The 53,498-nt window shown below is 72.2% G+C and carries 64 protein-coding genes, 1 tRNA gene and 1 riboswitch (2 of these 66 only partly in view); of the genes, 30 read left to right on the top strand and 35 right to left on the bottom strand.

All coding sequences use genetic code 11. From position 1 onward, the window contains the following. On the bottom strand, positions 1-306 hold the beginning of the coding sequence (locus tag FB388_RS34940) for an alpha,alpha-trehalose-phosphate synthase (UDP-forming) (protein ID WP_142106945.1). Its footprint begins 1,116 nt before the window's first position; the window shows 306 of its 1,422 coding nt (coding positions 1-306); its start codon is at positions 304-306; its stop codon lies beyond the left edge, outside the window. Positions 307-337: 31 nt separating this feature from the next. Continuing rightward, entirely contained in the window at positions 338-1,750 is a 1,413-nt protein-coding gene (locus FB388_RS34935; protein ID WP_142106944.1) for a threonine/serine exporter family protein, read from the bottom strand. Positions 1,751-1,843: 93 nt separating this feature from the next. Between FB388_RS34935 and FB388_RS34930 the strand changes: the two genes are divergently transcribed. Beyond that, a tRNA-Thr gene (locus tag FB388_RS34930) sits at positions 1,844-1,918 on the top strand. A 556-nt stretch (positions 1,919-2,474) separates the two neighbouring features. Here the strand turns inward: FB388_RS34930 and FB388_RS34925 are convergent. Together FB388_RS34925 and FB388_RS34920 are read right to left on the bottom strand one after the other, a co-directional pair. Further along, positions 2,475-2,999, bottom strand: coding sequence for an ImmA/IrrE family metallo-endopeptidase (locus FB388_RS34925; RefSeq protein ID WP_170225977.1), 525 nt, complete (start codon positions 2,997-2,999; stop codon positions 2,475-2,477). Further along, on the bottom strand, positions 2,992-3,324 hold the full coding sequence (locus FB388_RS34920; protein WP_170225976.1) for a helix-turn-helix domain-containing protein: 333 nt from the start codon (positions 3,322-3,324) through the stop codon (positions 2,992-2,994). The genes FB388_RS34925 and FB388_RS34920 overlap by 8 nt, the downstream gene beginning before the upstream one ends. A gap of 167 nt (positions 3,325-3,491) precedes the next feature. Between FB388_RS34920 and FB388_RS34915 the strand changes: the two genes are divergently transcribed. Genes FB388_RS34915 through FB388_RS34905 form a run of 3 tightly spaced genes read left to right on the top strand, consistent with a single transcriptional unit; the run spans position 3,492 to position 5,422 of the window. Then, positions 3,492-4,466, top strand: coding sequence for a nucleotidyltransferase family protein (locus FB388_RS34915; RefSeq protein ID WP_142106941.1), 975 nt, complete (start codon positions 3,492-3,494; stop codon positions 4,464-4,466). After that, positions 4,463-4,927, top strand: a complete 465-nt coding sequence (locus FB388_RS34910; RefSeq protein ID WP_142106940.1) for a hypothetical protein — start codon at positions 4,463-4,465, stop codon at positions 4,925-4,927. The genes FB388_RS34915 and FB388_RS34910 overlap by 4 nt, the downstream gene beginning before the upstream one ends. A gap of 12 nt (positions 4,928-4,939) precedes the next feature. Then, a complete protein-coding gene (locus FB388_RS34905) occupies positions 4,940-5,422 on the top strand; it encodes a hypothetical protein (protein ID WP_211362424.1) in 483 nt (160 codons plus the stop codon). Between the two features lie 346 nt (positions 5,423-5,768). On the opposite strand, the gene FB388_RS34900 is transcribed toward FB388_RS34905, so the two are convergent. From FB388_RS34900 to FB388_RS41285, 5 genes are all read right to left on the bottom strand, one after another. Further along, positions 5,769-6,632, bottom strand: a complete 864-nt coding sequence (locus tag FB388_RS34900; protein ID WP_142106939.1) for an MBL fold metallo-hydrolase — start codon at positions 6,630-6,632, stop codon at positions 5,769-5,771. A gap of 90 nt (positions 6,633-6,722) precedes the next feature. Next, entirely contained in the window at positions 6,723-7,301 is a 579-nt protein-coding gene (locus FB388_RS34895; RefSeq protein WP_142106938.1) for a TetR/AcrR family transcriptional regulator, read from the bottom strand. Positions 7,302-7,407: 106 nt separating this feature from the next. After that, positions 7,408-8,631: an FAD-dependent monooxygenase gene (locus FB388_RS34890; RefSeq protein ID WP_211362423.1), complete on the bottom strand. Its 1,224-nt coding sequence runs from the start codon at positions 8,629-8,631 to the stop codon at positions 7,408-7,410. Positions 8,632-8,784: 153 nt separating this feature from the next. Beyond that, the gene (locus FB388_RS34885; RefSeq protein WP_142106937.1) at positions 8,785-9,666 is read right to left on the bottom strand and encodes an alpha/beta fold hydrolase; all 882 of its coding nucleotides are present in this window, start codon (positions 9,664-9,666) and stop codon (positions 8,785-8,787) included. 42 nt (positions 9,667-9,708) lie between these two features. Then, positions 9,709-9,903: a helix-turn-helix domain-containing protein gene (locus FB388_RS41285; RefSeq protein ID WP_425468602.1), complete on the bottom strand. Its 195-nt coding sequence runs from the start codon at positions 9,901-9,903 to the stop codon at positions 9,709-9,711. Between the two features lie 111 nt (positions 9,904-10,014). Between FB388_RS41285 and FB388_RS34875 the strand changes: the two genes are divergently transcribed. Together FB388_RS34875 and FB388_RS39745 are read left to right on the top strand one after the other, a co-directional pair. Next, positions 10,015-10,308 (top strand): hypothetical protein, encoded by a 294-nt coding sequence (locus FB388_RS34875; protein ID WP_142106936.1) that lies wholly within the window; start codon positions 10,015-10,017, stop codon positions 10,306-10,308. Between the two features lie 76 nt (positions 10,309-10,384). Then, entirely contained in the window at positions 10,385-10,546 is a 162-nt protein-coding gene (locus tag FB388_RS39745; RefSeq protein WP_170225974.1) for a hypothetical protein, read from the top strand. Here the strand turns inward: FB388_RS39745 and FB388_RS34870 are convergent. Further along, positions 10,531-11,337, bottom strand: coding sequence for an SAM-dependent methyltransferase (locus tag FB388_RS34870; RefSeq protein WP_142106935.1), 807 nt, complete (start codon positions 11,335-11,337; stop codon positions 10,531-10,533). The two genes, FB388_RS39745 and FB388_RS34870, sit on opposite strands and share 16 nt — an antisense overlap. A 65-nt stretch (positions 11,338-11,402) precedes the next feature. Here FB388_RS34870 and FB388_RS34865 point away from each other — a divergent pair, with 65 nt between their 5' ends. Further along, complete coding sequence (locus tag FB388_RS34865; protein ID WP_142106934.1) at positions 11,403-12,827, top strand: FAD-binding oxidoreductase; 1,425 nt, start codon at positions 11,403-11,405, stop codon at positions 12,825-12,827. 55 nt (positions 12,828-12,882) lie between these two features. Here the strand turns inward: FB388_RS34865 and FB388_RS34860 are convergent, their stop codons facing one another. Both FB388_RS34860 and sigJ (FB388_RS34855) read right to left on the bottom strand, forming a co-directional pair. Further along, on the bottom strand, positions 12,883-14,067 hold the full coding sequence (locus FB388_RS34860; RefSeq protein WP_142106933.1) for an NAD(P)/FAD-dependent oxidoreductase: 1,185 nt from the start codon (positions 14,065-14,067) through the stop codon (positions 12,883-12,885). Between the two features lie 82 nt (positions 14,068-14,149). Next, entirely contained in the window at positions 14,150-15,094 is a 945-nt protein-coding gene (gene sigJ / locus FB388_RS34855) for an RNA polymerase sigma factor SigJ (RefSeq protein ID WP_142106932.1), read from the bottom strand. Between the two features lie 126 nt (positions 15,095-15,220). On the opposite strand from sigJ (FB388_RS34855), the gene FB388_RS34850 reads away from it, so the two are divergent. Beyond that, entirely contained in the window at positions 15,221-15,406 is a 186-nt protein-coding gene (locus FB388_RS34850; protein ID WP_142106931.1) for a hypothetical protein, read from the top strand. Then, positions 15,406-16,008 carry a DUF6886 family protein gene (locus FB388_RS34845; RefSeq protein ID WP_142106930.1) on the top strand — a complete coding sequence of 201 codons (603 nt, stop codon included), beginning with the start codon at positions 15,406-15,408 and terminating at the stop codon, positions 16,006-16,008. The genes FB388_RS34850 and FB388_RS34845 overlap by 1 nt, the downstream gene beginning before the upstream one ends. Here FB388_RS34845 and FB388_RS34840 read toward each other — a convergent pair. From FB388_RS34840 to FB388_RS34810, 7 genes are all read right to left on the bottom strand, one after another. Then, on the bottom strand, positions 15,963-16,277 hold the full coding sequence (locus FB388_RS34840; protein ID WP_142106929.1) for an NIPSNAP family protein: 315 nt from the start codon (positions 16,275-16,277) through the stop codon (positions 15,963-15,965). The genes FB388_RS34845 and FB388_RS34840 overlap by 46 nt on opposite strands. A 27-nt stretch (positions 16,278-16,304) precedes the next feature. Then, entirely contained in the window at positions 16,305-16,670 is a 366-nt protein-coding gene (locus FB388_RS34835) for a nuclear transport factor 2 family protein (RefSeq protein ID WP_170225973.1), read from the bottom strand. Beyond that, positions 16,667-17,473, bottom strand: a complete 807-nt coding sequence (locus FB388_RS34830; protein ID WP_142106928.1) for an endonuclease/exonuclease/phosphatase family protein — start codon at positions 17,471-17,473, stop codon at positions 16,667-16,669. The genes FB388_RS34835 and FB388_RS34830 overlap by 4 nt, the downstream gene beginning before the upstream one ends. Positions 17,474-17,585: 112 nt before the next feature. Beyond that, positions 17,586-18,716, bottom strand: a complete 1,131-nt coding sequence (locus FB388_RS34825) for an epoxide hydrolase family protein (RefSeq protein ID WP_142106927.1) — start codon at positions 18,714-18,716, stop codon at positions 17,586-17,588. A 165-nt stretch (positions 18,717-18,881) separates the two neighbouring features. Next, positions 18,882-19,718, bottom strand: a complete 837-nt coding sequence (locus FB388_RS34820; protein ID WP_142106926.1) for an alpha/beta fold hydrolase — start codon at positions 19,716-19,718, stop codon at positions 18,882-18,884. A 217-nt stretch (positions 19,719-19,935) separates the two neighbouring features. After that, positions 19,936-20,268 carry a GYD domain-containing protein gene (locus FB388_RS34815; RefSeq protein WP_142106925.1) on the bottom strand — a complete coding sequence of 111 codons (333 nt, stop codon included), beginning with the start codon at positions 20,266-20,268 and terminating at the stop codon, positions 19,936-19,938. A gap of 72 nt (positions 20,269-20,340) precedes the next feature. Beyond that, the gene (locus FB388_RS34810; protein WP_142106924.1) at positions 20,341-21,126 is read right to left on the bottom strand and encodes an SDR family NAD(P)-dependent oxidoreductase; all 786 of its coding nucleotides are present in this window, start codon (positions 21,124-21,126) and stop codon (positions 20,341-20,343) included. A 151-nt stretch (positions 21,127-21,277) separates the two neighbouring features. On the opposite strand from FB388_RS34810, the gene ectA reads away from it, so the two are divergent. Genes ectA through thpD form a run of 4 tightly spaced genes read left to right on the top strand, consistent with a single transcriptional unit; the run spans position 21,278 to position 24,504 of the window. Beyond that, positions 21,278-21,883 carry a diaminobutyrate acetyltransferase gene (ectA, locus tag FB388_RS34805; RefSeq protein ID WP_246122692.1) on the top strand — a complete coding sequence of 202 codons (606 nt, stop codon included), beginning with the start codon at positions 21,278-21,280 and terminating at the stop codon, positions 21,881-21,883. Positions 21,884-21,920: 37 nt separating this feature from the next. Then, positions 21,921-23,189 (top strand): diaminobutyrate--2-oxoglutarate transaminase, encoded by a 1,269-nt coding sequence (gene ectB, locus FB388_RS34800; protein ID WP_246122691.1) that lies wholly within the window; start codon positions 21,921-21,923, stop codon positions 23,187-23,189. Then, positions 23,186-23,599: an ectoine synthase gene (locus tag FB388_RS34795; RefSeq protein ID WP_142106922.1), complete on the top strand. Its 414-nt coding sequence runs from the start codon at positions 23,186-23,188 to the stop codon at positions 23,597-23,599. Before ectB ends, FB388_RS34795 begins: the two co-directional genes overlap by 4 nt. Continuing rightward, entirely contained in the window at positions 23,599-24,504 is a 906-nt protein-coding gene (gene thpD / locus FB388_RS34790; protein WP_142106921.1) for an ectoine hydroxylase, read from the top strand. The genes FB388_RS34795 and thpD overlap by 1 nt, the downstream gene beginning before the upstream one ends. Here thpD and FB388_RS34785 read toward each other — a convergent pair. After that, positions 24,494-25,291 (bottom strand): SGNH/GDSL hydrolase family protein, encoded by a 798-nt coding sequence (locus tag FB388_RS34785; protein ID WP_142106920.1) that lies wholly within the window; start codon positions 25,289-25,291, stop codon positions 24,494-24,496. The genes thpD and FB388_RS34785 overlap by 11 nt on opposite strands. Before the next feature lie 130 nt (positions 25,292-25,421). On the opposite strand from FB388_RS34785, the gene FB388_RS34780 reads away from it, so the two are divergent. The 3 genes from FB388_RS34780 (at position 25,422) to FB388_RS34770 (ending at position 27,327) form a co-directional block, all read left to right on the top strand. Then, positions 25,422-26,102: a DUF3159 domain-containing protein gene (locus FB388_RS34780; RefSeq protein ID WP_142106919.1), complete on the top strand. Its 681-nt coding sequence runs from the start codon at positions 25,422-25,424 to the stop codon at positions 26,100-26,102. 74 nt (positions 26,103-26,176) lie between these two features. After that, positions 26,177-26,956 (top strand): hypothetical protein, encoded by a 780-nt coding sequence (locus tag FB388_RS34775; protein ID WP_142106918.1) that lies wholly within the window; start codon positions 26,177-26,179, stop codon positions 26,954-26,956. Positions 26,957-27,042: 86 nt separating this feature from the next. After that, on the top strand, positions 27,043-27,327 hold the full coding sequence (locus tag FB388_RS34770; protein WP_142106917.1) for a hypothetical protein: 285 nt from the start codon (positions 27,043-27,045) through the stop codon (positions 27,325-27,327). 37 nt (positions 27,328-27,364) lie between these two features. On the opposite strand, the gene thiE is transcribed toward FB388_RS34770, so the two are convergent. Next, on the bottom strand, positions 27,365-28,045 hold the full coding sequence (gene thiE / locus FB388_RS34765) for a thiamine phosphate synthase (RefSeq protein ID WP_142106916.1): 681 nt from the start codon (positions 28,043-28,045) through the stop codon (positions 27,365-27,367). 197 nt (positions 28,046-28,242) lie between these two features. Then, positions 28,243-28,351: riboswitch (TPP riboswitch) on the top strand. Between thiE and thiO the strand changes: the two genes are divergently transcribed. The 6 genes from thiO to FB388_RS34735 all read left to right on the top strand — a co-directional run bounded on the left by thiO (position 28,341) and on the right by FB388_RS34735 (position 33,051). Then, positions 28,341-29,468 carry a glycine oxidase ThiO gene (gene thiO / locus FB388_RS34760; protein WP_142106915.1) on the top strand — a complete coding sequence of 376 codons (1,128 nt, stop codon included), beginning with the start codon at positions 28,341-28,343 and terminating at the stop codon, positions 29,466-29,468. (Overlaps the previous riboswitch by 11 nt.) Before the next feature lie 3 nt (positions 29,469-29,471). Further along, a complete protein-coding gene (gene thiS, locus FB388_RS34755; protein WP_142106914.1) occupies positions 29,472-29,672 on the top strand; it encodes a sulfur carrier protein ThiS in 201 nt (66 codons plus the stop codon). Between the two features lie 2 nt (positions 29,673-29,674). After that, positions 29,675-30,436, top strand: a complete 762-nt coding sequence (gene thiG, locus FB388_RS34750) for a thiazole synthase (RefSeq protein ID WP_142106913.1) — start codon at positions 29,675-29,677, stop codon at positions 30,434-30,436. 113 nt (positions 30,437-30,549) lie between these two features. Next, a complete protein-coding gene (locus FB388_RS34745) occupies positions 30,550-31,416 on the top strand; it encodes a Gmad2 immunoglobulin-like domain-containing protein (RefSeq protein WP_142106912.1) in 867 nt (288 codons plus the stop codon). Between the two features lie 82 nt (positions 31,417-31,498). Further along, a complete protein-coding gene (sigJ, locus tag FB388_RS34740) occupies positions 31,499-32,377 on the top strand; it encodes an RNA polymerase sigma factor SigJ (protein WP_142106911.1) in 879 nt (292 codons plus the stop codon). A 44-nt stretch (positions 32,378-32,421) separates the two neighbouring features. Then, the gene (locus FB388_RS34735; RefSeq protein WP_211362422.1) at positions 32,422-33,051 is read left to right on the top strand and encodes a maleylpyruvate isomerase family mycothiol-dependent enzyme; all 630 of its coding nucleotides are present in this window, start codon (positions 32,422-32,424) and stop codon (positions 33,049-33,051) included. A gap of 160 nt (positions 33,052-33,211) precedes the next feature. Here FB388_RS34735 and FB388_RS34730 read toward each other — a convergent pair whose 3' ends face one another. Next, on the bottom strand, positions 33,212-33,823 hold the full coding sequence (locus FB388_RS34730; RefSeq protein WP_142106910.1) for a hypothetical protein: 612 nt from the start codon (positions 33,821-33,823) through the stop codon (positions 33,212-33,214). A gap of 18 nt (positions 33,824-33,841) precedes the next feature. Continuing rightward, the gene (locus FB388_RS34725) at positions 33,842-34,414 is read right to left on the bottom strand and encodes a peptide deformylase (RefSeq protein WP_142106909.1); all 573 of its coding nucleotides are present in this window, start codon (positions 34,412-34,414) and stop codon (positions 33,842-33,844) included. Positions 34,415-34,553: 139 nt separating this feature from the next. Here FB388_RS34725 and napA point away from each other — a divergent pair, with 139 nt between their 5' ends. Next, entirely contained in the window at positions 34,554-34,859 is a 306-nt protein-coding gene (gene napA / locus FB388_RS34720) for a nucleoid-associated protein NapA (protein WP_142106908.1), read from the top strand. A 110-nt stretch (positions 34,860-34,969) separates the two neighbouring features. Beyond that, positions 34,970-35,881: a LytR C-terminal domain-containing protein gene (locus tag FB388_RS40695; RefSeq protein WP_246122690.1), complete on the top strand. Its 912-nt coding sequence runs from the start codon at positions 34,970-34,972 to the stop codon at positions 35,879-35,881. A 12-nt stretch (positions 35,882-35,893) separates the two neighbouring features. Here the strand turns inward: FB388_RS40695 and FB388_RS34710 are convergent, their stop codons facing one another. From FB388_RS34710 to moeA, 4 genes are all read right to left on the bottom strand, one after another. After that, positions 35,894-38,104: an AAA family ATPase gene (locus FB388_RS34710; RefSeq protein ID WP_142106907.1), complete on the bottom strand. Its 2,211-nt coding sequence runs from the start codon at positions 38,102-38,104 to the stop codon at positions 35,894-35,896. Positions 38,105-38,169: 65 nt separating this feature from the next. Further along, complete coding sequence (locus FB388_RS34705; RefSeq protein ID WP_142106906.1) at positions 38,170-39,183, bottom strand: CDP-alcohol phosphatidyltransferase family protein; 1,014 nt, start codon at positions 39,181-39,183, stop codon at positions 38,170-38,172. Continuing rightward, positions 39,183-39,902: a phosphatidylserine decarboxylase gene (locus tag FB388_RS34700; protein ID WP_142106905.1), complete on the bottom strand. Its 720-nt coding sequence runs from the start codon at positions 39,900-39,902 to the stop codon at positions 39,183-39,185. The genes FB388_RS34705 and FB388_RS34700 overlap by 1 nt, the downstream gene beginning before the upstream one ends. 413 nt (positions 39,903-40,315) lie before the next feature. Beyond that, positions 40,316-41,530 carry a molybdopterin molybdotransferase MoeA gene (gene moeA / locus FB388_RS34695; protein ID WP_281290521.1) on the bottom strand — a complete coding sequence of 405 codons (1,215 nt, stop codon included), beginning with the start codon at positions 41,528-41,530 and terminating at the stop codon, positions 40,316-40,318. Between the two features lie 185 nt (positions 41,531-41,715). On the opposite strand from moeA, the gene FB388_RS34690 reads away from it, so the two are divergent. After that, positions 41,716-41,922, top strand: a complete 207-nt coding sequence (locus FB388_RS34690; protein WP_142106904.1) for a cold-shock protein — start codon at positions 41,716-41,718, stop codon at positions 41,920-41,922. A 253-nt stretch (positions 41,923-42,175) separates the two neighbouring features. Then, positions 42,176-43,804 (top strand): chaperonin GroEL, encoded by a 1,629-nt coding sequence (groL, locus tag FB388_RS34685; RefSeq protein ID WP_142106903.1) that lies wholly within the window; start codon positions 42,176-42,178, stop codon positions 43,802-43,804. A 104-nt stretch (positions 43,805-43,908) separates the two neighbouring features. Here the strand turns inward: groL and FB388_RS41305 are convergent, their stop codons facing one another. Continuing rightward, positions 43,909-44,106, bottom strand: a complete 198-nt coding sequence (locus tag FB388_RS41305; protein WP_484291830.1) for a WCX domain-containing protein — start codon at positions 44,104-44,106, stop codon at positions 43,909-43,911. A gap of 9 nt (positions 44,107-44,115) precedes the next feature. Here FB388_RS41305 and FB388_RS34675 point away from each other — a divergent pair, with 9 nt between their 5' ends. Then, on the top strand, positions 44,116-45,084 hold the full coding sequence (locus FB388_RS34675; protein ID WP_246122689.1) for a zinc-binding dehydrogenase: 969 nt from the start codon (positions 44,116-44,118) through the stop codon (positions 45,082-45,084). Between the two features lie 161 nt (positions 45,085-45,245). Continuing rightward, positions 45,246-46,292 carry a LacI family DNA-binding transcriptional regulator gene (locus FB388_RS34670; RefSeq protein WP_142106901.1) on the top strand — a complete coding sequence of 349 codons (1,047 nt, stop codon included), beginning with the start codon at positions 45,246-45,248 and terminating at the stop codon, positions 46,290-46,292. Here the strand turns inward: FB388_RS34670 and FB388_RS34665 are convergent. Beyond that, positions 46,226-47,050, bottom strand: coding sequence for an AraC family transcriptional regulator (locus FB388_RS34665; protein WP_142106900.1), 825 nt, complete (start codon positions 47,048-47,050; stop codon positions 46,226-46,228). The genes FB388_RS34670 and FB388_RS34665 overlap by 67 nt on opposite strands. A gap of 49 nt (positions 47,051-47,099) precedes the next feature. Between FB388_RS34665 and FB388_RS34660 the strand changes: the two genes are divergently transcribed. Beyond that, on the top strand, positions 47,100-47,507 hold the full coding sequence (locus FB388_RS34660) for a DUF2000 family protein (RefSeq protein WP_142106899.1): 408 nt from the start codon (positions 47,100-47,102) through the stop codon (positions 47,505-47,507). On the opposite strand, the gene FB388_RS34655 is transcribed toward FB388_RS34660, so the two are convergent. After that, positions 47,482-48,417, bottom strand: a complete 936-nt coding sequence (locus tag FB388_RS34655) for an LLM class flavin-dependent oxidoreductase (protein WP_142106898.1) — start codon at positions 48,415-48,417, stop codon at positions 47,482-47,484. The genes FB388_RS34660 and FB388_RS34655 overlap by 26 nt on opposite strands. A gap of 65 nt (positions 48,418-48,482) precedes the next feature. Further along, on the bottom strand, positions 48,483-48,953 hold the full coding sequence (locus FB388_RS34650) for a MarR family winged helix-turn-helix transcriptional regulator (RefSeq protein ID WP_211362421.1): 471 nt from the start codon (positions 48,951-48,953) through the stop codon (positions 48,483-48,485). A gap of 92 nt (positions 48,954-49,045) precedes the next feature. Between FB388_RS34650 and FB388_RS34645 the strand changes: the two genes are divergently transcribed. Then, a complete protein-coding gene (locus FB388_RS34645) occupies positions 49,046-50,260 on the top strand; it encodes a low temperature requirement protein A (RefSeq protein WP_142106897.1) in 1,215 nt (404 codons plus the stop codon). Positions 50,261-50,268: 8 nt separating this feature from the next. On the opposite strand, the gene FB388_RS40685 is transcribed toward FB388_RS34645, so the two are convergent. The 4 genes from FB388_RS40685 to FB388_RS34625 all read right to left on the bottom strand — a co-directional run. Further along, positions 50,269-50,574, bottom strand: coding sequence for a PspC domain-containing protein (locus FB388_RS40685; RefSeq protein ID WP_142106896.1), 306 nt, complete (start codon positions 50,572-50,574; stop codon positions 50,269-50,271). A gap of 86 nt (positions 50,575-50,660) precedes the next feature. After that, a complete protein-coding gene (locus FB388_RS34635; RefSeq protein ID WP_142106895.1) occupies positions 50,661-51,941 on the bottom strand; it encodes an ABC transporter substrate-binding protein in 1,281 nt (426 codons plus the stop codon). Further along, complete coding sequence (locus tag FB388_RS34630) at positions 51,938-53,131, bottom strand: branched-chain amino acid ABC transporter permease (protein ID WP_425468601.1); 1,194 nt, start codon at positions 53,129-53,131, stop codon at positions 51,938-51,940. Before FB388_RS34630 ends, FB388_RS34635 begins: the two co-directional genes overlap by 4 nt. Continuing rightward, a protein-coding gene (locus tag FB388_RS34625; RefSeq protein ID WP_142106894.1) for a branched-chain amino acid ABC transporter permease crosses the window boundary here: on the bottom strand, positions 53,124-53,498 show its 3' end. It continues 504 nt past the right edge of the window; only the last 375 of its 879 coding nucleotides appear in the window; its start codon lies off the right edge, out of view — the gene reads right to left on this strand; the stop codon is at positions 53,124-53,126. The genes FB388_RS34630 and FB388_RS34625 overlap by 8 nt, the downstream gene beginning before the upstream one ends.

Here is a 53,498-nt window from a genome sequence, read left to right as displayed (position 1 = left end):
GTGGTAGAGCGGCCACAGGGTGCCGTTGGAGAAGCCCTCGTAGTACTCCTCGACCTCCTGCGCCGAGAGGCCGACGGGGTGCAGGTGCAGCCCGTCCTCCACGAGCGGCTCGACGTCCGCGTCGGGCAGGCCCGGCCAGCCGACCCACGCGCCGTCGCGGCTGCGGAGCATCGGTTCGAGAGCCGTGACGAGACCACCAGGGCTGCGCTTCCAGCGCTGGGTGCCGTCGGGCAGCTTCTCGAGATCGACTGGCAGCCGGTTGGCCACGACGACGAAATCGGCGGACTGCGTGGAGCCTGACGGCATGTTCCTCCTCGAGCGATCAGCTCTTCGGAGCCTACTGCCGGTCGGGCTCCGATGGTGCCGATTCGGTCACAGCGGGAGTACCCGGACGGCGCGGCCGCGCCACGAAATCGCCGAACGCGACGCCGGCGGCCAGCGCCAGCCCGATGCCGAGCGCGACCGTGACGGTGACCAGGCCGTCGGCGAGACCCTCGACGGCCAGCTGGTAGAAGCCGCGGTAGGCCGTGAAGCCCGGCAGCAGCGGGGTGATGCCGGCGAGCGTGACGACGAGCGGCGAGATGCCGCCGCCACGGCGCAGCAGGCCGGTGGCGATCCCCACGACGACGGCCGCGGCGCCGGTGGCCGCGACCGGCCCGATCTCCAGGATCTGGGTGAGCGCCCCGTAGGTGCCCCATCCGGCCGCGCCTGCGAGGCCCGCGGCGAGCAGCGGCCGCCACCGCGCGTACCCGGCGAGCGAGAACGAGGCCGCGGCCATCGCCGCCGCCACCACGGACAGGCTGAACCGCCCCGCGCCGGTGGGCAGCTCACCGGCCACCTCCAGCACGACCCCGAACGCGAACCCGATCTTCAGCGCGAGCACCACGCCGGTGAGCAGCCCCGCTGAGAGCAGCGCGATCTCCATCACCCGGCCCGCGGACGTGACGTAGTAGCTCGAGATCGCGTCCTGCACGGTGCCGACGACCGACAGCCCCGACAGCAACACGGTGATGCTCGCCGCCACCACCAGGGACGGTCGGGTGCCCGGTGGGATCACGCCCGCCGCGAACAGCACCAGCGTGCCCCCGGTACCGACCAGCCCCCCGACCACCTGCCGGAAGAACGACGGCAGCCCCCACCGGTTGAGCAGCCGGCCGAGCCGGTCGATCAGCCCGGTGACGAAGAACGCCGCGAGTGCGGTGATCGGTGCGGCGCCGAGGAGGAGCGCGACGGATGCGGCGAGCCCGGCCCACCCGGCCGTTGCGACCCACCGCGGGTACGGGTGCGGGGCGCTCACCGCGTCGGAGAGCTCGGCCGAGGCCGCCTCGACGTCGAGCTCGGCCCGCTCCACCCGCTCGACGATCTCGGCGACCTCCTCCAGCCGCGTCAGGTCGAGCGCGCGGTACCGGACCAGGCGCATGGACGTGACCGGCGCCGCCGCCATGCCCCGGTGGCAGCACATCGTGATCGAGCTGAACGTGATGTCGACGTCGACGGCCGAGAGCCCGGCCGCGGCGGCCAGCCGCATCATCGTCCGCGTGGTCTCGTCCACGCTCTCGCCGCTCGAGAGCAGCACCTCACCCACGCGCATGCACAGGTCGAGCACCTGCTGCACCCGCGCGTCGTCCGGCACCTTCGGGCCGAGCGGCCGCATCAGCTGCACCGTGGGTGGCCCCGCGTGCAGCAACCCCTGCGCCTCGCGGCGGATCTTGCTGCGGACCCGGCGGGTGAACCGTTCGCCTCGTGTCATCCGGAGATCCCGGCCCCGGTGGTGGCGATCGACTGCATGCCGCCCAGGGTAGGTGTGGGCCTCGATCGCGCGACTAGGATGTCGTCCGTACCGGCCGGTGTAGCTCAGTGGTAGAGCAACCGCCTTGTAAGCGGTAGGTCGTCGGTTCGATCCCGACCTCCGGCTCCACGTCCGACCAGCGGTTTCTCCGCTCGTCAACAGCTCGATCCGCGTGACATGGGATCAATCGTGGTGCGAACGCGGTATGTCCGCGCCACGCGCCTCCGCCGCTGGTTAGCGGCGTGCGAAGGGCAGCATTCGAGACGCTGCCGAGCGGCGCGCTGCGCGTCGTCGTGTACCCCGGAGGAGCGTGAGCACACACCGCCAGATCGCAACCCGGCCGAGGACGACCGGCAGGTCGAGCTCGCTCGGTGGGCCGAAGAGAACGCCCATGCCGCGAGCGGCCGGACGAGCGGACACGACCTCGACAGAAACCCGCTGACCGTGCGTCGTGAACGGTGCGGCGTCACCGGCACCGCAACCTCTTGGACGTCCAAATCGTCCGCACCCCTCACCCCGACCCGACATCGACGAGCTGGAACGCGAGAACAACGGCGCAGGCGCGCCAGCGGCCCCGAAGCCGGCTTGAGGAAGACGCAGCGATCTGCGCCGTCGTCCAGTTACTAATTCGACGAGTAGCCGCAGCATGTGGGTTATCACAACTCGTAGAGCTGGCTTCAATCGGCTAAGTGGTCACGCCAAGGTTCATGAGGCGAAAACCCATCGCGGCGATGCTCACGTTGAACTCGTTGGCCAGCCATTCTGTACTCGCGTCGGAGTCGCGACGAAATCGCTCAGGGAGGGTCTGGAGATGAGCTCGAACGAGTCGCTCCGGCATGAGAATATCGGCGGCGAAAGTATTCGCCTCAATCTCCTCCCGGCTCGTTGCCGTCGCCGATATGCTGTCACGAGCGTTCACGCGCATTGGTCGATCGAGGATCACTAGGCGACCGGGATGGAGAGCAAGGTGCCCCAGTTCGTGGGCGATCGTGAACCGCTGGCGCACGCCAGCCTGCGAGGCATTCACTCCGATTATCGGAGGCCTGCCGTCTTCGCGGAGTAGGATCCCTGACACGTCGCCATCTTCGAATTCCTGCCTCCTGAGCAATGCTCCCGCCTTCCGAGCCAGGCGTTCCACATCGACAGGAATCTTGCCGATTCCGTGCGCCTCAAGAAATGCCTCCGCAGCTTTCGTCGCGCGCTTACTCATCAGTTGAGGCCGCCGTTGAGTCGTTGGCGATGATCGACCTAACCCACTGTTGCGCATCTTCTGGTATTTCTGACATGACGTCTGGTTGATGCATTGCCAATGGTAAGAGAGTGTCGATCGTGGTTTGGAGGCTGTCTGCGAGCTGCGGCAATTGATGAAGGAGGATGCGCTGTCGCCCCTTCTCGATATTGCTGATAGACGTCCGGTTCAGTCCGACACGGATGCCCAGTGCCTCCTGGCTCATTCCGGCAACCGTGCGGGCGGCACGGAGGCGGCGGCCGAACTCGACGTAGAACGCCTCGACATCGCGGCGATCATCCTGCACGCGCGCAGTGTGCCAGATCCACCAACATGTTGGTAAGACGTGCATGCTTGACGTGGGCAGACCGTGCGTGCTCTCCTTTCGGTAGGGACGTCGCCACCGCTGGTGACGCCCGACCGCGTCCGCGCTCCCCGGCTCCCCGGACGCCCTACCGAAAGCTGAGCATCCCGATGCCCGCTCCCCTCGAGCACCAGCTCGACACCGGCCGCCGCCGTATCGAAGTCGCGCGGCCCGTCCTCGACGAGGCACGCCGCCGCCGCGGCCTCCTCATCGACGCACTGAAGGCCGCCTTCCCTTTCGGCCGGGTCTACATGAACGGCTCCCTCGCCCACGGCGACGCGAACGCGCCGCTCAACGACATCGATCTCGGCATCGTCGTCGGCACCGCCGGCCTCTACGGTCCCGGCGGGCGGGGCCCGCTGCCGTTGATGCACATCGCCGCAGACGCCATCCGCGACCACCTCAAAGACGAGTTCCCCAACATGCGGGTGATCGTCGAGGGGCGGCGCCGGGCGGTGCTCGTGAGCTTCGGTAACCCGGTCACCTCTGGCGAGCCCGACTTCACTGCCGACGTGATCATCGCCCTCGACAACCCGGCCAGCGAGGGCCTCTATATCCCCAACCTGTCGATCGACGAGCAGTGGGACCGAGCCCACCCTGAGAAGCACACCGAGCTCGTGCTGGCCGCGATCACCGCCACCGACGTCGCGTTCGCCCGCATCGTCCGGCTCCTGAAGCATTGGCGCAGCCACCACGGCGACCCCGTCTGCAGCTGGAACCTGAAGGCTCTTGCGCTCTCGTGCATCACCGGCCCGACCTCCCTGTTGGACGGTCTCGAGCGGTTCTTCACCCATGCGACCGACGCCCTCGCGCTCGGCCCGACCCCTGACCCCGCCGGTGTCGCCGACCCGATAAGGCCCAACCTGCCGATGGACGAGGTCCTGAAGCGCTTCCGGGCCGCCCGCGACAACATCCGCGCCGCCAAGTACCACGAGATCGCCGGGAACCACGCCCACGCCCAGCAAGCTCTCTACCGCGTGCTACCCAACGTGATCGACGAACCCGACAAGAACCAGTTGCTCAGGGAGCTCATCGCTGGCGCCACCACGATGTCTGCGACCCCGACCCGCGCTTGGGCGCCGTGAACCACTGGTACGGCGCCGACCCCGTGTGGTGGGTCCCCCTGGAAGCTGCCGCGCGCCGGCGCTTCCGGAGGGACCTGTCCCACCGCTACCTCGGTGACCGCCTCGTCTACACCGTGACCGCGCTTGCCGTGCCGGCCGACCCGCCGCTGGTCACCGTCACTATCACGTTCTGGGCACGCCCGCTCTACCCCACCTACGGGCAACGGCCGTGTAACACGCCGCAGGTTCACGCCGAGGTTGACGCGATCTCGCCGCACCGCAACGGCGACCGCTCGCTGTGCTTGTGGTATCCGCTCGACCCGCCCGATCAATGCTGGACCAGCGAGAAGGGGCTCCTCGACCTGATCGAGATCGTGCGTCGCCACCTCGCCCTCGAACGCGTTTGGCGACTGACCGGCGGAACCAACGGTGGCGTGTGGACGCTGCCCGACGCCCCGCACGGTTTCCCCGATGTGGCATGACACCCTCGGTCGATGTGGACCTGGGCCCAAACCGCCGCCCTCATCGTCCCCGTGCTTGCCTTCTTCGGTGCTGTCGTGGTGTGGGCGTTCGGCCAACGCGCCGCCCGCCGCGAACGGCGAGCCACCGCGTTCGCCGCCGCCCTCGCCGCAGTCGAAACCTACGCAGAATTCCCGTACCGCGTGCGCCGGCGCGCAACAACGGAGACCGCCCGCCACGAACTCGCCACCGAGATCAGCAAGAATCAGGCCGAGATCGCCTTCCACCAAGCATGGCTCGATCTCGAAGCACCAACTGCTGCCAACGCCTACCGCAAGCTCGTCCAGGCGACGCGACGCCAAGCCGGGCAGCAGATGCACGACGCCTGGCTTCAACCCGCCATCACCACCGACGCCGACATGAACCTCGAAGTCGCCTACCCCCGAACCGAGATCGACACGGCCAGGGTGAGATGTCAGCAGCACATGAAGGCGGCGCTGCGCCTCGCGAGCCGATAAAATTCGCAAGTACCGGTGACGCCAGCCCATGTCGTCAGCCGAGGTCGCTCTCGCGCAGACATTCGTTGCCTCGCCAATTTCCACTGTGGACTTGAGGTGAGGCTCGGTCCGCAGAACGGTCCACGAACACGTGCAAGACGGTCCCTCTCATCGCAGCACGTGGTGCTGTCGGTGGCAGGTGCGACGATGGAGGAGGACGCGGCCGTAGGTCGTCGGTTCGATCCCGACCTCCGGCTCCACGTCCGACCAGCGAGTTCTCCCGCTGGAACAGCGCCGGCTCCGCCGATGTGGCATCACTTCGCAATCGCCGGTCTCCACCGTGGACCGACGCGACCCGGTCGTGGTGTTACCGAAGGCCCTGGACGGCGCCGCTGTAGATCGCCGTCGTGACATTGGCGCGGGTCGGGTTGGCCTCGACCATCCGGGCGACGAACTCGGCCAGGGTCGGGCGCGGGTCGGTGCTCAGCAGCTTGTCGCCGAGCTCGACGTACTCGATGGTCTTGGCCAGCGCGCCGGCGTCGTTGACGGCGTCGGCCTTGCGGTGAGACGCGACGACGACCTGGGGGTTGCGGCCCTGGATCTCCTCCAGGGTGGCGATCCAGCCCTTGCGGGTCTCGGGGGTGGTGGTCTCGATCAGGGCGGCGTGCACGTCGTTGTAGGCGATGTCGCCGACGACGACGGCGGACAGCTCGGGCACCCAGGCGTAGGAGGACTCGCTCGTGTCGGACTGGCCGGCCGAGACGCCGATGATGTCGTGGCCCTCGAGGTCGAAGCGGCCGTCGGCGGGCAGCGCCTCGGGGATGACGACCTCCTCGACGAGGTCGTCGGCGAAGATCGCGGAGTAGGTCGTGGTGTCGCGCTTGGTCTTCTGCTCCTCGGCGATGATGCCGGCGGTGGCAGCGGTCGAGACGACCTTGACGTCGGGGAACCTCGCCTTGAGCGGAGCGGTGCCGAGGTAGTGGTCGATGTGGCCGTGCGTGATGAAGATGTGCGTGAGCCGCTTGCCGCTCGCCTCGATCCAGTCGGCCAGGTCGGCGGCGTCCTCGACGGTGGGCAGCGTGTCGATCAGGACGGCGTCGTTCTCGCCCGCGATCAGCGTCACCGACGTCGGCGGCCAGGTCCAGCCACCCTCGGGCGGGTCGATGGGCAGCGGGATGTTCAGCGGCCGGGCCGGTGCGTCGAAGGTGCTCAGGGTCAGCGTGGTGCTCATGGCGTTTCTCCTCGTGGTGGTCGAGAATAATTCTTGACCTGCGGGTACAAAATCTGGACAGGCGGAGAGAGCGAGGGGCGAGCTGCCGCCTCAGAGCAGTGCGAGCGTCGCGTCGACGACGCGGGTCAGGCGGTCGGGTCCGGGCTCGAGGCGCGACAGGACGTGGAGTCCGGTGGTGGCGTTGAGCAGCATGCTCGCCAGCGCCTTCGCGTCGACGTCACTGCGGATGTCGCCCTCGCGCTGGCCTCGGGCGACAAGGGTTTCGAAGACGCTCTCCGCTTGATCGAACAAACCGCGAACCTGCGTGGCCACGGCCTCGTCCAGGCGGCCGAACTCGACCGCGCTGTTGGTCGCCAGGCATCCGCGGCGATCGGGGTTGTCGAGGTCACCCTTCACGAAGAACAGCAGGGCCTCGCGCAGCAGGTCCTTGGCCGGCCCGGTTCCGTCCAGCCAGTACTTGAGGCCCTCGACGCGAAGATCGAGGTAGTGGCGCAGGGCGAGGTCGAACAGTTGGCGCTTACCCCCGAAGGCGTTGTAGAGACTGCCCTTGCCGATGCGCAGCTGGTCGGCCAACTGCTGTGGCGAGGTCGCGCCGTACCCCTGTGCCCAGAAGACCTCCATCGCCTCCGCGACGGCGCGGTCCGGGTCGAACTCCTTGGGGCGACCCATGGGACGAGCGTGCCTCATTCTTGACCTGCAGGTCAAGAGCTGGTCGGCCTCGAGTTGCGGATCGGGAAGTGCGCGTGAGCACCTCCGGCTCCGCCCGAGGAGTTGCCTACGGCTTGGCCGACGAGGTGATGCGCGACCCGGCCGGGGCCCCGGAGTCGGGCACCCCGGCGTAGTCGGGCAGCTCGACACCGTTGATCGCACGCTCGACCAGCTCCATGAGCGCCTCCATGTCGGTCTCCGGGCTCGGCTCCGCGTCCGGCGCCGGGGCCTGGAGGCTCTGTACGTGCATCCGGCCGATCTCCTGGTTGGCCTCGACGAACGAGCGCATCCGCGCCTCGTACGCGGCGAACCCGACCTCCGGGTCCCACCCGGCGCCAGCAAGCTCTCCGGCCAGTAGGTAGGCACCGACCAGGGCCAGCCCGGTGCCACCCCCGGACATCGGCGACGAGCTGAACGCTGCGTCGCCGAGCAGCCCCACCCGTCCGCTCGACCAGCGGTCCATCACGACCTGGGCGACCTGGTCGAGGTAGAAGTCCGGGGTGTCGTCCAGGTGCTCGAGGATGCGCGGGGTCAGCCAGCCGAAGCCGGCCATCCGCTCGCGCAGCAGGCGCTTCTGGGCCGCGACGTCGCTGTGGTCGACGTCGAAGTCGGCGGCGCTGTACGAGAGCATGGCCATCGCCCGCGTGGTGTCCGGGAGGGGCCGCAGGCCGGCGGAGCGCCCGGACTCCTGGTAGTCGATCAGCCAGCGGTCCACCCCGAACTCGTTGGGCACGCTATAGAAGGCCAGGACGAGCCCGAGGTGGCGGATGAACTGCTCGCGCGACCCGAAGACCATCGCGCGCAGCGCAGAGTGCAGCCCGTCCGCGCCGATCACCAGGTCGAAGCGCCGCCGGTCGCCGCCCGCGAAGGTCACGTCGACCCCGTCCGCGTCCTGGGTGAGCTCGGCGATGCGGTCGCCGAAGACGTACTCGACACCGTCGCGGGTGTCGTCGAAGAGCACCCGCGACAGGTCCCCACGCAGGATCTCGATCTCCGCGATGTACCCGTCGCCGCCGTGGTCGTCCGCGCGGTAGGTCTCCAGGACGTTCCCGTCCACGTCCACCGTGTACGCCCCGGCGGTGTCGGTGCAGGCGGCGCGCACCGCCGCGTCCAGCCCCATGCGCCGGATGACCTCCTTGGCCACCCCGCGCGCGTCCACCGCCTGCCCACCGGGACGCAGCTCGGGCGCCCGCTCCACCACGGTCACCTCGGCTCCACGCCGGCGCAGCCAGTGGGCCAGCGCGGGCCCCGCGATGCTCGCCCCCGCCACCAACACCCTGATACCGCTCACAGCGCCCCCTTGCTCGTCCGATTCGTGTCGATGAAGTGGAGTCGGTCCCGTCCTCGGTCCGCCCCCGTCCAGGCAGGCAGACTCGGGCGCGGCCAGGAACTCATCGCTGCGCAGGCCAGCATGGTCCACCCGCCCACGCCGCACTGCGGCGCCTCATCGCGACGGCCCAGCGCTGATCGACGTGTGGCGGAGGAGCGCGGGGACGACCGTGTCCCAGGTGCGGCGCGGGAGCTCGTTGCCCGTGCCGGGGAGTGTGAGCAGCTCGGCGCCCGGGATCTCGGCGGCGAGGGCCTCGCCGTTGCCGAGGGGGAAGAACGGGTCGTTCTCGCCGTGGATCACGAGGGTCGGCGCGGTGATGTCGCGCAGCCGCTTCCGCCATCGCGGTTTGCTGTCGAGGGCGGCGAAGGCCGTCGCCTGCTGGTTGGCGCGGTGCGCCTTGCCCGGGTCGGGGCTCGCGGGCGTGCGGTCGTAGATCCGTTCGATGTTCGCACGGGCCTCGGCCTCGTCGAAGTACGGGCCGGAGAGGTGACGGGCGCTCGCGAGCACGGAGGCCACCACCGAGGCGCGGTCCGTCCAGTCCACCTCGGGCCGGTTCATGAAATGGGCCATCAGCTCGGGTGCGTGCTCCGGCAGGTCGGCGTCGTTCCGGCCGGGCGCGGTGGGTCTCGTGGCGATCAGCGTGAGCGTGGTGACGCGGGCGGGGTGGTCCAGGGCGAGGAGCTGCGCGATCCAGCCGCCGGTACCGAAGCCGACGACGTGCGCCGACGGCAGCTCGTAGGCGTCGAGGACGCCGGCGGCGTCCGCCACCAGGTCGCGCAGCGTGTAGTCGGGGGCTTCGGGGTCGGCCGGCGTGGAGCGGCCCGTGCCGCGCAGGTCGTAGCGGACAACGAACCTTCCCCCGGCCCCGATGCGTCCGCAGAGCTCGTCCGGCCACGTGAGCATCGTGTTGCCGATCAGCAGGACCGGCGCGTCACCCGGATCGCCGAACGTCTCGGTGCACAGCTCCGCCCCGTTGACCTCGATGAGCTTCTCCATGACGGTATGACCGCGCAGATGTCCGGAACTCACCGCTGCCGGTCAATCGGGGTCCGGCCGCTTCCTCGGCTGGCCGAGCTGGCGCAGGACGTCGTCCAGGTCGAACCGGAACTGTCCGCCAGGAGTGGTGGCGGTCGGGGTGATGCGGCCTCTCCGTACCCACTCGCGAACGGTGTCCGGATGCACCTGGAGATGGCGCGCGAGGTCCCTAGTGGTGATAAGGGGACGGCGGGCCACAGTTCGACGGTAAGTAGAGCTTCTCGTCAGTGGTAGTTAGTCCTCATCACCTACCAAGAGACATCAAGCCAGGACATGATTCACCATCGAATGTTCGATACAGTCGCGAACATGGCGTTCTGGATGACGAAGATCCCCGGGGGTGGGTTCGCGATGGGTGAGGCACCGGACGAGGCCGAGGCGCGGCTGATGATCGCCCGCGAACAGGGCCGGGCGTCGGTGACGTTCAGCGAACGCTCCGGCCGGTACCGCTGGACCGTCGTGCTGGACGAGGGCAAGACGTCGCACGGCTGGGCGGAGACCGAGGCCGAGGGGTGGTGGTTCGTCAAGGAGGCGGTCAACCGGCCGTTCCGCGGAACGCACCACCGCAAGCCCCGCGGCCTCTGGAGCCTGCCGCCTTCCTGACCGGGAGCGCGTGCTTCGATCACTCCTTCGGGTGAGGAGGGGGTTCGGGGTTGTACGAGTACGAAGAGCACGTCGCGTGACCCTGCTGGAGATCGCGGGGCTCGTGGCAGCGGCAATGGCCGGAACCGGGGGTTGTCTGCTCGGCGTTCGCGCCGCCGACGCGCTGAACCGCAAGCTCGGGCGCAATGCTCCCCAGGAGGAGGCGGCACCCGGCAGCACCGGTCACGAAGGGGGTTGATCCCGGAAGACGGGTCGCTCGGCGTACGAGACGGGGACGGACACGATGGGTTCGTCGAGGGCTCGGTCGTCGCGCCGCGCCACCGCGCGGACGTAGCCGAGGTAGCGGCCCTGGTCAGCGGTCAGCGCCTCGATCTCCACGCCGTTGTCGGGTGACGCGGCGTGCTGCCAGTCGAGCCAGCGCCGCCAGCCGTCGGTCATCGTGTCGGCGGACTCGACCTCGACGGCGCCGCTGCGCTCCCAGTGCCGCCGCCACCACGCGGCGGAGTGCAGGCAGCTCATGCTGGGTTCCCACCACGCCGCAAGGTGATCGGGAACCGGGCCGTCGATCTCCCGGACGAGGCCCGCGCCCGCGATCCCGAGCTGTCCTCCCGGGCGGAGGAAGCGGGCGAGGTAGCCGAGGTAGAGGTCGTCGGTGCCGTAGTAGACGAACGAGTCGATGCTGACGATCGCATCGAAGAAGCCCGCCGCGAACGGGAGCGCGCGGGCGTCGGCGTGGATGGGGAAGACGGCGTCGTCCAAGCCTGCGTCGTGGATGCGCCGCGCGCGTTCGTCGACGCTGAACCACAGGTCCGTCGACCACACCTGCACGCCGAACTCCTCGTGCAGGAAGATCGACGAGAGGCCGCGCCCGCAGCCCAGGTCCAGGACCCGCATGCCCGCGCGGAGCGCCATCGCCTCGGTGAGCCACTCGGTGAGCCACAGCGGGTTGGCTCCGCCGGAGGCGCCGGCGACGATCCAGTCCGGGTCGTACCGGGAGCTGCGGGGGAAGCGTTCGGACGCGAGGGTCATGGGATCAGGGTCCCCTGACCGATCCGTTCACGACAGGTCGCCGGGACCGGTGCTGACATGGCCGCATGAGTGTCGAAGCGATGAAGGGGCCCGCCCTGCGCGGGGACCTCGTGACGCCGTCCGACGCCCGGTACGAGCGGGCCAGGGTGGCCTACTGGGCGCAGTTCGACGAGGTGCGGCCGAGCGCGGTCGCGTACTGCGAGACGCCTGCGGACGTCGCCGCCTGCCTGGCGTTCTGCCAGGACGCCGGCATCCCGGCCGTGCCGCGCAGCGGCGGGCACAGCCTCGGCGGGTACTCGACCACCGACGGGCTCGTCGTCGACGTCTCGCGCATGTCCCGGGTCGGGGTGCGCCGTGCGGGTGACGGGATCACGGCGGTCGTCGGGGCGGGCGCGCGGCAGGTCGACAGCCTGGCGGCGTTGTGGAAGGAGGGCGTCGTCGTGCCCGGCGGGATGTGCCCGACTGTGTCGGCGGGCGGCTTCGTGAGCGGTGGCGGGTTCGGATGGCTCACCCGCCGCTACGGCATGGCCTCCGACCACGTGCTCGCAGCGCAGGTCGTGCTGGCCGACGGGCGGGTGGTGCGGTGCTCGGAGTCGGTCGAACCGGACCTGTTCTGGGCCCTGCGCGGCGCCGGTGGCGGGAACTTCGGGGTGATCACCGAGTACGAGATGCGCCCCCGCCGTGTTCCCACCATCGTCAGCTTCCACCTCCGCTGGCCGTGGGACGCCGCGCAGGCCGTGATCGCCGCCTGGCAGCGGTGGATCATCGACGGCCCGGACGACCTCGGGTCGGCCATGAGCGTCACGGCGGTCGGCGGCGACCCGGCCACCGTCGACGTCGCGGGCGGGTGGCTCGGCGACCCGGCGGCGCTCGAACGGCACCTCGACGAGCTGGTGGGGGACGCCGGTCGCCGGCCCGAGATCCGGACGGTGCAGGAGGACTCGTACCTCGACACGATGATGGCGGCATTCGGCCTCACCGACACGACGGCCGGCCAGCGGCAGTGGACGGGCCAGAACCCGGACGCGGTGATCCCGCGCCAGCATTTCGCGGTCGACCGCAGCGTCCTCGTGGACCGGCCGATCCCGCTCACGGGGATCGGCGAGGTGCTCGCCGCGTTCGAGCGCGAACCGCGGCCCGGCCAGGTCCGCCTGTTGAGCTTCTTCGCCCTCGGCGGTCAGGTGAACCGCGTCCCGCGCACCGCGTCCGCCTACGTGCACCGGGACGCGCAGTTCTACCTGGCGTTCTGGGTCGGCCTCGACCGGGACCTGCCCGACGAGGGCGACCGCCACGCGGCGCAGACGTGGGCGGACGACGGGTTCGCGGTGATCGACCGGTACTCCGGCGGCGAGGCCTACCAGAACTTCATCGACCCCGCGCTCGGCGGCTGGCGAGAGGCCTACTACGGGGAGAACTACTCCCGGCTGGCCGAGGTGAAGCGGACCTACGACCCGCACGGGTTCTTCCGCTTCGCGCAGTCGATCGGTTGAACCAGTTCCGTCCGACGAGCGGCGCGCTCCTCCTCCTCGTGCGGTGGCGGGGGTGTCAGACCGTGGTCGCGAGCGGTTCCTCGGCGGGGACGGTGTGGCGGCGACGGGTCGGGAGCATCGATGTCGGGTGGGAGATGCTCCAGGCCGCGGCCTTGCAGATCATCTCCTTGAGGCGTGCGGCCGTCTTGCCGGTGACCGCGGACGGTTTGGGCTGGTCGTCCGGGGTCACCCACTGCACGACAGCGTCGCGGCGGCCGAGGCTGATGCACTGGGCGGTGTAGCCGATCTTGTTCTGGGGGATCTGCCGTCCGGTCAGGCGGGCGGCGATGGCGTCGGCCGCGTGGTAGGCCGCGGGGACTCCAGAGGCGCAGGACATCCGCAGTGGTGTGCCGTTCGCGCCCGGTGCGAGCGCGGCATCACCGACGGCGTAGACGTCGGGGTGCGAGACCGACCGCATGGTGTCGTCGACGACGATCTGCCCCGTCGCGGAAACCCGCAGGCTCGTGGCCCCGGCGATGGGATGGGCGGCGAAGCCGGCCGTCCAGACGGTCACCTGGGCCGGGATCGCGCGGCCGTCGGCGGTGACCGCGCCGGTCGGCTCGACGCCCGCGACTTCCGTGTGCTCGTGCACGGTTATGCCGAGCCGGTCGAAGGCCTTGCTCAGGTGGCTCTGGGCCTTCTTGCTCAGCCAGTCGCCGAGGCCGCCGCGGGCGGCGAGTGAGACCTCGAGGTCCGGTCGGGCTTCGGCGATCTCGGTGACCGCTTCGATGCCGGTCAGGCCACCACCGACGACGAGCACGGCCTCGCCCGCGGCGAGGCCGGCCAGACGCTCACGCAGCCGCAGCGCGGACTGCTTGCCGGCGACGTCGTGGGCGTGCTCGGCGACGCCGGGAACGCCGCAGTCGGCGGCCGCGCTGCCGAGGGCGTAGACGAGCGTGTCGTAGGCCATCTCGCCGGGGCCGTCGGCGTCGACGACGTCGACGGTCTTGCGCTCGGCGTCAACGGCCGTGACCCGCGCGAGCCGCATCTGCACGGCCGTACCCGCGAAGACGTCGGTCAGTGCGCGCCGCTTCAGGTCCTGGCCGGTCGCGAGCTGGTGCATCCGGACGCGCTCGACGAACTCGGGATCGGCGTTGACGAGGGTGATCTCGGTGTCGGCGGGGTGCAGGCGCCTGGCCAGCCGCGCGGCGGCGTTGGCTCCGGCGTACCCGGCCCCGAGGACGACGATGCGGTGCTTCATGGTCTCGCTCCTGTCCGGTCGGTGTGTGCTCCCTGAACCGGACAGCGGCGCGAAACCTGACAGCAGTGGGTTGTGGCCTGGGTCACCAGGTGTCGACGAGCGGTTCCCCGTGTTCGGATGTGGGCCACTGGCGCGCCGCGCGGTCGAGCTTGCCGGGGTTCACCTGGGCGTGGACGGCTGCGATGCCGTCGACGGTCACGTCCAGCGAGACGACGCCGGCCACCCGGTCTCCGACCACCAGCACCAGCGCGGGCACGCCGTTGGCAACCGCGGCGAACAGGACGGGTCGACCGCCGATCATGTCCCACTTGGCCGGGCTGGGTTCGAACAGCCCGCGCAGGAACCTCGCCACCCGCAGCGCACCGGTGACCGGCCGCGGCAACGAGAAGAGCACGCCGCCACCGTCGCCGACGCTGATCGCGTCGTCGGTCAGCATCTTCACCAGCGAGTCGGTCCTGCCGCTGAGTGCCGCGGCGAGGAACTCCTCGACGATCTTGCGGGCCGCGGTCGCGTCGACCGTCACCCGGCGCCGGTCGGCGGCCAGGTGCTGCTTGGCACGCCGGTAGATCTGCTGGCAGTTCGACTCGGTGAGGTCGAGCACCTCGGCGATCTCGCCGTGTGAGTGTCCGAACGCTTCGCGCAGTACGTACACGACGCGTTCCTTGGCCGGGAGCCGCTCCATCAGCGTGAGCATCGCGATCGAGACCGACTCCCGCTGCTCGACGGTGTCGGACGGACCGAGCATCCGGTCCCCGGTGAAGACCGGCTCGGGGAGCCACTGGCCCACATAGGTCTCTCGCCTGGCTCGCGCCGAAGTGAGCTGGTTGAGGCAGATGTTGGTGAGCACCTTCGTCAGCCACGCCTCTGGCGTCTCGATGAGCTCCCGGTCGGCGGACTGCCAGCGCAGGAACGTGTCCTGCACCGCGTCCTCGGCATCGTTCGCCGACCCCAGCAGGCGGTACGCGATCGCCTCCAACCGCGGCCTGGCCCCTTCGAACACCTCGACCTCGTGCGCACCGACCAGCATGGTTCGAAGTTAACGAACCGGGCTCGACCGCGGCTCCTACCCGCCCAACCTGAGCCATGGCGCTCATCGGGGCTCACGTCGCGACACCACCGGCCAGACCCTCGGGCCCATGGCAGGATCGGCGACGTGACCGTCGCTGTCGAGGACACCGTGATGGCGGAGCCGCGCCCGTGCGTGCGCTGCTCCAAGGTCTCGCTCCTGTGGGTCGTCGGCCGCTGCGCAGACTGCGTGGCCGAGCTGGGGCTCCAGGACGACCGCACCGAGTACGACACCTGGAAGGCCGACGTCCAGGCCGAGTACGGCCGAAAATAGTGCGTCCCGGCGACGGCGAGGTCCTCCACTTCTCGGAGGACCCGGCGATCACCGAGTTCGCCCCGCACGTTGCCGCGACCGCGCGCGTGCCCGGCGCTTACGTGTGGGCCGTCGACGCGGAGCGGGCGCCTGCGTACTGGTTCCCCCGCCAGTGCCCCCGGGTGCTCACGTGGCCCACGGCCGGTTCGACGGAGTCGGACGTCGCGCGGATCATCGGCCCGTCCGGGGCGCCTCGCCTGCACGCCGTGGAGTACGTCTGGCTGGAACGGATGCGGTCGGTGCGGCTGTACGCCTACCGGCTTCCGGCGGCATCGTTCCGCCCGTTCCCGGAGCCGGAGCCGGCGCGGCTGCACGGCGAGCCGGAGCCGACCGCCCATGTCGCGGAGGTGCCGGTGCGCCCGCTCGGGCCGCCAGAGAGGGTCGGCGACCTCTTCACGCTCCACGAGGAGGCCGGCATCGAGCTGCGCGTGCTCCCGCGGCTGTGGCCGCTGTGGGACGCGATCGTGGCGAGCACGCTCGGGTTCAGCGGGATCAGGTTGCGCAACGCGCAGCCGGATCAGCGCGCCGGTGGCAGCAGCGGCCTCAGGAACGTGCGTTCGTAGCGGCGCACGCAGCCGGACTCGTCGCGGATCCGGTCGGCCTCCACGAACTCGGGGTCCACCCCGAACCGGCTGCGGTACCGCTCGTAGTCGGCGAGGCTGGGGAAGCTGAACAGGGCGTATGCGATGTCGCTTGCGCCTTCGGCGGGCAGGAAGTACCCGTGGTGCACGCCACCGTGGCGCTCCACGAGCTCCATCCACCGGTTGGCGAACGCCTCGAACGCCTCGATGCGGGCGGGGTCGATCTCGTAGCGGACATGACAGGTGATCACCCGCCGGCCTACCCGGAAACGGGGCGGCTACATGCGCGGACCGGCGTGACCGGCCAGGCAGAGCCAGCCCTCGCCGGAGCGGACCCACGTCTGGGTCATCGGCATGCGGAACACCTGCGGGCCGTCGGCGTCGACGCGATCGACCGCGGTGCACCGCAGCACGGCCGTGCCGCCGACGACCACCACGTGGACGTCCTCGAGCGCCTGGCCGTGCCAGCGCACGTCGCCGCCGGTGTTGCGGCGAACGTACGTTCCTCGGTCGAACACGTCTCCCCGGTGGGACGTCCAGGCGAAGAGCGGGTGCAGCCGGGCGCGAAGGGCGTCGGCGTCGCCACGGGCGAGGGCGTCGGCGCGAGCGGCCGCCGCGGCCACCACCTCCTCCTCGGGCGTCACAGCACGCCCTGCGTGCCAGGGGGCCGCTCGGGCACGACGATGTCCGCGACGACGCCGTAGTGGTCGCTCGCCTGAACTCCGTCGACCGGCTCGACCAGCGCCCGCTCGCAGGAGACCACCTGCAGCGTCGGGCCCTGCGGGCGGCCGCGCACCAGGATGTAGTCGATCCGCCTGCCCCGCACCAGGTGGAACCCGCCCACCTGCACCAGCGGGTTCTCCGGGGTGAAGGTGTGGCCGGGATCGTCGCCGTGCACCGTCTCCCACGCGTCGTGGTAGCAGACGCTCATGCCGTCGAGGGACTGCCGGCCCGTCCAGAACCGCATGCCGGCTGAGTCCGGGCGGGCGTCGAAGTCGCCGAGCAGCACCACGTGCCGGTCCGGGTCGGGGGCGACCGCCTCGACGAGCCGCGCCGCGGCGACGGCCTGCACCTCGCGCTCCCGCTCGCAGTCGAGCCGGTGGAGCGGCTTGTGGTGCACCACGAGGAAGGGAACGGGTGCGAGCACCTCGGCTACGACCGTGCCGGACCACGGGAGGTCGCGGGCGCGAGGGGACACGCGGCCGTCGATCTCGTGCACCTCCCCGATCGGCCAGCGGCTGGCGAGGGCAGCCCCTTCGCCGACGTCACCCCGGCGGGAGTACCAGGCCTCGTGCCAACCGGGTCCCAGCAGGTCGGGGACGTCCACCACCTCCTGGAGGGCGACGACGTCGGGGGCGATGGCGCGGATCCCGGCCACGAGAGCCGGCCGCCGCCGCTCCCAGCCGTGGTAGGCGGGCGCGAGGACGTTCAGGGTGAGGATGCGCATCTCAGCCCTTCATGAGCGGCAGGCAGGACAGGAGCGTTGGTGAGGACGACCGGCTGCCCGTTCCGGATGACCTGCTCCGATCATTCCCCGGGTCGTCGAGGACGCGGAGCGGTCAGGCGCGTCCCGGTGCCCGGAAGAACTCACGGACGTCGGCGACGAGCAGCTCCGGCTGCTCCATCGCGAGGAAGTGCCCGCCGCGGTCCAGCTCCGTCCAGCGCACGACGTCGTGGTCACGCTCCGCCCACGCGCGGATCGTCACGTCGCGGGCGGAGACCAGCACTGCCGTCGGGACGGTCCCGCGGGACGGGGGCTCCCAGCTGTCTCCCGCGGCGCTGATCTCCTCGTAGTAGATCTGGGCGGCCGACGCGGCCGTGCCCGAGAACCAGTAGATCGAGACGTCGGTGAGGATGCGGTCGCGCGGAACGCTGTCCTCGGGCAGCCCGTCCTCCGGGTCGGTCAGCTCCTTGAACTTCTCCACGATCCAGGCGAGCTGGCCCACCGGCGAGTCGTTCAGCCCGTACGCGACGGTCTGCGGGCGCTTCGAGTTGCACTGCAGGTAGCCGTCGTTGAAGTTCAGCATCCGCTCCCAGCGGCGCTGCTCGACCTCGCTCAACCCGTCGAACTCGCCTTCCGCCCCGGACGGGAACGTGAGCAGCGAGTTGAGGTGCATGCCGATCACGCGGTCGGGGACCTGCCGCGCGACCGCGGGCCCGACCCAGCCGCCCGCGTCGTAGCCCTGGATCCCGAACCGCTCGTACCCGACCTCGGTCATCAGCTGCGCCAGCACGGCGCCCATCCGCGCAGCGTTCATGCCGGGGCCGGCGAGCGGCGTCGAGAACCCGAAACCGGGCAGCGACGGGACGACCAGGTGGAAGGTCTGCGACAGCGGGTCGATCACGTCGAGGAAGTCGGCGAAGCAGCCCGGCCAGCCGTGCAGCAGGAGCAGCGGCGTGGCATCGGGCGCCGGCGAGCGGACGTGCAGGAAGTGGACGTTCTGCCCGTCGATCGTCGCGACGTGCTGCGGGTACCGGTTGATCGCCGCCTCCTGGGCCCGCCAGTCGAAGCCGGTGCGCCAGTACTCGGCAAGCTCCTTCAGGTAGCCCACTGGCACCCCGCGGCTCCACCCGACACCGGGCAGCTCGTCCGGCCACCGGGTGTTCGCCAGGCGGGCGTGCAGGTCGTCCAGCCGGGCCTGGGGGATTTCGAGGGTGAACGGGCGGATCTGCGTCTCGGTGGATGTCATGGTGGCGACGCTATGGGCGGCAGCGGTCGGTTCCCGTCCTCAATCCGGCACCCGGATCCGCGCTCAGCGCGACTTCACACACCCAACCTGGACTTCGCACAGGGCGGGCCCTGTGTGAAGTCGGGGCTGGGTGTGTGAAGTGACGGGCGCTCTGCTGGTGTGACCTCAGGCCTCGAAGCGCTGGGAGGCGGCGAGCTTGCCCAGGATCGGGCGCAGGGTCTCCGCGAGCGCCCGTGGGTGCGTGGCTTGGGGCACGTGTGCCCCGGGCGTTTCGACGAGCGGGGCGTGGAGACCGTCGGCGAGCCACTTCGAAGCCTCGTAGAACCAGTGGTGGGTCGCCGCGGGGTCGCGGTTGTCGGCGCCGGCCGCGACGACGCACGGCAGCCTCACCTCGGCGAGCTGGTCGGGCGCGGGGCGGTAGGCGTTGGTGCCGTCGATCTCGAGGCCGAAGAGAACCTCCCCGTTGCCGAGCATCCGGTCACGTAGCTCCGGATCGAGGGATTCGAAGGTCTCGTCCCCGGCGACCCACCGCAGGAACAGCTCGGTGGCCATCGGCGGCCCACCTTCAGCCATCCCTTCGCCGACGAGTTGCTGAAGCTTGGCGCCGACCTCCTCGGCCACCGACGTCACCGCGAGGTAGGGAGGCTCGTGGAAGATCGCACCACGCAACAGTGCGGGATGGCGCAATGCGAGGCTCGTCAGGTAGATCGCGCCCTGGCTGTTGCCGTACGCAACGGCCGGTGCGAGGTCGAGCGCCCTGAGCAGGGCGGCGGCGTCGTCGGCCTGCTCATCGACGGGCGCCGCGGTCCAGTTCTCGGGTCGGGGGCTGCGGGAATTCGCACGCCGGTCGTAGCTCAGCACGGTGTACTCGCCGGCCAGAGCGTCGGCAACCTCCGTCCAGTGCCCGGCGTCGCCGGTGGCACCCGAGATGAACAGCACCGGAGGGCCGCTACCGCTCAACTCGTAGTAGAGAGTGGTGCCGTTGACCGCGATCGTTCCCATATCGATCTCCACGTCCGCAGGCGCCCGCACTCCAAGCGCAGCCGAGCCACGAGGGTCGCGCGTCTGCCGATGCGCAGATAGCGCCGAATGGTCAAATCCCGCTCGCCGGCCCGCCCGCGCTCAGCGCACTTCACAAACCCAGCCTGGACTTCGCACAGGGCGGGCCGTGTGTGAAGTCGGGGCTGGGTGTGTGAAGTGACGGTGGAAGGCCGGATCGTCACTCGCCTGGCGGGCGGTACGCCTCCCGGGCGCGGGCCGCCTTCTCCAGCACCGCCGGCAGGTCGTCCGGGGAGATGAGCTGGTGGGTCTCCATGTGGGAGAACGCCCCGCTGCTGGTCACGGCGATGGAGACCGCGGCGGCGCTGTCGGCGTCCGGGACGTCCACGACGACGAAGCCGTCGCGCTCGCCGAACATGAAGTACAGCGACTCCAGGGAACCGCCGAGGGACGACGCGAGATCCCGCACCGCGGTCGCGCGGTCCCCCGGCTTCATCAGCATCTGGTTCCACGTCTCCGGCTTGTAGCTGAAGAACACCGCGAACTTGGCCATGGCGAACCTCCTCGCGCCGATGGGTGGGCCAGTGCACCACCGGCACCGGCGGGTGTCGAGCGGCCGAACGACTCAGGTGTCGTGCGCTTCCGGGTCACGCGCCAGCACCGATCGGCCGCCGTCGACCGGGATCGTCGCGCCCGTGACGTACGCGGCGTCGTCCGAGAGCAGGTGCGCGATCACGGAGGCCACCTCCGCCGCCGTGCCCACGCGGCCGAGCGGGTGGATCCGGCCCATCTCCTCCTCGACGTGCGCGGCGCCGTCGGGACCGAGCCCGTCGAGGTACGCCGCGTAGCGCTCCGTGGCGATCGAGCCGAGCGCCACCGCGTTCACGCGCACGCCGCGCGGCCCGTACTCGACGGCGAGCGCGCGCGTGAGGCCCTCGATGGCCGCCTTCGCCGTGACGTAGGGCGTGCAGCCGGGCACCGCGCGCTTGGCCTGGTGGGACGAGACGTTGACGATCGACCCACCGGTGCCGGCCGCGAGGAACCGGCGCACGGCGGTGGTGGCGCCGACGACGGCTGGGGCGAGGTTGGTGTGGACCAGGTCGAGTACCTCCCGCGCAGGGGCGGAGTGCACCGATGCGTCGCGGAAGACGGCGGCGTTGTTGACCCAGCCGGTGAGCGGCGCGGCGTGCTCGGCGCGGTCGGCCGCCTCCTCGGTGACGGCCTCGTCGGCCGCGCTGCCCGCCACTCCGATCGCGCTGGGGTGGGCGGCGAGCCAGTCGAGCGTGCCCGCGTCGAGCTCTATCGCGACCACGTGGCCGCCGTCGCGCAGAAGGCGTTCGACCACGGCTCTGCCGACGCCGCGCCCGCCTCCCGTGACGACGAAGGACCGGGGCGCACTGGCAGGCGGCACATCGGCGAGCCTAGCCGAGTGTGACCGTCGTTGCGATTTCGTGATCTGCGCCGGAAGTGGTGTGCCGCGACGCGGTCGGAGTCACTCGAAATCGCCCCGTGACCTGGTGGAACGACACCATTCCCATCGACGGTGATCGCCAAACCCTTTTGTGATAGCGCTCACATTTCTGGCGGCAGTCGATCATGGCGAGATCGGCGCAGCGGTTTCTCGCCTGTTAAGTTCTCGGGACATGGCCGCACCCGTGGAATCCCCGGTCCTGGCTCGCCCAAACATCGGGGAAGAGCTGACGATCGGTCACCCGGAGGTATCCGACGGCGTCGCGTGCTGGCGCATCGCCGAGGCCACCGGGGTGCTCGACCTGAACTCGCGATACGCATACCTGTTGTGGTGCCGCGATTTCGCCGCCACGTCGGTGGTGGCGCGCCACGGCGGGGACGTGATCGGGTTCGTGACGGGATTCCGCAGGCCGGAGGTGCCGTCCACGCTCGTCGTGTGGCAGGTCGGCGTGGACGCGGCCGCGCGCGGCCGGGGCGTGGCTGCGGCGATGCTCGACGCGCTGTTCGACCGGGTTCCGGGCGTCGATCACCTCGAGGCCACCGTCACGCCTGACAACACGGGGTCGATCGCCCTCTTCAACCGGTTCGCCGAGCGGCGCGGAGCTCCCGTGCACCGCGGCGAGCTGTTCGGCGCGGAACTGCTCGGCAACGGCCACGCGCCGGAGATCTTGTTCCGGATCGGACCGGTCGGCCGCTGACCTGCTGATGACTACGACCGTTTCACAGGGGGAGTTCGTGGAAACGACCGTTTTCGACGACCTGGAGTCCGAGGTTCGCAGCTACTGCCGGAGCTGGCCGGTGGTATTCGACACCGCGCGCGGGTCTCGGGTCACCGATATCGAGGGTCGCAGTTATCTCGACTTCTTCGCAGGGGCCGGTGCGCTCAACTACGGGCACAATCCGCCTGCGCTGAAAGCGCCCCTCATGGAGTACCTCGCACGGGACGGCATCACCCACGGCCTCGACATGTACACGGTGGCCAAGGGTGAGTTCCTGCGGACGTTCGAGGACATCGTGCTGAAACCGCGCGGCCTCGACTACAAGGTGCAGTTCCCGGGGCCGACGGGCGCCAACACCGTGGAGTCCGCGCTGAAGCTCGCGCGGAAGATCACCGGACGCGAGTCGATGATCAACTTCACGAACGCGTTCCACGGCATGACGCTGGGCGCGCTGTCCGTCACCGGGAACTCGATGAAACGCGGCGGGGCAGGCATCCCGCTCGTGCACGCCACCCCGATGCCGTTCGACAACTACTTCGACGGCACCGTTCCGGACTTCCTCTGGTTCGAGAAGCTGCTCGGCGACTCCGGCAGCGGCCTGAACGAGCCTGCCGGTGTCATCGTCGAGACGGTCCAGGGCGAGGGCGGCCTCAACCCGGCCCGGATCGAGTGGCTGCAGGCGCTGGAGGACCTGTGCCGGCGCCACGACATGATCCTGATCGTCGACGACGTGCAGATGGGCGTCGGGCGCACCGGCCCGTTCTTCTCGTTCGAGGCCGCCGGGATCCGGCCCGACATCGTCTGCCTGTCCAAGTCGATCAGCGGCTACGGGCTGCCCATGGCCCTCACGCTCATCAAGCCCGAGCTCGACCAGTGGGGACCCGGCGAGCACAACGGCACGTTCCGCGGGAACAACCCCGCGTTCGTCACCGCCACCGCCGCGCTGCGCGAGTTCTGGAGCGACGACACCCTCGAACGCTCCACGATCGCCAAGGGCGAGCGGGTGGAAGCGGTGCTCGCCGAGCTCGCGGCGTCCTCGAACACCGTCGAGCTCATGCCCAAGGGACGCGGCCTCGCCCGCGGCCTCGCGTTCTCGCAGCCCGAGCTCGCGGCCAAGGCGTGTGCCGTCGCGTTCGAGCGGGGACTGCTGATGGAGACAGCGGGCCCGTCCGACGAGGTCATGAAGCTGATGCCGCCGCTCACGATCTCCGACGCCGAGCTGGAGGAGGGGCTGGCGCTGGTCGCAGATTCCGTCCGAGCCGTCACCGAGGGGATGTCCGCATGATCGTCCGCACGCTGGAGGAGATCACCGGCACCGAGCGTGACGTCCGGACCGAGCACTGGCGCAGCAAGCGCATCGTGCTGGCCGGTGACCGCGTCGGGTTCTCGCTGCACGAGACCGTGCTCGAGGCCGGCTCCGTGAACGACTTCTGGTACGCCAACCACATCGAGGCCGTCTTCGTCACCGAGGGCGAAGGCGAGCTGTACGACAAGGACAACGACGTGACCTACCGGCTCGGCCCCGGTTCGGTCTACGTCCTGAACGGGCACGAGCGCCACCAGCTGCGCCCGCGCACCGAGATGCGCACCGTGTGCGTGTTCAACCCGCCGGTGACCGGACGCGAGGTGCACGACGAGAACGGCGTGTACCCGCTGGTCGTCCTGCCCGCCGAACAGACCGAGGAGGCCTCCTGATGACCGTGATCGACGCACCGACCACCGACCGCTACCCCACGAGGATCGCCGACCGGCCGTCGTTGATCGAGCGGACGGACCCGACCGTCTGGGGTGGGCACCACACGCCCGGCCCGCTGTCCACCGACGAGCTCGCGGTGCACGACCGGGACGGCTTCATCACCGTGCCCGAGCTGCTGACCCCCGACGAGGTGGCGGTCTACCAGGCCGAGCTGGACCGGCTCGCCACCGACCCGCAGGTGCGCGCCGACGAGCGCACGATCATCGAGAAGACCTCGCAGCAGGTGCGCTCGGTCTTCGAGGTGCACAAGATCAGCGAGGCGGTGGCGGCGCTGGTGGCCGACGAGCGGGTCGCCGGGCGGGCCCGGCAGATCCTCGGCTCCGACGTCTACATCCACCAGAGCCGGATCAACTACAAGCCGGGCTTCGGCGGTGGCGGCTTCTACTGGCACTCCGACTTCGAGACCTGGCACGCCGAGGACGGCATGCCGCTGCCGCGCGCCGTCAGCATCTCGATCGCGCTCACCGAGAACTACCTGCACAACGGCTGCCTGATGATCATGCCGGGGTCGCACCGGACGTTCGTCTCGTGCGTCGGTGAGACACCGGCCGACCACTACAAGGAGTCGCTGCGCGAGCAGGAGATCGGCACCCCCGACCCGGAGAGCCTCACCACGCTCGCCGACCGGCACGGCATCGCGATGCTCACCGGCAAGGCGGGCTCGGCCACCCTGTTCGACTCGAACTGCATGCACGGCTCCGGCAACAACATCACCCCGTACCCGCGGTCGAACATCTTCGTCGTGTTCAACAGCGTGGAGAACGGGCTGCAGGAGCCCTACGCGGCGCCGGCCCCGCGGCCGCCGTACATCGCGGCCCGCGAGATCACCCCGGTCAGGGGATGACGGTGGAGCGGCCGGGGAACGGGGCCTCGAACGGCAGCAGCTCGGGGCGCTTCGGCTGGAAGCCGTCGCCCGTCCGGTGACCGCTCAGCCGCTTGCGGACGAACGGCATCACGAAGTCGCGCATCCACGCGAGGTCCTCGAGCTGGCGGTCGCGCCACGGCGTGGGCGCGAGCGCCGGCAGCGGGGTGCGCCAGTCCTCGGTGACGGGCTCGCCGAGCGTCTCCAGCACACGGAGGGCCACCCGGCGGTGGCCCTCGGCAGTGAGGTGGAGGCGGTCGCGCCCCCAGCTGCGGGGGTCGGCGAGCGGGGCCATGCCCCAGAGGTTCACGACGGTGCTGCCGTGCCGCTCGGCGCTCGCGCGCACCAGCTCGTTGAAGCAGGCGACCCGGCCGCGCAGGCGGCGCAGGATCGGGTGCATCCGCCCGAGGTCGAAGCCCGTGAACACCACCACGTCCGCGCCGGTCGCGGTGACGCGCTCGAGCGCGGCGTCGAAGCGGCGGGCGAGGTCGTCGGTGTCGCAGGAGAAACGGATGATGTCGTTGCCGCCCGCGCAGAACGTGATCAGGTCGGGCCGCAACCGCTCGGCCACCGGGATCTGGTCCGCGACGATCTGGTCGAGGAGCTTGCCGCGCACGGCGAGGTTCGCGTAGCGGAAGCCAGGGCGGGTGACGGCGAGCTGCTCGGCCACGCGGTCGGCCCAGCCGCGGGGAGTACCGTCGGGGCGCCAGTCGTCCAAGCCTTCTGTGAAGCTGTCTCCCAGCGCGAGGAAGCTGCTGATGGGTCGCATCGGCCATCGCCCCCTTTCGTTCACGAGCCCGCCACCTCCGCGACGGGCAAAACATTCTCCAATATCACCCAGCACCAGCGATACGCGCCAGCGGGGTGATCCATTCGTGGAGATAGGGCACCCTTAGCTCATGGGGAGAGGGAGCGACGCCGCCGAGCCGGGCCTCGCGGAGGTTCTCGGCGGGCGCGGTGGCGCCGTCGACGCCACGGTGCCGGTCGTCGCGTTCGTGGCGGCCTTCACGATCGCCGACGCGTCCGGCTGGACGTCCCCGGTCGTCTGGGCGGCCGGGGCGGCCGTGCTCGTCGGCGCCGTGGTCGCGGTGTTCCGGCTGGCACGTGGCGGCCGTCCACGCGCGGTGCTGTTCGGCCTGCTCGGCGTGGCCGTGGCGGCGTTGATCGCCCTGTACACCGGCCGCGCCGTCGACTTCTTCCTGGTCCAGATCGTGAGCAACGCGGCGAGCGCCCTCGTGTGGGCCGTGTCGATCGTGGTGCGCTGGCCGCTGCTCGGGCTGGTCGTCGGCACCGTGCTCGGGCAGCGCACGCGCTGGCGCCACGACCCGGATCTCGTGCGGGGCTACCAGCGCGCCAGCTGGGTGTGGGTCGGGCAGTACCTCGTGCGGCTCGCGGTGTTCATCCCCCTCTACGCCGCCGACGCCGTGGTGGCGCTCGGCATCGCCCGCGCGGTGCTCACCTGGCCGCTCGTGGCGCTGTGCGTCGCGCTCTCGTGGCCGGTGCTTCGATCGGCCCTACCGCCTGGGCACGCTGGGCTACGCAATCCTGCCGCTCGGCGTGAAGACGCTCACGATGCCTGATCGTTTGGAGCGATCCTGGCGGGTACACCGTTGGAACGGCACGGAAGCATCCGGACGATCCACCCCAGGGAGCCATGCCCCAGCCCACCGCGCCTCGATCCAGCCCCACCGCTGAGAGCGCCACCGCCGAGCCGGAGGTGACCGCCCCCGCGAAGGCGGTTGATCTCACCGTCAACAAGGTGCTCGCCGGTGCCGGGGCAGCGGCCACCAGCGCCGTGCTGGGGTCGTTCTTCGGCGCCACGGGCACGGTGACGGGCGCCGCGCTGGGGTCGGTGGCCAGCACGGTGGCCACCACGCTCTACCAGCGGTCCCTCGACCGCACCCGCGACACGATCCTCGCCCGCGTCCGCATCACCCCTGGCCGCCGGACCGACCTGTCCGACACGCCGACGGTGCAGCTGACCGCACCGACGCCGACCGATCCCGGCGACTCCGCCACCACCCAGCTGCAGGTCGAGCCCGTACTGCGCAGGCCGCGCCGGTTCTGGATCTACGCGGCCGCCACCGTGGTGGTCTTCGCGATCGGCCTGCTGGTGGTCACCGGGCTGGAGTGGGCGAAGGGGGCCTCGCTCACCACCGGCCAGCCCGGCACCTCGGTCGGGCGGGTCCTGACGCCACCCGCTGCCGACCAAGAGGACGAGAGCACCAGCGAGCCGACGTCCGAGCAGCCCACGCCGAGCTCGGAGCCGACCACGGAACCCGAGTCGACGAGCGAGTCGACCTCCAGCACGGAACCCACGCCGACGAGCGAGCCGCGCTCCGGCACCGAGTCGACCCGGGAGCGCGGGAGCGGCACCGCCACCCCGCAGCCCACCCCGGAGATCCGGATCCCCGACCTGCAAGAGGGCGACTGAGGCACCCGGACACCCCAGCCAGCCGGTAGTGAAGATGCCCGCGAGCCGTGACGACTCAGGCGCCGCCGAGGGACACCCTTGTACGGGTGAACTCCGCCGCCGTGATCGGAACACCGCCAGGACAACGGGTCTGGCAGCGGTCGGGCACGTGCGCAGGCTCGGCCTGGGTGCTCGTCGGTGACGTGCACGACGACTCGTTCCTGCACAGGCCACCGATCGACCGCGCGACCGCGACGACGAGCCACCGCAGCAAGCGGAGGCCTGCGGCGACCGGCCGCCCACGCCGGACGGGTGACAATCCGGGCTGGCTGTGGATGATCCGCTGGTACCGGGCGCGGTGGGCGGCCCGGCGCGCCCTCCGGTCGCGCTGAGCGCCCCGCGGCGGCCGTCAGGTACCCCTTGCGGGGATCATGCTCCGGTGGCGGCTCGCAGCCTCGTCGCGAACGCCGCTGCCGCTGCGCGCGGGTCTTCTGCCTCCGTGATCGCGCGCACCACCACGATGCGCTCGGCGCCCGCGGCCAGCACCTCGTCGAGGCGGGCGTGGTCGATCCCGCCGATCGCGAACCAGGGCCGGGACGGCGCGCGGCCGGCCACCGTGTGCACGAGGTCGAGCCCGGGGGCGGGACGGCCCGGCTTCGTGGGCGTCGGCCAGCAGGGGCCGACGCAGAAGTAGTCGACGCCGGGCTCTTCGGCCGCGGTCGCGGTCTCGGCGGGGCTGTGCGAGGAGCGCCCGACCACCACCTCGTCACCCACCACCTCCCGGGCCCACCGGACGGGTAGGTCGTCCTGGCCGAGGTGCAGGACGTCGGCGCCTGCCGCGAGGGCGATGTCGGCCCGGTCGTTCACGGCGAGCAGGGCGCCGTGCCGCGCGCACGCCTCGGCGAGGATCTCCAGCGCGGCGAGCTCGTCCCGGGCTTCGAGCGGGCCGTCGGGGCCCTTGTCCCGCAGCTGGATGATGTCGACGCCGCCTGCGAGGGCCGCGTCGGCGAACTCGGCGAGGTCGCCGGTGCGGCGGCGGGCGCCGGTGCAGAGGTAGAGGCGGGCGTCGTCCAGTCGCTTGCGCACGGTGGCGCCGTCGAAGCCAGGCACGTCGTCCGACCATACGCGGCCTCGGGATCAGGGGAGACAGTCCGCCGAGCGAGCGGGCCCGGCGTCGTCGTGCGGGGGAGGCGCGCAGGGAGCGAGGAACGAGCGACCGAGCACCGGAGGAGCAGGACGGCGCCTCAGAGGGCCCGCTCGGACGCCGGAGCGAAGCGGAGGCAATCGATACCGCGTAGGGTGAGTGGCAGGTGACGCACGGGAGCCCGTACTGCGGGCTGAGAGGGGATCCGACAGATCCCGACCGTCGAACCTGATCCGGGTCATGCCGGCGCAGGGAGCGGAGATGATGTCGAACTCGTTGACGGTGATCGGGGCAGGCGTGATCGGCCTGTCCTGTGCGTGGCGTGCCGCCGAGGCGGGCCTGCGGGTCACCGTGCTGGATCCGGCGCCCGCGTCCGGGGCGTCGTGGGTGGCGGGCGGCATGCTCGCGCCCGTCACGGAGGCGTGGCCGGGCGAGGAGGAGCTGCTGGAGCTCGGCGAGGCCGCGGTGCGCCGCTGGCCCGCGTTCGCCGCCGAGCTCGAGGAGTCCGCCGGACAGCCGGCCGGGCTGCGCACCGACGGCACGGTGGTCGCGGCCACGGGCTCCGGCGACCGCGCCGAGCTGGAGACGCTCGCCGACTTCCTGGGCCGCCTCGGCCGGGACGTCGAGCGGCTCTCCGGCCGGGAGCTGCGCAGGCTGGAGCCCGCGCTGGGCCCGGACGTGCGCGGTGGCCTGTCGGTGCCCGACGACCTCGCCGTCGACAACCGGGTGTTGCTCGCCGCCCTCCGTTCCGCCGCGGAGCGGGCAGGCGTCACGGTCGTGGAACGGGCGGCGCGTGCCGTCCTCGACGACGGCGAACGGGTCACCGGGGTCCGCACGGACGGCGGTGCCCTCGACGCGGACACCGTGCTCGTCGCGGCGGGCGCGCACTCGTCCGCGCTGCACCCGGCGCTCGACGGCCTGGTGCGCCCGGTCAAGGGCGAGATCCTGCGGATCGCGCACCGCCGTGGCGCCTTCCCGCCGCCGCGGCGCACGGTGCGCGCGCTGGTGGACGGGCGCCCGGTCTACGTCGTCCCGCGCGACGACGGCGGGCTCGTCATAGGGGCCACCCAGGCGGAGCTGGGGTTCGACACGGAGGTCACCGTCGGCGGGGTGCGGGACCTGCTGCGCGACGCCGAGCGGATCCTGCCGGGCATCGCCGAGTACGCCCTGGTGGAGAGCGCCGCGGGGCTGCGCCCGGGCACCCCGGACAACCTTCCCCTGATCGGCGCGCTCGGCCCGGACGGCCTGCTCGTGGCCACCGGCCACCACCGGAACGGGATGTTGCTCGCGCCCGTCACCGCAGACGCCGTGCTGGCCCTGCTGCGCGGTGAACCCGTCCCCGACCCGGTGCGCGCCGCGGACCCGTCGCGGTCGCTCGCAAGGAGGTAGCACGTGCAGGTGTGGATCAACGGTGAGCGGCGCGAGCTCGCGGACGGCTCGTGCGTGCGCGATGCGCTCGCCGCGCTCGGTGCTCCCGAGAGCGGGGTGGCGGTCGCGGTCGACGGTGAGGTCGTGCCACGGGCCGGCTGGGCGTCCGTCGCGCTCGCGGACGGTGCGCGTGTGGAGGTGCTGACGGCGGTGCAGGGAGGATGACGATGGACGAGACGCTGCTGGTGGGGGACCGCAAGATCGCCTCGCGGCTGATCATGGGGACGGGCGGGGCCTCGAACCTGGAGATCCTCGAACGAGCCCTCGTGGCGTCGGGCACCGCGCTCACCACCGTGGCGATGCGCCGGATCGACGCCGTCACCGGCACCGGTGTGATCGACCTGCTCCGGCGCCTCGGCATCGAGGTCCTGCCCAACACGGCGGGCTGCCGCACCGCCGCTGAGGCCGTGCTCACCGCGCGGCTCGCGCGGGAGGCCCTGGAGACCGACCTCGTCAAGCTCGAGGTGGTGGCCGACGAGCGCACCCTGCTGCCCGACCCGATCGAGCTGCTGGACGCCGCGGAGCAGCTGGTCGACGACGGGTTCACCGTGCTGCCCTACACCAACGACGACCCGGTGCTCGCGCGCAAGCTCGAAGGCGTGGGGTGCGCCGCCGTCATGCCGCTCGGTTCGCCCATCGGCACCGGCCTGGGCATCCGCAACCCGCACAACATCGAGATGATCGTCGAGCAGGCCGGCGTGCCCGTCGTGCTGGACGCGGGCATCGGCACGGCCTCCGAGGCCGCCCAGGCCATGGAGCTGGGGTGCGACGCCGTGCTGCTCGCCACCGCCGTCACGCGCGCGGGCGACCCGGAGCGGATGGCCCACGCGATGCGCCTCGCGGTGGAGGCCGGCCGCGCCGCCCGCCTCGCGGGCCGCATCCCCCGCCGCTACTGGGCGCAGGCCTCGTCCCCCGCGACCGACTCCTGATCCGGCGCCACCGGCTGCGCCGTTCGTCGGAGTCGGGGGCACCCGAGTGGGTTCGGCGTGCCGACCGGGTACCGCGGCCCGCACGCGAGAACCTGGCCCCGGGAGGTGGTCGGATGGCGCGGCGACAGGGGTGGGCGCTCGTCCTCCTCGCGGTGGTGGCGGCCGGTTGCACCAGCACGGTCCCGGTGCCGGTGGTGCCCTCGGCCGGGGCGCCCGAGACGACGGCCGTGAGCCCGGCACCGGCCACGCCGACGGCGGAGCCGGATCGCCGGGATCGCGTGGCGGTGCCGGTCTACTACGTGGCGGAGACCCCGGCGGGTTTCCGGCTGCAACGGGAGTTCCACTCCATCGTCACGGACGAGCGGGCGAGCGCCGCCGTACGCGAGCTGCTCGCGTCCCCGACCGGCACCGACCCCGACTACCGCAGCCTCTGGCCGCGCGGCACGTCCTTGCGGGAACCCGTCCGCAGGGACGGCGGGGCGATCGTCGTCGACCTCGCCGACGTGGGACAGGTGGACCCGGACGTCGCCGAGCTGACGGTGCAGCAGCTCGTGTTCACCGTGCAGGGCGCCCTGCAGGCGACCGACCCGGTGCGGATCCTCGTCGACGGGGCCACGGTGCCCCGGCTGTGGGGCACCGTCGACACGTCCCGGCCGGTCGAGCGCGGCGACGCGTACGCGCTGCGCTCGCTCGTGCAGATCGACTCGCCCGTGGACGGCACGCAGGCCGGCCGGGAGGTCGAGGTGCGCGGCGAGGCGGCGGTGTTCGAGGCGACGGTGCTCTGGGAGGTGCTGCGGGGCGGCGAAACCGTCCGGAAGGGCGTCGCGAGCACGGCCGAGGGCCAGCGCTTCGCCCCGTTCGCGTTCACGGTCACCCTCGAGCCGGGCGAGTACACGGTGCGCGTGCGCGAGGACGACCCGTCCGACGGCGAGGGGCGCCCGAGCCTCTCCGACGACAAGAGGATCACGGTGTCCGGCTGACGGGGTGGCGCGGCGACCTCACGTTCCGGTGCGCTGTCTCGTCGAAACGCCGAGGACGGGTACGACCGAGGGAGCCGCCGCCATGACCGGACAGGGCCCGAGCTCGATCATGGCCGAGCGGCGGCGGCTGACCAACCTCGCCTACCGCCTCCTCGGCTCGCTCGCCGAGGCCGAGGACGCCGTCCAGGAGACCTACGCCCGCTGGTTCGCCATGTCTCCGCAGCAGCAGGAGGCCATCGAGTCGCCCGGCGCCTGGATGACGACCGTCGCCGGCCGGATCTGCCTCGACCAGCTCCGCTCAGCACGCGCCCGGCGGGAGAGCTACGTCGGCGAGTGGATCCCCGAACCGCTGCCCGAACCCACGGGCGGCACCCCGGCCGACCCGGCCGACCGGGTGACCCTCGACGAGTCGGTCAGCATGGCCTTCCTCGTCGTGCTCGAGTCGATGACGCCTGCAGAACGGGTGGCCTTCATCCTCCACGACGTGTTCGGCTACCCGTTCGCCGAAGTCGCGGAGATCGTCGGCCGCACCCCGGCGGCATGTCGCCAGCTGGCCTCCTCGGCCCGGCGCCGCATCCGGTCGGCACAGCCGCCGCCGACCCCGGCGGCCGAGATGGCCGGCATCGTCAGGGAGTTCAGAAAAGCCTGGGAGGCCAAGGACGTCCAGGCCCTCATCGGCCTCCTCGACCCCGACGCCGTCGCGATCGCCGACGGCGGCGGCCTCGTCCCCGCCGAGCTCCGCCCCCTGGAGGGCGGCGAGCGGATCGCGCACACCTTCGTCGCCTTCGCCGACCGGGTCCCCGGGATCACGCTCCTGGAGAGCACGGTCAACGGCCAGCCCGGCCTGGTCGTCCAGCAGGAGGGCGTCACCGTCACGGTGTGCGCGTTCGCCGTGGCCGGCGGGCGGATCACGCGGATGTGGGCGGTCCGGAACCCGGAGAAGCTCCGTCCGTGGACGTGACCCGGCGCCGATGACTTTCCGGCTCGCACCGGGTCGTACCGTCCGTGGGAACAAGCGAGCAGGTACGCGCCGCGATCGCGGCGGAGCGGCGGGAGCAGGCCGAGCTGTTGTCCGGGCTGACGCCGCGGCAGTGGGACGCGTCGACGCTGTGCGCCGGCTGGCGCGTCCGCGAGGTGGTGGCGCACACCACGATGCCGTTCCGCACGTCGCTGCCCAAGATCATTGTTGAGCTGGTCGCGGCGCGCGGCGACTTCAACCGCATGTCCGACCGGGCCGCGCGGCGAGACGCCGACCGGATGTCGGCCGAGGACCTGGTTGCCCAGCTGCGGGACAACGCCGAGCACCCGTGGGCGCCGCCGGGCGGTGGGCCGGTCGGCGCGCTGTCCCACGACGTGATCCACGGCCTGGACGTCGTCGTCGGGCTGGGGCTCGACCGGAGGGTCCCGCCGGAGCGCGTGAGGATGGTCCTGTCCGGGATGCGGCCGCGGAACATCAAGTTCTTCGGCACCGACCTGGACGGCGTCGAGCTGCGGGCCACCGACGTGGACTGGACCTTCGGCTCGGGGGCACCGGTCCACGGGCTCGCGCAGGACCTCCTGCTGGTGGTGTGCGGCCGGCAGCTCCCGCCGGGGCGCCTCGACGGCCCCGCGGCACCGCGCTTCACCCGTCCGTAGGGCCTGTCCTGTAAGCCCAGGACCACGCTCTTCGCGCCGAGATCGCCCCTGGCGGCGTTGCCGGCACGACCGGGTACGTCCAGTACAACGGCTCGTGCCGGCGCCTTGCCAGGGACGATCTCGATCACGAAGCCCGCGCCCCGGGCCTACAGGACAGGCCCTAGTCGGGCGGCGTGCGGGGAGCGCGCAGGCCGAGGCTGCGCAGCTCCAGAGCGGCCAGCCGGTGCACCACCGCGCGCTCGTCGCGCCGCCACGACGCCGCGGGGTCGGGCGCGACCCGCAGCAACGAGCGGACCGGGCGGCGGGTGATCGCGCGGAGCGCGAGCAGGTCGGAGTCGACGGCGCGCGCCGTGGCGGCGGATCGGGCGAGCCGCGCGTAGCGCACCCGCAGCGGTAGCCACATCAACAGCACCGGCATCGCACCGAGCAGCACGGTCGCGACGGTCGTCCCGAACGCGACCCGCGCGATCGCCTCCATCTGCTCGCGTCCCGCGTTGACCAGGGAGTCGCCCGCCCCCGTCCCGGCGCCCAGCGCTCGCGCGAGGTCGTCGCCGACGAACGGCACGTTCGCCGCCGTGCGCGCCGCGTTGTCGAACGCCCCGCGGATGGACTCACCCGCTCCGGCGAGGGTGCGGGCCGGCTGCTGCATCGCGAGCACGAAGTCGTGCACCGTGCGCGCGGCCACGACGGTGAGCCAGATCCACCCCGCAGCCAGCAGGTCGGCCAGCAGCTGAAGGCCCGCCCGGCCCGGGCGCTCGGCGTAGATCCGCATGTTCGCGGAGCGTAGGGCTCAGGCGTCCTCGGCGTCCTGCGTGGCGGGGTCCCAGGACAGCCCGGGAACCCCCCAGCCGTTGCGCTTGAGCATCTTCTTCGCAGCGCGCTGGTTGCGGCCGACGAGACGGTCGATGTAGAGGAGGCCGTCGAGGTGGTCGGTCTCGTGCTGCAGGCACCGCGCCAGGAACCCGCGGCCCTCCACCTCCACCGGCTTGCCGTCGGCGTCGACCCCGGTGACGCGGGCCCAGTCGGCGCGGCCGGTGGGGAAGTGCTCGGCGGGCACCGACAGGCAGCCCTCCTCGTCGTCCTCCGGGTCCGGCATGGTCTCCGGCCGCTCGGACGTCTCGAGCACCGGGTTGACGACGACGCCCCGCACCCGCGTCCGCGTCTCCTCGTCCGGGCAGTCGTAGACGAACAGGCGCAGGTCGACCCCGATCTGGTTGGCCGCGAGCCCGACGCCCTCGGCGGCAGCCATCGTGTCGAACATGTCCTCGACCAGCGTTCTCAGCTCGTCGTCGAAGGTGTCGACGGGGCGGGTGGGCCGGTGCAGGACCGGGTCACCGATGATGCGGATGGGACGGACGGACACGCCGGCGACCCTACGTGGTCGCCCCGTCTCCCGATCGGGCAGCGCGTGCCTCCCCGGTTCCTGTCCGGTTCCCGTGGTTCAATGGCCGACGCGAATGACAGGCGTGTCATTCGCAGTGAGCGAGGCCCCGAGGAGCGTGATGGAGTCGGCCACCGAACCCAGCGGGCGTGCTCCCGCCGGCGGCGCGGCAGGCGCACTGGAGCGCAGGGAGCGCGAGATCCTCGCCTTCGAGGCTCAGTGGTGGAAGTACGCGGGGGCCAAGGAACAGGCCATCCGCGAGCTGTTCGACATGTCGGCCACTCGCTACTACCAGGTCCTCAACGCACTCGTCGACAAGCCGGAGGCGCTGGCTGTCGACCCGCTGCTCGTGAAGCGCCTCCGTCGGCTGCGCGCCAGCCGGCAACGCACCCGTGCGGCGCGCCGCCTGGGAATCGAGCCGTGGTGACGGCAGCATGATCGGCGATCGGGTCGCCCCGGCGACCCCGCACCGACCGGAACCCACCAGCACACGGAGGCCAGCGTGATCGAGCCCGCGACCGCAGTCGAGGTCCGGTCGTGACCACGCCAGGTGCGGGTGGCGGTCCGTCGCCGTTGCGGCTCGGTGGGCTCGGGCTGATCGGCGTCGCGGTCGTCGCCGCGATCATCGGCCTGGCGAACATGGCCACGTCCGGCGACCCGGTCACGACGGTGACCCCGTCGGCCGACGCGTCGAACGTCCCCTCGGCTCCGGTGGCGGCGCCACCACCTGAGCCCGTGCCGACGGACGCGGGCGGGGTGCCGATCCCGTCGTTCGTCGAGCCGGCACCGGGACAGGCCCTGCCGGCAGAGCCCGCACCAGGGGCGGTTCCGCCCGGCGCACCGGCCCCCGCGCCGGCAGCACCCGGCGCCGAGGTGCCGCCCGGAGCTCCGGCGCCCCAGGCCGCGCCCGCGCCCGAGGCCGGACCGAACCCCGGCGCAGCCCCGGCCCCGGCCCCTGCACCCGATGCGCCCGGCGCACCGGGGGCGGCCGCAGCTCCTGCACCTCAGAACGCACCCGCACCCGCGGCCCCCGCTCCCGCGCCTTCGGGCGGCGGCAGCGAGCCCATGGCCGCGCCGGCTCCCGCCCCGAGCGGCAGCGGCGCCCGCACCGGCGACACCGGTGCCGGGCGCAGCGCAGGCGGCGGTGGTGGCACGGCCGTGGCGCACCTGCCCCTGCGGGTCTACAACAACAGCACGATCAGCGGTCTCGCCACCCGTGCTGCCGAGGACTTCCGCAAGGCGGGCTGGCCGATCGACGAGATCGGCAACTACCCGCAGGGCATCATCCCCACGACCACGGTCTACTACCGGCCGGGTACCGAGGAGGAAGCGCCCGCCAAGGCCCTCGCCGAGCAGTTCGGGATGCGGGTCAACCCCCGTTTCGAGGGCCTGCAGCACGCCACGCCCGGCATCATCGTGATCGTCACGAACGACTACGGCCGCCGCTGACCCAGCGGGGCACTAGGACGTACGGCGGTCGGCGTATGCCTGGAGCTCGGCGAGCTGCAGCGGGTCGAGTGACGGCGGCACCGCCGCCCGCGCCGCCGCGATGTGCGCCGCGGTCACCTCGGCCGCTTCGAGTGACTCCCGCATCGCCGTGAGCGCCGCCTCGCGCAGCACGGCGGCGCAGTCGGCGGCCGAGTAGCCGTCCAGCTCGGCACCGAGCGCGTCGAGGTCGACGTCCGGCGCCAGCGGGGTGTGGCGGCCTGCCGCCCGCAGGATCTCGGCCCGTGCCGCTGCGTCCGGCGGCGGCACGTAGACGAGCCGCTCCAGCCGCCCGGGCCGCAGCAGCGCGGGGTCGATCAGCTCGGGCCGGTTGGTGGCACCCACCACGATCACGTCGCGGCGCGGCTCGGCGCCGTCGAGCTCGGTGAGCAGCGCCGCGACCACCCGGTCGGCGACGCCGGAGTCGGCCGACTGCCCCCGCCGCGGCGCCAAGGCGTCCACCTCGTCGAGGAAGACGAGCGCAGGTGCGGCGTCGGCGGCCTTCCGGAAGAGCTCGCGGACCGCGCGCTCGGACTCACCGACGTACTTGTCGAGCAGCTCGGCCCCCTTCACCGCGAACACGTTCATCTGACCGGTGCCGGCGAGCGCGCGCAGCAGGAAGGTCTTGCCGCAGCCGGGTGGGCCGTAGACGAGCACGCCGCGCGGGGCCGCGACACCGAGCCGGGCGAACGAGTCGGGGTACTGCAGCGGCCACAGCACCGACTCGGTGAGCGCCTGCTTGACCTCCACCATGTCGCCGACCTGGTCGAGCGTGATGCCGCCGGTCTGCAGCGTGTCGGAGGACGACATCGAGATCGGGCGGATCGAGCCGACGGCGTCCAGCAGGTCCTGCTGGCAGATCCGCGGCTCGCCGTCCCCCGCGTGCCGCAGCGCCGCCTGCACGGCAGCTTCGCGGCGCACGGCGACGAGGTCGGCGGCCACGAACCCCGGCGCGCGCTCGGCAACGGCCTTGAGGTCCACCTCGTCGGCGAGCGGGACGGCGGCGAGCAGGCGGCGCAGCAGCTCGGCGCGGGTGCGCAGGTCGGGGAGGGCGAGCCCCAGCTCGCGGTCGACGATGTCGGGTGCCCGCAGCCGCGGGTCGACGGACTCCGGTGCCGAGGTCGTGGCGACGAGCGCGAGGCCCGGCGTGGCCACCGCGGCGCGCAGCGCGTCCAGCACGACGGTGGCGAGCGGCGGCGGCGACGCGGCCGGCAGCAGCGCCTCGACGTCGGTGACGACGAGCACCGTGCGGCTGCCCGCTCGGGCCTTGCCGATGATCTCGTGCACCCGCTGCGAGGCGGTGGCCGCCTCGAGCGCCGCCACCCCCGGCGCGGCGAGCTCGACCGTGGTGGCCCCGACGGCCGCGGCCGCGCTGCGCGCGAGCGTCAGCTTGCCGACGCCCTCCGGCCCGGCGAGCAGCACGCCGAGGCGCGCCGCTCCGCCGAGGCGGGTGAGCAGTTCGGGGCGGTCGAAGGTGAGCTCGAGCCACTCCACGAGCTTGCGGGCGGCCTCGGTGTTGCCGACCAGCTCCTCCACCGGAAGGGCCGGCTCTGCGGGCGGGCTCGGTGGGGCGCTCCGGCCGGGTGCCCCGGGGACCCTGGCGGGCGCGGAAGCATCACCGCCGGTGGCCGGTCCGCCCTCCCAGCCGACCACGGTGCTCGGCCGCACGGCCACCGCACCGGTCGGCTCCACGGACGCGACGGTGAGCAGCTCGGTCGTCCACGCGCTCCCCAGCGCGCCCGCGACCCGTTGCCGGGCCGCCTGGGCGTCCAGCCCAGGGGCGGGCACGATGTCCTGGGGCAGCAGCGACACGGCGTCCCCGCCGGTCACGACCTTGCCCACGAGCGCCAGCCGCACCGTCTCCGCGGTGAGCGCGGCCCGGGCGAGCCGCGAGCCGGTGAGCGTGACCCGTCGTGCGGGCTCCACGCTCGCGGGCGCCACCACCACAGGCGCGCCGTCGGAGAGCCCGGCATTGGAGAGCGTCACGTCGTCCAAGGTGGCCTGCCCGGCGGGCCCCGCCGCGGGGGCGACGATGGCCGTCGTCACCCGGGCCCCCGTCAGGGTCACCGCGTCCCACGAGCGCAGGCCGAGCGCGTCGATGACCTCGGGGTGCAGCCGGACGACGCCCCGCCGGGCATCCGCCGCGGATGCGGCGAGCCGGGCGACCAGGGTGATGGAGGGAACCACGTCGCAGACGCTATAGGGGATCCGGCCCGTGCCGGGGGCAACCCGTCGGACCGGGCGAGGGCGGGTCAGCGGCGCCGGGCGCGGCGGAGGCCGAGGCGGAGGCGGTTGCGTCCGGCCTGGGCCGCGGGGCCGGGGGCCCGGCCGTTGCCGGGGCGGGCGGCGCGTTGCATGACGCCGGTCGGGTCGTCCCCGAACCGGCGCACGGCACGCGCGACGGCGCTCGCACGTCCCGCCACGCGGTGGCGCAGCGGCGAGCGGAGGCCGAGCCGCCGGGCCGAGCGAGCCGCCCGGGCGATCGCCCGCCGCTCCCGGACCGGCACACCCCAGGCCTCCGGGTGCTGGGTGAGCCAGTGGTGCCGGTGCACGGTGTAGGGGATCGAGCCGAGGTACACCAGAGCCACGATGGCCAGGCCGAGGAACGGCACGGTGATGAGCACGGCGGCGGCGATCGCGACGAGCACGAGCAGCGGCGCGATGTAGTTCGGCGACACCCGGACGCTCTTGAACGACAGCGTGGGCAACCTGCTCACCATCAGGGCCGCGACGATGACGGCCCACCCGGCGACCAGCGGGGGCGCCGACCACCAGCCGGGCCCGAAGTGGAGCGTGGCGTAGAGCGGCAGCCCGGCCGACATGGCGCCGGCGGGGGCGGGCACGCCGACGAAGAACTCCCGGGTGAACGGGAACTCGTCCACCTCGTCGAGGAGCGTGTTGAACCGGGCGAGCCGCAGCATCATGCACACGGCGAAGACGAGCGCCACGATCCAGCCGTACCGGCTGCCCTCAAGACCCCAGATGTAGATGACGAGTGCGGGCGCGACGCCGAACGAGACGAGGTCGGCGAGCGAGTCGAGCTCGGCCCCGATCCGGGTGGTGGCGTCGAGGAGGCGGGCGAGCCTGCCGTCGAGGGCGTCGCACAGCGCTGCGGCCCCCACGGCGGCGACGCACAGCTCGAACCGACCGCCGAGCGCGAAGTACACCGCCGAGAGGCCGGAGCACAGGGCGAGGACGGTGACGGCGTTCGGCAGCAGCCGCACTCCGGCGCGGTAGTTGGGGGCCTGGTAGTCGGGGGCGGTCATCAGGCGCTCCTGGGGAGTTCGGCCAGCACCGTCTCACCGCCGATCGTCCGCTGCCCCGGCGCCACCAGCACCCGCGACCCGGGCGGCAGGTAGACGTCGACGCGCGAGCCGAAGCGGATGAGGCCGAACGTCTCGCCCGCGGCGACCTCGTCGCCGGGTTCGATGTCGCAGACGATGCGCCGTGCGAGCAGCCCGGCGATCTGGACGACGCCGAGCCGCGTGCCGTCGCGGGTCTCGAACAGCACGGCGTTGCGCTCGTTGTCCTCGCTGGCCTTGTCGAGGTCGGCGGAGAGGAAGACCCCTGGCCGGTAGGCGACGTCGAGCACCCTGCCGTCAACGGGCACCCGCTGCACGTGCACGTCCAGCACGGACAGGAACACGCTGACGCGCGGCACGGGCTCGCGCGGGAGGTCGAGCTCGGCGGGCGGCAGGACGTCGGAGACGGTGGCCACGGTGCCGTCGGCAGCGGCCAGCGCGATCCCGGTGAGCGGGGGCCGCACCCGGCGCGGGTTGCGGAAGAACAGCGCGGTGGCGGCGGTGGCGAGCAGGCCGGCCACCGCGCCACGACCGGTGGCGACCCGGACGGCGGCGGCCACCCCGGCGACGGCCGCGACGAGCGGGCGCCCACCCGGGTGCATCGGCGGGATGGTGGCCCGGATCAGCCCGGCGACGTGCGGCAGCGACAAGCCCGAACGCGCGGGTGGGGTCGGGTCGTGCATGGAAGCGGATCGGCTCCTCCGGCGTGGCGACCCGGTCGGGCCGCGGTGGCGGCGGTTACGGTACGCCAGGGAGGGTCGCGGCTCGCTGCTGTGGTCACGTTCCGCCACCTCGCGGTGACGTGGAACCGACCTGGAGAACGCAAAGGGCCGGGGCCGCCATCCCCCGAGACGACGACCCCGGCCGTGGAACCGCTCGTCCGCTCCCCAGCGACGGGCGGTAGGTCCAGTGCGATGTGGCCCGGTTACCCGGTCCACTCCCGAATTATCCCCGAGCCCCCGCTCGATCGTCCAGGTCACGGGCTCAGGTAGCCCGTGATGTGCACCGATCGGCCGAACGCTCACCAGTAAGACGCTCCGAAACCTCGGATCGTTGCCTGCTTCGATTGTGATGCGCGTCACAATCTAGCGACCGTTCACCCGTCCAGCAACCACGTTTCGACGCGCGAGCCCTCCGACAGATCGGTGACGTCCTCGGGAACCACGACGAAGCACTCGGCCCGAGCGAGCGCACCGAGCAGGTGCGACGCCGGCCCGCCGAGCTCCCGTACCGTGCCCGCGACCGCGTCCAGGACGCCGCGGCGGAACTGCCTGCGCCCCGGGGGCGAGGTCCAACGCTCACCGAGCGTGGCCGTCACGACCGGTCGACGGGGGTGCGGGTGCCCGAGGGCGGCCCGCAGCGCAGGCCGGACGAAGACCTCGAACGAGACGTGCGAGCTCACGGGGTTGCCGGGCAGGGTCACGACACCGATGTCGCCCAGCTCGCCGACCCGTCCGGCGCCCTGCGGCCCGCCCGGCTGCATGGCGACCTTGACGAACTCGACACCCCGGCCGGTGAAGGCGTCCTTGACCACCTCGTAGGCGCCTGCGCTCACACCGCCGGAGGTGAGCAGGAGGTCCACGGTGTCCTCGGACAGCCGGTCGCGGAGCCTGCCGAGGAACTGGTCGACGTCGTCGGGGACGAAGCGCAGCAGCTCCGCGCTCCCGCCCGCGTCCTCGACCGCCGCGGCGAGCATCGGCCCGTTCGACTCGTAGATCTGGCCCGTACGAAGCGGCGTGCCCGGGGCGACGAGCTCCGACCCGGTGGAGAGCACGAGCACGCGCGGCTTGCGCCGGACGGGGACGGTGGCGCACCCGACGGCGGCCGCCACGCCGATTTGCGGCGCGCCCAGCACCGTGCCGGCGGGCAGCACGACGACGCCGGCCCGCACGTCCTCGCCCGCGCGCCGGATGTGCTCCCCGGGGGCGGGCGTCGCCGAGATGCGCACGCGGTCGAGGCCGCCGTCGGTCTGCTCGACGGGTACGACGGCGTCGGCGCCCGCCGGCACCGGTGCCCCGGTCATGATCCGGTGGGCCGTGCCGGGGTGCAGCGGGGGGACGTCCGTGCGCCCCGCCGGGATGTCCGCCTCCACCGGCAGCTCCACCGGCACGCCCGTCACGTCCGCGGCTCGCACGGCATAGCCGTCCATCGCCGAGTTGTCGAACGATGGCAGCGCGACGCCCGCGACGACGTCGGCCGCCAGCACGCGTCCCAGCGCCTGCCCGACCGGGACGTCCTCGGCCGGCATCGGGGTCAGCAGCGCGGCGACGACCGCGCGGTGCTCGTCGACGTTCCTCGGGGAGCTCGCCACGAGGACATCGTGCCGGACGGCGCTCGCTGGTCCCGGACGACGGGGGCGATCTGGGGTAGCGTCGCGCGCGTCAGCGGGTCATCACAGTGGCATGGTCGGCGGCACCTCGCGCCCGCCATGCGCCGGCCACCGGGATGACTCGGTTAGCACCACTGCACGACGCAGTACTGCAACATGGAGGTGCCGTGGCCCAGGGCACGGTCAAGTGGTTCAACGCGGAGAAGGGCTTCGGCTTCATCGCCACCGACGGCGGGCCGGACGTCTTCGTCCACTACAGCGCGATCCAGTCCGACGGTTTCCGCACCTTGGACGAGGGCGACCGCGTCGAGTTCGAGACGACGGCCGGGCGGGACGGCCGTAGCCAGGCCGACGCCGTCCGCCGGATCGGGTAGGTCGGCGCCGCGTTCCACGATGTCCGGGGGGATCGGCGGCAGCCGGTCCCCCCGACCCGTGTCCGGCCCTGAATCCCGCGCCGGGTCGCCTTGCACTCGCATGCGGCGAGTGCTAAAACCGGGGCTGGCACTCGGCACGGTAGAGTGCCAATGGTCGGGTGGGCGAGATCGACGCAGGGTTGTCGGTCGTCCGTCGCGGGCGCCGCGCTCGACACGAGACTTTCGGGTCATCCCAACGGAGGACTACACCCCCATGGCGAAGATGATCGCGTTCGACGAGGAGGCGCGCCGCGGGCTCGAGCGCGGCATGAACACCCTCGCCGACGCCGTGAAGGTGACGCTGGGCCCGCGTGGGCGCAACGTCGTTCTGGAGAAGAAGTGGGGCGCGCCCACCATCACCAACGATGGTGTGTCGATCGCCAAGGAGATCGAGCTCGAGGACCCCTGGGAGAAGATCGGGGCCGAGCTGGTCAAGGAGGTCGCCAAGAAGACCGACGACATCGCCGGTGATGGCACCACCACCGCCACCGTGCTCGCCCAGGCCCTCGTCCGCGAGGGGCTGCGCAACGTCGCCGCCGGCGCCAACCCGATGGCCCTGAAGCGGGGCATCGAGAAGGCCGTCGAGGCTGTCTCCGAGGCGCTGCTGAAGTCGGCGAAGGAGGTCGAGACCAAGGAGCAGATCGCTGCCACCGCCTCGATCTCGGCCGCCGACTCCACGATCGGTGACCTGATCGCCGAGGCGATGGACAAGGTCGGCAAGGAAGGCGTGATCACGGTCGAGGAGTCCCAGACCTTCGGTCTGGAGCTCGAGCTCACCGAGGGCATGCGCTTCGACAAGGGCTACATCTCGCCCTACTTCGTCACCGACGCCGAGCGCATGGAGGCCGAGCTGGAGGACCCCTACGTCCTCCTGGTCTCCTCCAAGATCTCGACGGTCAAGGACCTGCTCCCGCTGCTGGAGAAGGTCATGCAGACCGGCAAGCCGCTGGCGATCATCGCCGAGGACGTCGAGGGCGAGGCCCTGGCCACCCTGGTCGTCAACAAGATCCGTGGCACCTTCAAGTCCGTCGCCGTCAAGGCCCCGGGCTTCGGTGACCGCCGCGAGGCCATGCTCACCGACATGGGCATCCTCACCGGTGGCGAGGTGATCTCGGAGAAGGTCGGCCTCAAGCTGGAGAACGCCGACCTGTCCCTGCTGGGCCGCGCCCGCAAGGTCGTGGTCACCAAGGACGAGACCACCATCGTCGACGGCGCCGGTGACGCCGACCAGATCGCCGGCCGGGTCAACCAGATCCGCTCGGAGATCGAGCGCACCGACTCCGACTACGACCGCGAGAAGCTGCAGGAGCGCCTGGCCAAGCTGGCCGGCGGGGTTGCGGTCATCAAGGCCGGTGCCGCCACCGAGGTCGAGCTCAAGGAGCGCAAGCACCGCATCGAGGACGCGGTGCGCAACGCCAAGGCCGCCGTCGAGGAGGGCATCGTCGCCGGTGGTGGCGTGGCTCTGATCCAGGCCGGTGCCGGCCTGTTCGAGGGTCTCGGCCTGGATGGTGACGAGGCCACCGGCGCCAACATCGTGAAGGTGGCGCTGGAGGCTCCGCTCAAGCAGATCGCGATCAACGCCGGTCTCGAGGGTGGGGTCGTCGCGGAGAAGGTTCGCGGGCTGAACGCGGGCGAGGGTCTGGACGCCGCCACTGGCGAGTACAAGGACCTGATCAAGGCCGGGATCATCGACCCGGCCAAGGTCACCCGGTCGGCGCTGCAGAACGCCGCCTCGATCGCGGCGCTGTTCCTCACCACCGAGGCCGTCATCGCCGACAAGCCGGAGAAGACCCCGGCCCCGGCCGGCGACCCGTCCGGTGGAATGGGCGGCATGGACTTCTGAGTCCACGCAGCTCGAGCAGTACCGCACGTCCCGCAGGGGCGGCACCCGCACCGGGTGCCGCCCCTGCGGCGTTCTGCATCTCGCTCAGCGGACGAGTGCGCCGGTCAGCCGTACCGGGCTGCCGTCGCCGCCGCGCGCTCCACGAGCGCCGCGCGCAGGGGCTCCGGGCCCAGCACCTCCGCGTCCGGGCCCAGTGCCCAGATCATGGCGAGTGCGTGGTCGAGCCCGCCGAAGTCGACCTCGACGTCGGGGTTGGGCTCGCCGGGCGGTTCACTTGACCTGAAGCCGGGTTGACGTTCCAGGCTGGCGCGGTGCGAGCGATCATGGTGCAGCGGTTCGGTCCCCCCGACGTCCTCGAGCCGGTCGAACTGCCGACGGCGGTTCCCGCGCCGGGCGAGCTGCGCATCGCCGTCGAGGTGGTGAGCCTTACCTGGATGGACACCCTGATCAGGTCGGGTCACGGCCCGGCCGCCTTCGCGGTCGAGCCGCCCTACGTGCCGGGCAGCAGTGTCGGGGGCACGGTCGAGGCGATCGGGGCAGGCGTCGACGGGAGGTGGCTCGGCACCCGGGTCGTCGGCCGGGCCGGGAGCGGCGGGTACGGGGGTGGGTACGCCGACACCGCCATCGCGGACCCGGAGGCGGTCCATCCGGTCCCGCCGGGTCTCGACCTCCGCCACGCCATGGCCGTGATGGACGACGGCAGCACCGCGTTGGCCCTCCTGGAGGCCACTCCGGTGCGCCCGGGGGAACGGGTGCTCGTCGCGCCCGGAGTGGGCGGGCTCGGGAACCTGCTGGTGCAGCTCGTCGTGCGGGCCGGTGCGACGGCGATCGCGGCGGTCCGCGGGGCGGAGAAGGCCGGCACCGCGCGCAGCATGGGCGCCGTCCCGGTCGACTACGGTTCGCCCGACTGGCCGGGCGACGTCCGAACGCTCACCGGAGGCCGTGGCCTGGACGTCGTCTTCGACGGCATCGGCGGCGCCGTCGGCGCGGCGGCGGCGAGCCTGTTGGTGGACGGTGGCCGCTTCTCCGGGTACGGCATGAGCAGTGGCGCGGAGGCCGCGGTCGGTGAGGTGGCCGGCCGCGTGCGGGTGGCGACCATGGCGCAGTTGCCCGGCTTCTGGGCGGACGGGCCGCGGCGCGTGCGGAAGGTGCTGGACGAGACCGCCGCCGGGCGGCTGGTGCCGGTCATCGGCCGGACCTACCCGTTGGGCGCGGCGGCGGAGGCACACGCGGACATCGAGGGCCGCCGCTTCATCGGGAAGAGCTTGCTCCTGACGTGACCGCTCGGGCGGTGCCCCCTCCGGGTGGCACCTGCCTCTATGTGGGGGAATGCGCATTCCTTGGGGCCCGGGCGGGGTAGGCTCGCCCCGCGCGAGCCCGGCCGGGTCGCGCGTGCACCAGCGTGGCGTCCGGTGGTCCCACCCGGTGGAGGGAGGCCGAGATGAGTGATCGCGGCGAGCGGGCGCCCGGCGCGTCGGTCACCCTGCTCGACGTCGCGAAGGCGGCGGGCGTCTCACTGGCAACGGCGTCGAGAGCGCTCAACGGCAGCACCCGCCGGGTGCGCCCCGACCTGCAGGAGCGCGTGCTCGCCGCGGCGGACGCGTTGCACTACTCGGCCAACGCCCAGGCGCAGGCCATGGCGCGGGGCCGCACCAACATCGTCGGGCTCGTGCTCAGCGACGTCGCCGACCCCTACTTCTCCTCGATCGCGGCAGGCGCCATCCGGGCCGCGGAGGGGGAGCGCCTCGTGGTCACGATGGCGTGCACGTTCGGGCGTGAGGAGCGCGAGCTGGACTACCTCGCGGCGCTGCGCGGGCAGCGTGCGCGAGCCGTGATCATCGCCGGGAGCCGGGTGCAGGACCGCGACCTGCTCGACCGGCTGACCGCCGAGGTGCGCGCGTTCGAGCAGGCGGGCGGCCGGGTGGCGTTCATCAGCCAGCGCAAGATCCCCGCCGACACCGTGGTGGTGGAGAACCGGGGCGGGGCCCGCGCGCTGGCCGAGGCGCTCTGCGGGCTCGGGCACCAGCGCTTCGCCGTGCTCGCCGGCCGGGCCGACCTCCTGACGGCTCGCGACCGCACCGCCGGGTTCCGGGACGGGGTCGCCCGCGCGGGCGTGCGGATCGAAGCGGACGACGTCGTGTACGGCGGGTTCACCCGCGACGGCGGCTACACGGCGATGAACGAGCTGCTCGACCGCGGCACCAGCGCCACCTGCGTCTTCGCGGTCAACGACGTGATGGCGGTCGGCGCGATGGCGGCGCTGCGCGACCGCGGGGTGGCGTTGCCGTCCGGGATGGCCGTGGCCGGGTTCGACGACATCGCGACGCTGCGGGACATCACGCCCGCCCTCACCACGGTGCGCCTGCCGCTGGAGGAGCTGGGTGCGGGGGCTCTGGAGATGGTGCTCCAGGAGCCCGCCGATCAGCCCCGCGTGCGCCGGGTCCGCGGCGAGGTCGTGATACGGGAGAGCACCCCGCCGCGCGCGTAGCGGCCCGGCGTCGTCCCGACCAGGCGGGTGAAGTGCCGGTGCAGGTGCGCCTGGTCGTGGAACCCGACGTCCACGGCCACCTGCGCCACGGGCTCACCGGTGAGCAGGCGGCGGCGGGCCGCGTCGATCCGCCGTCCGGTGAGGTAGCGGTGCGGCGGCAGCCCGAACGCCCGGGTGAAGGAGCGCACCAGCTGCGCCGGGTGGGCGTGCAGCTGCGCGGCCGCGTCGCGCAGGGCCAACCCGGCCACCATGCGGGCGTCGAGCAGGTCGCGCAGGTCGGCGGCCAGCCGGTCGGGCGCAGGCGGCGGCGCGGGTGCCCGCAGGTGCTGCCGGATCCGGTCGCCGATCAGGGCGAGGCGGCTCTCGGCCTCGAGGTCGGTCCCCCGTGTCTCGAGGGCGCGATGCAGCTGGTGGACGCGGGTGCGCAGCACGGGGTCGTCGAGCGCGGGCGCGTCGACGGCCGGCCCGATGAGCCCGGTGTCGATGACCTCGGCGTCGAGGTAGAGCACCCGCTTGCGGAAGCCGTCCGGGGTGGCGGCCCGTCCGGTGTGGGCGACGTGCGGTGGCAGCAGCGTGACGCCGGGGCGGAGGGCGCCGTGCTCGTGCCGGTCGAGGTCGTAGCGGATCGCGCCCTCGTCGACGACGAGCAGCGTCCACGTGTCGTGGGTGTGCTCGGGGTACGCGTGGTCGGTGAACCACGCGTGGAAGACCTCGGTGATGCCGGGCACCTGCGGCGCCCACGCCCGCACGGCAGGCATGTGAGGAACGTACAAGACCGGGGACGGCCCGTGCGGGCACGCTCGGCGCGTGCGTTTCGACACCAAGATCGCCGTGTTGCTGCGGGACGACCTGCAGGTCTGGCAGCGGCTGAACGTCACCGCGTTCCTGGCGAGCGGGATCGCGGCCAACGCGGAACTGCTCGGCGACCCTTACGCCGACGCGGACGGCACGCTGTACACGCCGATGTTCCGCCAGCCGGTCCTCGTCTTCACCGGCGACTCCGGGGTGATGGCCGCGGCCCACGAGCGGGCCGTGCGCCGCGGGCTGCCGACCGCCGTCTACACCGAGGAGATGTTCACGACCGGCCACGACGAGGCGAACCGCGCGGTCGTGCGCGCCGTCGCCCGCGACGACCTGAAGCTGGTGGGGTTGGCCGTGCACGGGCCGCGCAACGCCGTGGACAAGGTGCTCAAGGGCGCGATCCTGCACCCCTGAGCGCTGCGCCCGTGACCGCGACGGACTCCCGGACCGCCGGCACGATCTCCCCGCCCCAGCGGGCGGCGGAGGTCGCATCGGGCGTGCCGCCGCTCGGCGAGAAGAGCATGAAGCCGGACGCGCCGTGCTCCAGCACCGCCCCGGTCAGCTCCTCGACCCACTGGTCGACCGACCCGCCGACCCAACGGCCGTCGCGGTCGCGCGTGGCGGGCAGCGGCTGCTCGGTGATCCGCCCGGGGAAGTTGAAGATCGTGCGGATCTCCCGCGGGTCGCGGCCCACCGCAGCGGCCGCGTCGTCGATGATCGGCCGGGACGTCCGGTAGCGCTCGCTCAGCCAGTCGGCCGCGTGGCCCGGGAGCCAGCCGTCGGCGACCCGCCCGGTGGCGGCGAGGGACTTCGGCCCGACCGATCCGGTCCACACCGGCGGCGCCGCCACCGGCGCTGGCTCGATCTGCTCCACCCGGTGGTACCGGCCCTCGAATGTGACCGGCGGCCCACCACCCGCGAGCCTCCTGACCAGCACGATCGCCTCCTCGAAGGCGCGGACGGCATCGTCGGGCGACAGCCGGGGCACGCCCATGTCGGAGATCCGGTTCCACAGCCCGCCGGCGCCCATGCCGAGCACGACGCGGCCGCCGGAGAGCGCCGACAGCGAGGTGACGGTGCGCGCCAGCACCGGGGCGGGCCGGAGCGGCAGGTTCGTCACGTTGGCGAAGCCCGCGATGCGCTGGGTGCGACCGAGGAGGAACCCGATCGAGGCGTACGCGTCGAGGCGCGCGCCGAGGTACGGGTGGTCCGACAGGGAGAAGAGGTCGAGACCGTCCCGGTCGGCCCGCTCCACCATGCGGAGCAGCTCGGGACCGTCGTCGATCGTGCTGTGGGCGCCGAAGCCGAATACGGGCTCGGACATTGTGGCCTCCAGGAGTGAGTTCGTGGCACGAACCTATTAGTTCGTGCCACGAACTTCACTGTGTCCTAGGGCACTGCCCGGCCCGCGCCGGCCTCCAGGAACACCATCGGTACCTCGTTGTCCAGTACGACGCGGCCGAGCAGGGTGGCCAGCCCGTCGCGTTCGGCCGCGTCGAGGCCGGCCGCCAGCTCGGCGATCCGCCGGCAGGTCTCGACGTAGAACTCCTCCGCGAGCCGCCTCCCCTGCTGCGTCAGCGCCACCCGCACCGCCCGCATGTCCTGCGGGTCGGCCTCCCGGCGGACCAGGCCGATGCGCTCGCTGCGGTCGACCAGGCCGGTCAGGCTCGACTTGGCGAGGCGCAGCGTGGCGCCCAGCTCGCCCATGCCGTACGGCTTCCCCATCAGCACGCACAACAGCTGTCCCTGCTGCGGCGTGAGACCGTGCTCGCGGCCGGACTCGGCGTAGACGGCATTCACCAGGAACGCGGAGCGCACCAGCGCAGCGACGACTCCGATCTCCTCGCCAGGCTCGGCCATAGGGCGAGCCTACCGACAATTCGTGGGACGAACTTTCGCGTACCGGGCGATCCCCCTGGTGAGCGGGCATCCGCTGGTGCACGATCTGCCACATGAGCACTCCACGGCGGGGCCGGCGCCTCGAGGCCGTCGACGAGCGCGAGGCGGTCACCCCGCTCGAGCTGTTCTTCGACCTCGTGTTCGTCTTCGCGCTCACGCAGGTCACGGAGTTCATGGCCGAGGAAGCGCGCGCCGTCGACGTCCTGCGCGGCGTACTGGCCATCGCCGTGCTGTGGTGGTGCTGGATCGGCTACTCGTGGCTCTGCAGCCTGCTCCGCGCCGAGCAGGGACTCATGCGCCTCGGGTTGTTCGCCGCGATGGCGGCGATGTTCGTCCAGGCCATCACGATCCCCGAGGCCTTCGACGACCTGCCGGGCGGCCTGCACGGCCCGATGGTGTTCGCCTGCTGCTACTTCGTCGTGCGGGCCGTCCACATCGCGCTGTTCTGGCTGGCCAGCCGGGAGGACGAGCAGCTGCGCGGCCAGATCCTGCGCTTCCTGCCCTCGATGCTCGCCGGCACGATCCTGCTGCTGATCGCGTCGCAGACCAGCGGAACCACGCAGACGGTGCTCTGGTTCGCCGCACTGGCGGGCGACTACCTCGGCACGCTCGCCGCGGGCAGCAAGTGGCGGATGGGCTCGGCGGCCCACTACGCCGAGCGGTACGGACTGATCATCATCGTGGCGCTGGGCGAGTCGATCGTGGCAATCGGGGTGGGCGTCGCCCACCTCCCGATCTCGTGGCCGATCATCGCGGCGTCGGTGCTCGGGCTCGTCGTGTCGGGCGCACTGTGGTGGGCGTACTTCGACATCACGGCGCTGATCACCGAACGGGCCCTGGTCGCGGCCGACGGCGAGCGGCAGGTCCGGCTCGCCCGCGGTGGCTACACGATGCTGCACCTGCCGATGGTCGCCGGCATCGTGCTCATGGCGCTCGGGCTCAAGAAGGTGCTGGGCTACGTCGGCGGCGAGGAGGGCCACACCGTGGCCGACCCGATCTACGGCATCCCGCTCGCGGCCCTCTACGGCGGAGCCGCGCTGTACCTACTCGGGCACGTCGGCTTCACGCGGTACGTCGCCGGCTCGCTCAACATCGAGCGGCTGGTCGTCGTGGTGCTCCTGCTCGCCCTGCTCCCCGTCGTGGCGATGCTGCCCGCGCTGGTCACCCTCGCCGTGCTCGCGGTCGTGCTCGCCGCGCTGATCGGCTACGAGACCTTCCGCCACGCCGAGCAGCGCCGCGAGGTGCGCGGCGCCGCCCACGATCACTGAGGCCCGGCTCACGCCTCGGCCGTCTCCGGGGCGAGCATCCAGATCGCGGCGTAGACGAGCACACCCGTGCCGAAGCCGAGCACCGTGAGCGTCACGAGGCCGATGCGGAGCAGGGTCGCGTCCACCCCGAGGTCCTCGGCGAGCCCGCCGCAGACCCCGGCGACCATGCGGTCGGTGCGGCTGCGGCGCAGCCGGAACTTCGGACGGGCCCCGGCCTCGGCGGCCGGCGCGATGGACGGCGACACCGCGGCCCCGTCCAGCGGGGAGGCGGCGTCCGTCGAGAGGCGGGTGGTCTGTTCGGTGGTGGAGTCCATGGCGTCGACTCTGCCGCCGCGACCGGGCCGCCACCTCCGGGGCGACCCCTGGCCCCACCCCGATCCCGCCCCTGACCCAGGCCCGGTCAGGCGCCTTGCTGGTGCGGTGCCTTGTAGGCCTGTGCCTCCGCCGCCGTGAACGGCTCGACCACCTGGCGCAGCCCGCCCTCCTGCGCCGGGTCGGCCTGTGCGATGTAGACCGATCGGCTCGGTGGCGACCCGGCCTTCGAGAAGTCGAGCTCGCTCGCCACGAGGTCACCGGTGGTGATGTTCTGGCTCGCCAGGAACGCGTCGTGCACGCCCTTGCGGGTGAGGTCACCGTTCTCGCAGGCCTTGGTGAGGATCTGCTCCCAGATCAGCCCGCCCGCGTAGCCGTACGGCACTCCGTAGTTCTTGCCCGCGTCCGGGAACTTCGCCTCGAACGCCTGCTGCACCTCCTTGGCCTTCGGCACCTCGGCGGAGTAAGGCACGCTGCTGGCCACCACGTAGAGGTTGCCCACGGACGCCGCCGCGGGTCCCGCGAGGTTCGTGGCCGGGTCGAACACGGGGTTGTTGCCGACGACCGGCACGTTCAGGCCGAGCGCGCTCGCCGCGTTGAGCGCGGAGGCGGTCTGCGCGGGCGTGGTGGTCAGCAGGATCGCCTTGACGCCCGCGCCCTGGAAGCCGGTGACGATGTTGGTCATGTCGGTGTCGGCGGCTGCGACCTTCGCCGGCTGGAGGGCCATCCCGTGCTGCTGCGCGTAGTACTGCGCGCCGAGGAACCCGTTGTCGCCGTACTCGCCGCCGATGTAGATGTGGCCGAGCGTGTCGCCGTCGGCGATCAGGCCCTGCTGCTGCAGGTACGCCAGGCCGTTGATCATCTCCAGGTCGTACGTGGTGCCGGGGATGATCTGGTACGGGTTGTCGAGGATGAACGACGACCAGGACAGCGCCAGCGAGGTCACCTCGTCGGTCTCGAGGTTGCCGCGCAGCGCCGCGTTGATCGGGGAGCCGAGCAGCTGGAGGTAGCCGAGCACGTTGGGCTGCTGCTGGCGGTACACCGTGGTCGCGGTGTCGGCCTTGTAGCCGCTGTCGGCGACCTCGAGCTCGACCTTCCGCCCGCAGATGCCGCCGCGCCCGTTCAGCTCGTCGGCCCACAGCTGGTTGCCCTGGGTGATGCCGGTGCCCAGGTTGCGGAAGGGCCCCGACGTGTCCGTGAGCACCCCGAGCGTGATGGCCTCTGCGCTCACGCCGACGTCGGTGGCGACCTGGCCGCCCCCGCCGCCCGCCGCCGGTTCCGGTGCCCGGGTGCTGCAGCCCGCCAGCACCAGAGCCGCGACGATCGTCGCCGCGCCGCCCGCGCGGCGCCAAGTCCGCCGAAGGGTCATGATCGGTCCTCTCCTGGGGGTGCCGGCCGCGGCGCCGTTGCCGCGGTCTCGTCGGAATGGCGCCTGCGCGTCACGAAAGCGGCGATCCGGCGGCCGATCGCCGCCAGCCCGCCCGGCTCGAACAGCACCACGAGGATCACGGCGACGCCGTAGACGTAGAGGCTGATCACCGTCGGGGACAGCCCGCCGAGCGTGTCGCCCAGTCCGAGCTCGTCGGCGAACAGCGTGAGCACCTGCGGCGTGCCGTAGACGACCAACGCGCCGATGACGGCGCCCGGGATCGAGCCGAGCCCGCCGATGATCGCCATCGCGAGGAAGGCGATCGAGGTGTTGAGGCCGTACGTGCCGAACTCGCTCTCGTCCGGCTTGAGCAACCCCAGCCAGAGCGTCACCATCACGCCGGCCAGCCCCGCGTACGCCGCGCTCACCGCGAAGGCCGCGGCCTTGGCCCCCAGCACGTTGACGCCCATCACGGCGGCGGCCGCCTCGTGGTCGCGCACCGCCCGCCACGCCCGGCCCGCCCGGCTGCGCACGGCACCACGCGCCAGCACGAACGCGATGGCGGTGAACGCCAGGAACAGGTACCAGAGCCGTTCGGACTGCCGGAAAGGTACGCCGAGAACGGCGAGGTAGCCCTCGTTGCTGAAGGCGAACCCGAACAGCGAGAACGGCTCCGGGTTGCGACCGCTCGCTGCGCCACCGGTCAGCATCGGCAGCGCCTGCCCGAGGTAGAAGCCGAGGAACACCAGCGCCAGCGACGCCACGCCCAGGTAGATGCCCTTGAGCCGGCCCGCCACCGGTGCGAACGCGAACCCGGCCAGCGCCGACACCGCGACCGCGCCGACGAGGGCGAGCAGCGGGGGAAGGCCCAGCCCGACGATGAACTCGCTGCCGGCCTGCTCGGTCTCGCCGGCCAGCACCGCGTAGGACGTGCCCCCGACCAGCAGGAAGAACGCGTGGGCCAGGGAGAGCTGCCCGGCCTGGCCGATGACCAGCGTGAGCCCGATCGCGCCGACGGCCCCGACCATCACGTACTGGCCCGCGGACAGCAGGCCCGGCCCGACGTAGAGCGGCAGCGCGAGCAGGACGAGCAGCAGCGCCGCCCAGGCGAGGGCCCGCAGCACGGATCCGCGCCGCGACCGGGGCGACGGAGCCGCGGTCGCGTGCACCGCTGTGACCACGTCAGACACGGGTCAGCTCCCTCGTGCCGAAGAGCCCGGCCGGCCGCACGACCAGCACGACGAGCATCACGAGGAAGACGGCCACCTTCGCGAACGGGATGGACACGTACACCTCGGTGAGCGCCTGCGTCAGGCCGACGATCACGCCGCCGACCACGGCACCCGCCGTCGAGTCGAGCCCGCCGATGATCGCGGCCGGGAACGCGGCGAACGCGATGGCATGCGTACTGCGGGAGAGCCCGGTGCCGGAGAAGTCCTGGGTGACGATGAACATGACGGCCACCCCGGCGAGCGCCCCCGCCACCAGCCATGCCGTGGCCGTCACGCCCGAGCTCCGGATGCCCATGAGCGCCGCGGCCTCGCGGTTCTCCGCCTG

This window comes from Pseudonocardia cypriaca, from assembly GCF_006717045.1.
GTDB classification, from domain to species: domain Bacteria; phylum Actinomycetota; class Actinomycetes; order Mycobacteriales; family Pseudonocardiaceae; genus Pseudonocardia; species Pseudonocardia cypriaca.
Note: the sequence above shows the minus strand (reverse complement) of the source record. Positions and strands in the feature narration are given on the sequence as shown.

What these genes read in the sequence shown, in the direction of transcription:
- FB388_RS34935 (WP_142106944.1), bottom strand. Translation starts at nt 1,750, where the DNA reads ATGACACGAGGCGAACGGTTCACCCGCCGGGTCCGCAGCAAGATCCGC.
- FB388_RS34925 (WP_170225977.1), bottom strand. Translation starts at nt 2,999, where the DNA reads ATGAGTAAGCGCGCGACGAAAGCTGCGGAGGCATTTCTTGAGGCGCAC.
- FB388_RS34915 (WP_142106941.1), top strand. Translation starts at nt 3,492, where the DNA reads ATGCCCGCTCCCCTCGAGCACCAGCTCGACACCGGCCGCCGCCGTATC.
- FB388_RS34905 (WP_211362424.1), top strand. Translation starts at nt 4,940, where the DNA reads ATGTGGACCTGGGCCCAAACCGCCGCCCTCATCGTCCCCGTGCTTGCC.
- FB388_RS34900 (WP_142106939.1), bottom strand. Translation starts at nt 6,632, where the DNA reads ATGAGCACCACGCTGACCCTGAGCACCTTCGACGCACCGGCCCGGCCG.
- FB388_RS34895 (WP_142106938.1), bottom strand. Translation starts at nt 7,301, where the DNA reads ATGGGTCGCCCCAAGGAGTTCGACCCGGACCGCGCCGTCGCGGAGGCG.
- FB388_RS34885 (WP_142106937.1), bottom strand. Translation starts at nt 9,666, where the DNA reads ATGGAGAAGCTCATCGAGGTCAACGGGGCGGAGCTGTGCACCGAGACG.
- FB388_RS34875 (WP_142106936.1), top strand. Translation starts at nt 10,015, where the DNA reads ATGGCGTTCTGGATGACGAAGATCCCCGGGGGTGGGTTCGCGATGGGT.
- FB388_RS34870 (WP_142106935.1), bottom strand. Translation starts at nt 11,337, where the DNA reads ATGACCCTCGCGTCCGAACGCTTCCCCCGCAGCTCCCGGTACGACCCG.
- FB388_RS34865 (WP_142106934.1), top strand. Translation starts at nt 11,403, where the DNA reads ATGAGTGTCGAAGCGATGAAGGGGCCCGCCCTGCGCGGGGACCTCGTG.
- FB388_RS34860 (WP_142106933.1), bottom strand. Translation starts at nt 14,067, where the DNA reads ATGAAGCACCGCATCGTCGTCCTCGGGGCCGGGTACGCCGGAGCCAAC.
- sigJ (WP_142106932.1), bottom strand. Translation starts at nt 15,094, where the DNA reads ATGCTGGTCGGTGCGCACGAGGTCGAGGTGTTCGAAGGGGCCAGGCCG.
- FB388_RS34830 (WP_142106928.1), bottom strand. Translation starts at nt 17,473, where the DNA reads ATGCGCATCCTCACCCTGAACGTCCTCGCGCCCGCCTACCACGGCTGG.
- FB388_RS34825 (WP_142106927.1), bottom strand. Translation starts at nt 18,716, where the DNA reads ATGACATCCACCGAGACGCAGATCCGCCCGTTCACCCTCGAAATCCCC.
- FB388_RS34820 (WP_142106926.1), bottom strand. Translation starts at nt 19,718, where the DNA reads ATGGGAACGATCGCGGTCAACGGCACCACTCTCTACTACGAGTTGAGC.
- FB388_RS34815 (WP_142106925.1), bottom strand. Translation starts at nt 20,268, where the DNA reads ATGGCCAAGTTCGCGGTGTTCTTCAGCTACAAGCCGGAGACGTGGAAC.
- FB388_RS34795 (WP_142106922.1), top strand. Translation starts at nt 23,186, where the DNA reads ATGATCGTCCGCACGCTGGAGGAGATCACCGGCACCGAGCGTGACGTC.
- thpD (WP_142106921.1), top strand. Translation starts at nt 23,599, where the DNA reads ATGACCGTGATCGACGCACCGACCACCGACCGCTACCCCACGAGGATC.
- FB388_RS34785 (WP_142106920.1), bottom strand. Translation starts at nt 25,291, where the DNA reads ATGCGACCCATCAGCAGCTTCCTCGCGCTGGGAGACAGCTTCACAGAA.
- FB388_RS34780 (WP_142106919.1), top strand. Translation starts at nt 25,422, where the DNA reads ATGGGGAGAGGGAGCGACGCCGCCGAGCCGGGCCTCGCGGAGGTTCTC.
- FB388_RS34775 (WP_142106918.1), top strand. Translation starts at nt 26,177, where the DNA reads ATGCCCCAGCCCACCGCGCCTCGATCCAGCCCCACCGCTGAGAGCGCC.
- thiO (WP_142106915.1), top strand. Translation starts at nt 28,341, where the DNA reads ATGATGTCGAACTCGTTGACGGTGATCGGGGCAGGCGTGATCGGCCTG.
- thiG (WP_142106913.1), top strand. Translation starts at nt 29,675, where the DNA reads ATGGACGAGACGCTGCTGGTGGGGGACCGCAAGATCGCCTCGCGGCTG.
- FB388_RS34745 (WP_142106912.1), top strand. Translation starts at nt 30,550, where the DNA reads ATGGCGCGGCGACAGGGGTGGGCGCTCGTCCTCCTCGCGGTGGTGGCG.
- sigJ (WP_142106911.1), top strand. Translation starts at nt 31,499, where the DNA reads ATGACCGGACAGGGCCCGAGCTCGATCATGGCCGAGCGGCGGCGGCTG.
- FB388_RS34730 (WP_142106910.1), bottom strand. Translation starts at nt 33,823, where the DNA reads ATGCGGATCTACGCCGAGCGCCCGGGCCGGGCGGGCCTTCAGCTGCTG.
- napA (WP_142106908.1), top strand. Translation starts at nt 34,554, where the DNA reads ATGGAGTCGGCCACCGAACCCAGCGGGCGTGCTCCCGCCGGCGGCGCG.
- FB388_RS34705 (WP_142106906.1), bottom strand. Translation starts at nt 39,183, where the DNA reads ATGACCGCCCCCGACTACCAGGCCCCCAACTACCGCGCCGGAGTGCGG.
- FB388_RS34700 (WP_142106905.1), bottom strand. Translation starts at nt 39,902, where the DNA reads ATGCACGACCCGACCCCACCCGCGCGTTCGGGCTTGTCGCTGCCGCAC.
- groL (WP_142106903.1), top strand. Translation starts at nt 42,176, where the DNA reads ATGGCGAAGATGATCGCGTTCGACGAGGAGGCGCGCCGCGGGCTCGAG.
- FB388_RS34670 (WP_142106901.1), top strand. Translation starts at nt 45,246, where the DNA reads ATGAGTGATCGCGGCGAGCGGGCGCCCGGCGCGTCGGTCACCCTGCTC.
- FB388_RS34665 (WP_142106900.1), bottom strand. Translation starts at nt 47,050, where the DNA reads ATGCCTGCCGTGCGGGCGTGGGCGCCGCAGGTGCCCGGCATCACCGAG.
- FB388_RS34655 (WP_142106898.1), bottom strand. Translation starts at nt 48,417, where the DNA reads ATGTCCGAGCCCGTATTCGGCTTCGGCGCCCACAGCACGATCGACGAC.
- FB388_RS34650 (WP_211362421.1), bottom strand. Translation starts at nt 48,953, where the DNA reads ATGGCCGAGCCTGGCGAGGAGATCGGAGTCGTCGCTGCGCTGGTGCGC.
- FB388_RS34645 (WP_142106897.1), top strand. Translation starts at nt 49,046, where the DNA reads ATGAGCACTCCACGGCGGGGCCGGCGCCTCGAGGCCGTCGACGAGCGC.
- FB388_RS40685 (WP_142106896.1), bottom strand. Translation starts at nt 50,574, where the DNA reads ATGGACTCCACCACCGAACAGACCACCCGCCTCTCGACGGACGCCGCC.
- FB388_RS34635 (WP_142106895.1), bottom strand. Translation starts at nt 51,941, where the DNA reads ATGACCCTTCGGCGGACTTGGCGCCGCGCGGGCGGCGCGGCGACGATC.